Here is a 47,547-nt window from a genome sequence, read left to right on the forward strand (position 1 = left end):
CGGGCTCCGCCGGCGCGGCCGGCTCGGCGGCCGCTTCGGCGGGCGCCGCGGCCGGCTCTGCCGGAGCGGTCGCCTCCGCGGACTCGGATGCCTCGGCGACGGCTTCGGCCGGCGCCGGTGCCTCGACCGGCGCCTCGGCCGCCGCCGTCTCACCGGCCTGGGCCGTGGAGATCAGCTCGACGAGCTCGCCCTTGCGGCGCTTGGAGGCGCCGGGGATGCCGAGGGAGTTCGCGAGCTCGACGAGCTCGGCGACCTTCATGGCGCTGAGCCGAGCAGGGGTCACGGCGCCCACGAGGGATTCAGGTGCGTTGGTCACTGGAATGTGGTCCTTTCCCCCGGTAGCAGGGGGTACCCGCCGGGAGACCTGGTCGCCATGCGGATCGGGACGTTGCGCGCGGTGGCGCGAACCCACGCGTGGCGAGAGCAAGATTGCTGGGAATCGCACGATGCGGCTGGAAACGCGTTCGATGCGTTCACTGCCGGGTGCTCGTCCAGCGTACCACCGCGAACGCGTCGGATCGGAATCGCGACGCGCCGCCTGTGGAACTTCGGGGTTCAGCGGTGCTGCGGCACCGCGGTCGCGCCCTTGAAGTCGACGGCGAGCGGCAGCGCCTGCCACGCGGTGTCGGCCGACTCCTCGACGAGCCGCACCGCGTCGGCGCGTTCGCTCGGGTCGCTCGCGAGCACGAGGATCGACGGGCCGGCCCCCGACACGACGGCGGGATGCCCCGCCGCGCGCAGCGCCTTGATCAGCCGGTCGGTCTCGGGCATCGCCTCGGCGCGGTACGACTGGTGCAGCTTGTCTTCAGTCGCCTGCAGCAGCAGCTCGGGGCTCTGGATGAGCGCCGCGACGAGCAGGGCCGACCGGGAGACGTTGAAGACCGCGTCCTCGTGCGGGACGGATGCGGGCTGCAGCGAGCGGGCGAGCGCGGTCGACATCTCGTGCTCGGGCACGAGCACGAGCGGCGCGACGCCGCGGTGCACGATGAGCTTCTTGTGGCGCGGGCCCTCGGGCGTGGTCCAGGCGATCGTGAGGCCTCCGAACAGCGCTGGCGCCACGTTGTCGGGGTGGCCCTCGAGCTCGGTCGCGAGCTCGAGCAGGTCGTCGGCCGTGAACGACTCGGCGCCTTCGAGGAGCCCAGAGGCCGCCATCACGCCCGCGACGATCGCGGCGCCCGAGGAGCCGAGCCCGCGGCCGTGCGGGATCGCGTTGTGCGCGACGAGCCGGATGGGCGGCAGTTCGTAGCCGCGGCGTGCGAAGGCGTGCGCCATCGCGCGCACCACGAGGTGGGACGCGTCGAGCGGCACCTCGCCCTCGCCGACCCCGTGCACCTCGATCTCGAGGCCGGGCTGCTCGAGCACCGTCACGTCGAGTTCGTCGTACACCGCGAGCGCGAGCCCGAGCGTGTCGAAGCCGGGGCCGAGGTTGGCGCTCGTCGCGGGAACCTTGACGTGCACCGAGCGCCCCGCGAGGCCGTCGGCCGCACGGAGCCCGCCGGCGACCGCGGCGGCCGCGGTCATGACGCGAGCCCGAGCACGGCCGCGATCTGCGCGACGTCGACCGGCACGATGGTCGGCGCGACGTCGCCGCCAGCGGGGTCGCGGAGGGCCCACTGGGGGTCTTTCAGGCCGTGGCCCGTGACCGTGAGCACGACCCGGGAGCCGGCAGGCACGTCGCCGGCCTCGGCCCGCTCGAGCAGGCCCGCGACCGAGATCGCCGACGCGGGCTCCACGAAGATGCCGACCTCGGCGGAGAGGATGCGCTGGGCCTCGAGGATCTTGTCGTCCTCGATGGCGCCGAAGTACCCGTCGGTCTCGTCGCGCGCGGCGAGCGCGAGCTCCCACGACGCGGGGTTGCCGATGCGGATGGCGCTCGCGATGGTGTCGGGGTCCTTCACCGGCTCGCCGCGCACGATCGGCGCGGAGCCCGCCGCCTGGAACCCGAGCATGCGGGGCATCCGAGTCGAGTTGCCGGCCGCGAGGTCTTCACGGTAGCCGCGCGTGTAGGCCGTGTAGTTGCCGGCGTTGCCGACCGGGATGAAGTGCAGGTCGGGGGCGTCGCCGAGCACCTCGACGACCTCGAACGCGGCGGTCTTCTGCCCCTCGATGCGGTCGTTGTTGACCGAGTTGACGAGGTGCACCGGGTAGTTGGCGGCGAGGTCGCGGGCGATGTCGAGGCAGTCGTCGAAGTTGCCCTGCACCTGGAGGAGCTGGGCGTTGTGCGCGATCGCCTGGCTCAGCTTGCCCATCGCGATCTTGCCCTCGGGCACGAGCACGGCCGCCGTGATGCCGGCGTGGGTCGCATACGCGGCCGCGGAGGCCGAGGTGTTGCCGGTCGACGCGCAGATGACCACCTTCGCGCCGCCCTCGACCGCCTTGGTGACGGCCATGGTCATGCCGCGGTCCTTGAACGAGCCGGTCGGGTTCATGCCCTCGAACTTCACCCACACGTCGGCGCCCGTGCGACGCGAGAGCGCCGGCGCCGGCAGCAGCGGCGTGCCGCCCTCGCCGAGGGTCACGACGGGCGTCGCCGCGGTCACGTCGAGCCGGTCGGCGTACTCGCGGATGACGCCCCGCCACTGGCGGGAGTTCGGCTTGGGGGTGGGCTGGTTCACACTGCTCCTTCGACTCGGAGGACGGATGCCACGGACACGACGACGGGAGTGTCGGCGAGGGTCGCGACGGTGTCGGCGAGCGCCTGCTCGGTCGCCTGGTGGGTGCCGATCACCAGCGTAGCCGTGCCGCTCTCGGCGACGGTCTGCTGCATGGTCTCGACGGAGACGCCGTGGTCGGCGAAGACGTGCGCGATGGCGGCGAGCACGCCCGGCTCGTCGCTGACCTCGAGGGTGATCGAGTAGCTCGTCGTGATGCGCCCGATGGGCAGCACGGCGAGATCGGCGTGGGTGGACTCGCTCGTGCCCGGCCCGCCGACGACGTGGCGCCGGGCGATCGCGACGAGGTCGCCGAGCACGGCCGAGGCGGTCGGCACGCCGCCGGCACCCGCGCCGTAGAACATGAGCGGGCCGGCGGCGGATGCCTCGACGAAGACCGCGTTGTTGGCGCCGCGGACCGCCGCGAGGGGGTGCTCGCGCGGCACGAGCGCCGGGTACACGCGCACCGAGATGCCCGCCTCGCCCGACTCGGGGTCGGCCAGGCGCTCGCAGATCGCGAGCAGCTTGACGACGTAGCCCGCGCGCCGCGCGGATTCGACCTGCGCGGCCGTCACGCCCGTGATGCCCTCGCGGTGCACGGACTCGACCGGCACGCTCGTGTGGAAGGCGAGGCTCGCGAGGATCGTCGCCTTCTGCGCGGCGTCGTAGCCGCCGATGTCGGCGGTCGGGTCGGCCTCCGCGTAGCCGAGCTCGGTCGCCGTCGCGAGGGCGTCCTCGAGCGAGGCGCCGGTCGTGTCCATGCGGTCGAGGATGTAGTTCGTCGTGCCGTTCACGATGCCGAGGATGCGCTCGATGCGATCGCCCGCGAGGCTCTCGCGCAGGGGGCGGATGATCGGGATGGCGCCGGCGACGGCCGCCTCGTACGAGAGCTGGGCACCCACCTGCTCGGCGGCCGCGAACAGCTCGGCGCCGTGCGCGGCGAGCAGCGCCTTGTTGCCGGTGACGACGTCGGCGCCCGACGCGATCGCCTGCAGCACGAGCGTGCGCGCGGGCTCGATGCCGCCCATCAGCTCGATCACGATGTCGGCGCCCAGGATGAGCCGGGGCGCGTCGGTCGTGAACAGCTCCCGCGGCAGGTCGGCGTCGCGCTTCGCGTCGACGTCGCGCACGGCGATGCCGACGAGCTCGATGCGGGCGCCGATCCGGGCGGTCAGCTCGTCGCCGTGCTCGAGCAGCAGGCGCGCGACCTGCGAGCCGACCGAGCCGGCACCGAGCAGCGCCACGCGGATGGAGCGGTATTCGATCATTCGGGGGTTCCTCCGGTCACGGTGGCGTCGGCGGATGCCTCGATGCCCGCGTCGCGCGCGAGCAGGTCGGCCTCGGTCTCGCCGCGGACGATGACGCGCGCCGCGCCGTCACGGACGGCGACCACGGCCGGCCTCGGGACGTGGTTGTAGTTGCTCGCGAGCGACCAGCAGTAGGCGCCGGTGGCGGCCACGGCGACGAGATCGCCGGGTGCGACGTCGTGGGGCAGCCAGTCGGCGTCGACGACGATGTCGCCCGACTCGCAGTGCTTGCCCGCGACGCGCACGAGCGCGGCCGGGGCATCCGAGGTGCGCGACGCGAGGCGCACCGTGTACGCGGCGCCGTAGAGCGCCGTGCGGGCGTTGTCGCTCATGCCGCCGTCGACGGAGACGTAGTGCCGCCAGCCGTCGTCGGTCGGCACGGGCTTGATGGTGCCGACCGTGTACAGCGTGACGCCCGCGGGCCCCACGATCGAGCGCCCCGGCTCGAACGCGAGGCGCGGCACCGGCACGTCGTGCGCGGCGCAGGCCGCCTCGACCGCGCGGGCGATGCCGCCGGCGATGAGTTCGATCGGCGCCGGGTCGTCGGCCTCGGTGTACGCGATGCCGAAGCCGCCGCCCAGGTTCAGCTCGGGTAGCGGCGCGACGCGCGCGAGCTCGGCATGCACCGCCATGAGCCGCTCGGCGGACTCCGCGAACCCGGCCGAGTCGAAGATCTGGGAGCCGATGTGGCAGTGCAGGCCGAGGAAGTCGAGCGACTCGTGCGAGCGGATGCGGGAACCGAGCTCGAACGCCCGATCGAGCGGCACCCCGAACTTCTGGTCTTCATGCGCCGTCGCGAGGAACTCGTGCGTCGAGGCGTGGACCCCGCTGTTCACGCGCAGTCGCACGCGCTGCACGCGGCCGGCGCGGGCCGCGGCATCCGCCACCCGCTCGATCTCGATCTCGCTGTCGATGATGATGGCGCCGACGCCGACCGAGACGGCGCGCTCGATCTCGGCGAGCGACTTGTTGTTGCCGTGGAAGCCGAGGCGCCCCGGGTCGGCGCCCGCGGCGAGCGCGACGGCGAGCTCGCCGCCCGTGCACACGTCGACGGCGAGGCCCTCGTCGAGCATCCAGCGCACGATGGCGGCCGAGAGGAACGCCTTGCCCGCGTAGTAGACGGTGGCGTCGCTGCCGATCGAGCGCGCCGCGCCGGCCAGCGCGTCGCGGAAGCGCACGGCGCGACCGCGGACGACCCGCTCGTCGAGCACGTAGAGGGGGGTGCCGAACCGCTCGGCGAGCGCGACCGCGTCGACGCCGCCGAGCACGAGGCGGCCGCGGTCGTCGCGAGTCGCGCCTTCGGGCCAGACGGCGGGAGCGAGCGCGTTCGCATCGGCCGGCGCGGCCGGGACGGCTGCGGAAACGGTGGATGCCACGGAAGACCTCACTGGGACGGATGGAACGAATCGATCACTCGGTCGGCGAGCGAACCCGGATCGGTTCCTGAAGCCAGCGTGGTCGGCCCTTGTGGGGCGACGCACCCGAGCGAGTCTAATCGGGGCGCGTGGCGCCGCCGAATCGGATGACGCCGGGGAACGTCGACGTCAGTCGCAGCTGCCGCGGGCCGAGAGGTGCTCCTCATCGAGCACGAGGCCGGTCGCCTCGAGCCGGACCTCGGCGACCCCGGGCGAGGCCGTGACGCCCGACACCTCGACCCCCTCGGGGAGCGACTCGGCGGTGCACACGGTCAGCGGGTCGCCGCCGAGCACGCGGTCGGTGACCTGCGAGAGGTCGATGGTCGCGCCGCCCGCACCGACCTCGACCGAGACCGGGCGCAGCAGCACGCGGTCGCCCGCGGCCTCGGGCTCCGCCGTCGCCGAGTAGCGGAACGGGATGCCGAGGACCTCGACGGTGCCGTCGTAGCCGACGACGCCGTCGCCCAGCGTGAAGCCGCCTGGCACGCCCTGCGCCACGGCGAGCGTGTTGAGGGATGCCTCGTCGATGCGGATCGTCGCGTCGATGCGGCCGACCGGCTGCGCGAGGTCGAGCGGGACGTCGTGCGCGACGACGTCGACGACCATCGGCGCACCGTCGACGACGAGCTCGGGCGCGTGCAGCTCGACCTGCTCGGCGCGCCCTCCGAGCGATTGGAGGAGCACCGAGAACCCGCCGACCTTCGCATTCACGTCGCCCGAGACGCCATCGGGCAGCTGCTCCTCGACGGCCTCGGCGATGCGCTGCTCGGCGGCGGTGCGCACGAGCACGTCGGCGAGCACCAGGCCGCCGGCGACGACCACGACGACACCGCCGGCGATGAGCCAGCCGCGAGCCGAGCGCCCGAGCGCCACGGTCACATCCGCTCGGGCGCCGAGACGCCGAGCAGGTCGAGGCCGTTGCGGATGACCTGGCCGGTCGCGTCGTTCAGCCACAGGCGGGTGCGGTGCAGGTCGCCGATCGGCTCGTCGCCGAGCGGGAGCACCCGGCAGTTGTCGTACCAGCGGTGGTAGAGGCCCGCGAGCTCCTCGATGTAGCGCGCGACGCGGTGCGGCTCGCGCAACTCGGCCGACTGCGCCACGATCCGCGGGAACTCCTGCAGGGCGCCGAGCAGGGCCGACTCGGTCTCGTGCTCGAGCAGCTCGGGCGCGAAGCTCGAGCGGTCGACGCCGACGGAAGCCGCGTTGCGGTCGACTGCGCAGGTGCGCGCGTGGGCGTACTGCACGTAGAAGACGGGGTTGTCGTTCGTGCGGCGCGTGAGGATCTCGGGGTCGATCGTCAGCGGCGAGTCGGCCGGATAGCGGGCGAGGGTGTACCGCAGCGCGTCGGTGCCGAGCCAGGCCTGCAGGTCGTCGAGCTCGATGATGTTGCCCGCGCGCTTGGACAGCTTCGCGCCGTTGATGCTCACGAGCTGGCCGATGAGCACCTCGATGTCGCGCTCGGGGTCGTCGCCGGCGGCACCGGCGAGCGCCTTGAGGCGGTGCACGTAGCCGTGGTGATCGGCGCCCAGCAGGTAGATCTTGTGGTCGAAGCCGCGGTCGCCCTTGTCGAGGTAGTACGCGGCGTCGGCGGCGAAGTAGGTGTAGACGCCGTTGCCGCGGCGGATGACCCGGTCCTTGTCGTCGCCGAAGTCGGTCGTGCGCACCCAGACGGCTCCGCCGTCGTCGAACACGTGGCCCTGGGCGCGCAGGCGCTCGACCGCGGTGTCGACGTCGGACAGCCCGTCGTCGCCCTTCTGCTGGAGGCGGCGCTCGCTCGTCCACACGTCGAAGTGCACATTGAAGCGGTCGAGCGAGGCGCGGATCTCGGCGAGCTGGAGCTCGTACGCGATCTCGGTCGCCGTGTGCAGTGCGACCTCGTCGTCGAGCGAGAGCAGGTTGGGCTCGCGCTCGAGCACATGCGCCGCGAGGTCGGCGATGTAGCTGCCCGGGTAGCCGCCCTCGGGCGTGGGCTCGCCCTTGGCCGCGGCGAGCACCGAGCGGCCGAAGGTCTCCATCTGGCTGCCGGCGTCGTTGATGTAGTACTCGTTGGCGACATCGGCGCCCGCGGCGCGAAGCACCCGCGAGATCGCGTCGCCGAGCGCGGCCCACCGGGTGTGGCCGATGTGCAGGGGGCCCGTGGGGTTGGCCGACACGAACTCGAGGTTGATGCGCCGGCCCGCCTGGCTGTCGCCGCGACCGAAGGCGGCCCCCGCCTCGACGATCGTGCGGGCCAGTTCGCCGGCCGCCGCGGCGTCGAGCCGGATGTTGATGAACCCGGGGCCGGCGACCTCGGCGCTCGCCACGCCGTCGACCGCGGCGAGGCCCGCGGCGAGCTCGGCGGCGAGCTCACGCGGGTTCGCCCGGAGCGGCTTCGCGATGCGCAGCGCGATGCTCGATGCCCAGTCGCCGTGCTCGCGCAGCTTGGGCCGCTCGAGCGTCACCTGCTCGGGCGCCAGCTCGAGCACGACCTCGTCGCCCGCGGCTCGCCGACGCTCGACGAGCGTGGTCACGAGGTCGTGCAGGGCGAGCGAGAGATCGGCTGGAGTCACCCGCAAATCCTACCCGCGCGCATTGATAGGGTTCGTCACATGCTGCGCCTGCCCCGATCCGCCCGAGCCCGCGTGGCGGGCGCCCTGCTGGCCGCCGCCTCGATCTGCCTGCTCGCCGCGTGCGGCAGCTCCGGGCCCGAGGCATCCGAATCGGCGGAGCCGTCGACGTCCGCATCGGCGACGCCGACCGACGGCGCGACCGAGACGCCGGCCGAGCCCGGGCCGTCCGAGGAGCCCTCCGAGCCGTTCGCGATCGCGTGCGAGACGCTGCTCACGCCCGAGCAGGTCTACGCGTTCAACCCGAACTTCGGCACCGACCCCGGGTACGACCCGTCGGCGGCGAGCATCGTCGCGGTGGTCGACGAGGGCGGCACCGCGTGCGCGTGGCTGAACCAGACGAGCGGCGAGGTCATCGAGATCGCGGTCGCGACGCCGGCCGCCGGCGCGCTCGAGCGGCACGGCAACGACGCCGCCTCCTCCTTGAATCCCGTGCCCACGTACGGCACCCCGCCCGCCGTCGAGGGCTACTTCAAGCGCTCGGGGTCCACGGGCACTGCCCAGGTGTTCTCGGGACCGTACTGGGTCGTGCTCGAGTCCGACGCCCTGTTCGAGCCGGGCGACGCGCAGCAGCTCGTGCAGTCCGTGCTCGCCAACCTTCCCACGGCCTGATCCGCCCATGGCCGCGAGCACCAGCACCGGCACGCCGTCGTGGCTCGGCGCGGTGAACGACCGCGTCGGCCTCTCGGCGCTGCTCGACCACGGGCCGCTCACGCGCATCGGCATCTGCGAGATCGTCGGCGTCTCCAAGCCGACCGCGTCGCTCATGATGTCGCGGTTGATCGCCGCCGGCGTCGTCGAGGAGCAGGGCCTGCGGGCCGGTGCGCCCGGCCGCAACGCCGTGCTGTACGCGGCCCGCCTCGATCGTCCGCTCGGCGTCGCGGTCGACCTCGACGCGCACGAGCTGCGCGCGAGCGTGGTCGACGCCGCGGGCGGCGAGCACCCCGTCGTCCGCCGCGCGCTCCCCCGCGGGGCATCCGAACGCTCGGCCGAACGCGAGATCGCGCGCGCGATCGACGACGCGTGCGCCGCCGACTCGGCGGACCCCGCCGAGGTGCGAACCGTCTGCGTCGGCATCCCCGGCTACGTCGACCCGGGCGGGCGCGGCGAGCTGTTCACCGAGACGCTGCCCGGATGGCCCGTGCACGGACTCCACGACCGCCTCGAGCAGGCCCTCGGCCGCACGGTCTACATCGAGAACGACGTCAACCTGGCAGCGATCGCCGAGCGCCGGCACGGCGCGGGCCTCGACCACCGCGAGTTCGCACTGCTGTGGCTCGGCAACGGCGTGGGCGCCGCGTTCGACCTCTCGGGCGAGCTGTACCGCGGCACGTACGGTGGCGCCGGCGAGATCGGCTTCCTCCCGGTGCCCGCCGCCGCGGTCGAGATCGATCCCGACGCGCGCACCGTTCAAGACCTCGTCGGCGGCGCCGCGGTGCGCCGGGTGATCGCCGGCGACCGACCGACGGCCGACGAGCGCGAACGGCTCGCCGAGCGCATCGCCTGGGCGGCGCTGCCCCTGCTCGCGACGCTCGACCCCGGATGCCTCGTCCTCGCGGGGCCGAACGCCGCCCTCGGCGGACCCGAGCTCGCCGCCGCGGTCGAGGCCGCCGTGCGCCGCATCAGCCGCTGGTATCCGACCGTGCTCGCCACGGGAGTGATCGTCGATCCCGTGCTCGCCGGGGCGCGCGAGTTCCTGCGCGGACGCGTGCGCGAACAACTGCTGGACACCGTCGCACGGGTGGCCGTCGCCTGACCACGAGGTCGCCTTCGAGGGCCCCGCGATGGTCCGGGACTCGCGGCACGAGGTGGTAATGTCTCTAGCTGTGCGCCTCCGTAGCTCAGGGGATAGAGCGCCGGTTTCCGGTACCGTAGGTCGGGGGTTCGAATCCCTCCGGGGGCACGTTCGGGCGACATCCGTCGCCGGGTCGCGCTGATCGCGACGCACCGCACGAAAGAGCCTCGGCCATCGGCCGGGGCTCTTCGCGTTGCCGGGCACAGTGTCACCGGGGACCGCCTCGCCGTGCCCTCCGCCGCTCGCTACCCTGATCCCGACGACGCCCCAACGTTCCGGTCGCCTCGCACGTCGAAGAGGGTGACGGCGGAACGCCCGCCGTCGGGAGGAGCACGGTGACGGCCACCTGGGATGCCGTGGCGACGCGACTGGTCGCCGAGCGCGGGGACGCGCTCGTCCGGTACGCCTACCTGCTCACCGGCAGCGACGCCGACGCGGCCGATCTCGTGCAGGACGCGCTCGTGCGCACGTTCGGGCGCCCGCGTCCGCAGCTCACGCCCGACCGCGCCGAGGCGTACGTGCGGCGTGCCGTGCTGAACGCCGTGATCGACCGGTCGCGCCGCGAGGGCACGTGGCGGGGCATCCGTCACCTCGTCGCCGCGCCGAGCGCGATCGAGTCCTCGACGTCGGCGACCGACCTGCGGCTCGACCTCGCCGCACGCGTGCGCCGTCTGGCGCCGCGCCAGGCCGCCTGCATCGTCCTGCGCTACTACGAGGACCTCACGGTCGACCAGGTCGCGGCGACGCTCGGCATCAGCCCGGGGGCGGTCAAGCGGTACCTGTCGGACGCGCTGCGCGCGCTCTCCTCCGCACTCGAGCGCGACGGTTCGCCCCGCCAGCGGAGAGGAGGCGCCGATGTCCGCGCCTGATCCCGAGCACCTCCACGACGCCGACCTGCACCACGCGCTGGCCGGGTCGCTGCGCCGTGCCGCGGATGCCTCGTCGTCGCCGCCGATCGACGTCGACGCGGTGCTGCGGGGCACCCGCCTCGTGCGGCGACACCGGCGCAACGTGCTCGTCGGCGCCACGGCAACGGTCGCTGCGGTCATCGCGGGCGCCGGACTCTTCGCGGGCGTCGCGACGCTCGGCCCCTCGCCCGCATCCGACTCGACGATCGCGGTCGAATCCGCTCCCGACACGGGCGCGGACGCCGGCGCCGGCGCCGAGGCGGGCGAGGAGGCGGCGTCGGGCGTGGCGCCCGCCGACCAGCCGCCGTTCGCCGACGACGGCGTCGCGATCGCCGCCGTCTTCCGGTGCGGCGAGCCGATTCCCTCGCCGACGACCGCGACGGATGCCTCGGGCGGAGGGCTCGTGGCGACGGTACGCCCCGACGGCGCCGTCGTCGCCGGCACGACCGGCCGCGCGACGCTCGTGCTGGCCAACACGGGGGCCGGCTTCGTGACGGGCCGCGTCTCGGGCGCATCCGTCGCGGTGGTCGACGCCGGCGTGGCGGTGTGGCGCCCACCCGCGCGCGGCGCGGAGTCCGGCGCCGTCCCCGACGAGGCCGTGGGTCGTGCGATCGAGCTCGCTCCCGGCGCATCCGTCGAGCTGCCGGTCGAGTTCCGCACCGAACGCTGCGACGTCGACCAGGCATCCGAGGGCGGTTCGACGGGCGGCGCCCAGCCGCTCGCACCCGGCGCCTACGGCCTCGCCGCATCGGTGGCGATCGTGAGCGACGATCGCCCGGGCCTCCCCCTCGTCGTCGTGTCGGAGGTCGCCGCCCTCCCGGTGCACTGACGTCGCGCGAAGCGCGGCGAAGGCGAGACGGGCGCCTGCGGCGTGCGCCGACGCCGCTGCGCGGCCTAGACTCGGCATCGTCCGGTCTGAACGGGGGAACGCGCAGGTGCACAGGACGAGACGCTGGATGACCGCCGTCGCCGGAGCCGTGGTCGCCGCGGCGGCATGGACCGGGGTCACCGCCTCCCCCGCCTTCGCCGAGGACCCGGTGTCGTTCGGCGCGTCGCCGGTGGTCGACACGGCCGGCGTGCTCGGCGGCGACCTCGCAGACGTCGAGCAGGCGATCGACGAGGCCGCCGAGCGCAGCGGGCGCCAGCTGTTCGTCGCGTACGTGCCGACCTTCACGAACCCCGAGAGCGCCGTCGAGTGGGCCGCCGACACGGCGATCGCCAACAACCTCGGCGACGAGGACTACCTGCTCGCCGTCGCCGTCGACGGCCGGGCCTACTACCTGTCGGCTGCGAACGAGGCCTCGCTCTCGGCCGACGAGGTGCAGCGCATCTCGCTCGAGGTCGTCGAGCCCGAGCTCGTCGACGAGGACTGGGCGGGTGCGGCGATCGCCGCGGCCGACGCGATCGCGGGCGGCGGCTCCGGCGGCGGCCCCGGCTGGGGCTTCATCTGGTTCCTGGTCATCGCCGGCGTGATCGTCGTGGGCGTCGTGCTGCTGCTGGCCTGGCGCAAGCGCCGCCGCAACGCGGGCGCCGGTGCGGGCACCGGCGGTGCCGGTGCCCCCGCACCCGAGGTTCCCCTCGACGAGCTGCGCCGGCAGGCCGGCGGAGCCCTCGTCGGCGCCGACGACGCCATCCGCACGAGCGAGGAGGAACTCGGCTTCGCCGTCGCCTCCTACGGCGAGGAGGCGACGGCGCCGTTCCGCGAGGCGCTCGCGGCCGCGAAGGCCAAGGTCGCCGAGGCGTTCGGCCTGCAGCAGCGACTCGACGACGCCGAACCCGACACCGATGCCCAGCGTCGCGAGTGGTACGGCGGCATCCTGCGGCTGACGGGCGAGGCCGACGCCGCACTCGACGAGCAGGCGGCGCGATTCGACGAGCTGCGGGACCTCGAGCGCAACGCCCCGCAGGAGCTCGAGCGCGTGCGCCGCGCGGCCTCGCAGGCCGCCGCGCACGTGGCTCCCGCCTCGCAGCGGCTCGACGCGCTGCGCGCCCAGTACGCCGACTCGGCGCTCGCCGCCGTCGCCGACAATCCGGCGCAGGCCGAGTCGCGCCTCGGCTTCGCGCGCGCCGCCATCGACGAGGCCTCGGCCGCCCTGGGAGCCGGACGCGCGGGCGAGGCCGCCGTCGCGATCCGCGCGGGCGAGGAGGCCGTCGACCAGGCGACCGCGCTCTCCGGCGCGATCGAACGGCTCGCCGGCGACCTCGCGGCGGCCGACCAGGCCGTGGCGGCCGGCGTCGCCGACCTCGACCGCGACGTCGCGGAGGCCGGCGCGAATCCCGAAGGCGGACTCGCGGAGCTCGCGCGGTCCACCGCGGCCGAGGCCGCGGCCATCCGTGACGGTCTCGCGCAGCCCCGCCGCGACCCGCTCGCGCTGCACGCGCGCGTCGAGCGCGCGAACGCGGCCATCGACGCCGCCATCGGCTCCGTCCGAGCGGCGGCCGAGCAGGCGGCCCGCGTCGCCGCGCAGCTCGACCGCTCGCTCGTCACCGCACGCGCGCAGGTGCAGGCCGCGGAGGACTACCTCGTCGCGCGCCGGGGCGCGATCGGCGCCGAGGCGCGCACGCGCCTGGCCGAGGCCGGCCGCCACCTCGCGCTGGCCGAACAGGCTCGCGGCACCGACCCGGCCGCCGCGCTCGGCGACGCCCAACGCGCCGAGACCCTGGCGGCCGAGGCGATGCGCCTGGCCCAGCAGGACGTCGGCGGGTTCGGCGGGCTCGGGGGCCCCGCTGCGGGCCCGGGTGGCCAGGGCGGCTGGGGCGCGCCCACCGGCGGCGGGGGCGGTGGCGACCTGTTCGGCGCCGTGCTCGGCGGCATCCTGATCAACTCGGTCCTCGGCGGTGGAGGCGGCGGCGGCGGCTTCGGCGGCGGCTTCAGCGGAGGCGGCGGCGGGCGCAGCCGCGCCGGCTTCGGCGGAAGCTTCGGCGGAGGCCGCTCGGCCGGCAGCTTCGGCGGCGGCGGCACGCGCGGTCGGCGCGGAAGCGGAGGACGATTCTGACGAGGCATCCGCGCTGACCGCCCGCCCGGGGCATCCGGCACACCGACCACCACGACCAGACCACGCGACGACCACCCACATCGAAAGGAACGCACCATGGCCAAGCAGTCCATCTTCGGGCGCATCTCGCAGCTCGTCCGCGCCAACATCAACGCCCTCATCGACGAGGCCGAGGATCCCCAGAAGATGCTCGACCAGATGGTGCGCGACTACACCAACTCGATCGCCGACGCCGAGGCCGCCATCGCCGAGACGATCGGCAACCTGCGCCTGCTCGAGGACGACCACCGCGAAGACGTCGAGGCGGCCTCCGAGTGGGGCCAGAAGGCGCTCGCCGCCAGCCGCAAGGCCGACGAGTTCCGCGCGGCCGGCAACACGGCCGACGCCGACAAGTTCGACAACCTCGCCAAGGTCGCCCTGAGTCGCCAGATCTCCTCCGAGAACGAGGTGAAGGCCGCCGAGCCGCAGATCGCCGCGCAGACCGAGGTCGTCGACAAGCTCAAGGCCGGCCTGAACGGCATGAAGGAGAAGCTCGTCCAGCTGCAGAACAAGCGCAACGAGCTCGTCGCCCGCTCCAAGACGGCCGCCGCGCAGCAGCAGGTGCACGACGCCGTCAAGTCGATCGACATCCTCGACCCGACGAGCGAGATCGGGCGCTTCGAGGACAAGATCCGCCGCGAGGAGGCGAAGGTGCGCGGCCAGGCCGAGCTGTCGGCGTCGAGCCTCGACGCCCAGTTCAACGAGCTCGACGACCTCGGCGAGCTGACCGAGGTCGACGCGCGGCTCGCCGCCCTGAAGGCGGGCGGCTCCACGCAGGGCGCGATCGGCGGCTGAGCGCTCGCTGTCCGCGAACGGATGCCCCGCGCCGGCCTCGGCGCGGGGCATCCGTCGTCTCGCGGGCCATACTGGGACCATGCCCGCCACCTTCGTCGTCGTCCCCCTCTGGCAGGGCTCCGTCTCGGCGCGCGCGATGAGCCTCGCCGACGGGGCCGCGGCGGTCAGGGGCGACCTGCCCGCCGCCGCGACGATCGAGGTCGAGGTGCCGGCCGAGGCCGGGGAGATGCTCGAGACGGGCGTCCGCCGCTACAGCACCATCCGGCGCGTGCGCGAGCGCACCGAGGAGGCGCTCGCCGGCGTGCCGGGCCTCGCGATCACCATCGGCGGCGACTGCGGCGCCGCGCTCGCCGCCGTCGCCCACGCCTCGCGGCGCACCGGCGGCGACCTCGCGGTGCTGTGGCTCGACGCGCACCCCGACCTGAACACGCCGGCCTCGTCGCCGTCGGGCGGGTTCGGCGGGATGACGCTGCGCGCGATCGCCGGGGAGGGCGCCGAGGGGCTCGCGCTCGACGAGTCGGAGCGGGTCGAGCCGACGCGGCTCGTGCTGGGCGGCATCCGCGCCATCGACGACGAAGAGCGGCGCTTCATCGACGAGCACGCCGTGCAGACGCTCACGGTCGAGGACCTCTCCGACCCGACCGTCGTCGTCGCCGCCCTCGAGGCGACCGGAGCGACCAACGTGTTCGTGCACGTCGACCTCGACGTGCTCGACCCCTCGGCGCTCGCCGGGCTCAGCTATCCGATGCCGTTCGGCGTGGAGGCATCCGCCCTCGTCGCCCTCGTGCGGGCCGTGGTCGAGCGGTTCCCGCTCGCCGGTGCCGCGATCGCGGGATTCGCGCCGAGCACGCCCGACGCCGCCGACGACGACCTGCCGACGATCCTGCGGCTCGTGGGTGCGCTCGCGGCTGCGGCGAACCGCACCGACGCCTGAACCGGCCGGCGCGGCCCGCCCGGGCCGGTCGGCCCGAACCGAAGGGAGCCACGCCGTGGCGCGAGAGACCGACCTCATCGTGATCGGAGCCGGCCCCGTCGGCGAGAACGTCGCCGACCGCGCCCGCGCGGCCGGACTCGACGTCGTGATCGTCGAACGCGAACTCGTCGGGGGCGAATGCTCGTACTGGGCCTGCGTGCCGTCGAAGACGCTGCTGCGCAGCCCGGCCGCCCTGCGCGCCGCCCAGCGCGTGCCCGGGGCCGCCGAGGCGGTGACGGGCGCGCTCGACGTCGAGGCCGTGCTGCGGCGCCGCGACGCGTTCGTCTCGAACTGGTCCGATGAGGGCGGCGCGGCCTGGCTCGCCTCCGTCGGCATCGAGCTCGTGCGCGGGCACGGGCGCCTCGACGGCGAGCGTCGCGTCGTGGTGGAGCACGCCGACGGCACGACGACGACCCTCGTCGCGCGGCACGCGGTCGCGATCGCCACGGGCTCCGACGCCGCGATGCCGCGCATCGACGGACTCGCCGAGTCGCGTCCGTGGACCAGCCGCGAGGCGACGAGCGCAGAGGCCGTGCCCGCACGCCTCGCGGTCATCGGCGGCGGCGTGGTGGGCGTGGAGATGGCGACCGCCTACGCGGGCCTCGGCGCCGAGGTCACGGTGTTCGCCCGCGGCGGGCTGCTGTCGGGCATGGAGCCGTTCGCGGGCGACGCGGTCGCCGACGGGCTGCGGGAACTCGGTGCGGTGGTGCACCTCGGCGTCACGCCCGATCGCGTCGCGCGCGACGACGCCGGCGAAGTCGTGCTCACGCTGCCCGGCGGCGAGGAGCTTCGCTTCGACGAGGTGCTCGTGGCGACCGGGCGCACGCCGCGCACCGACGACCTCGGCCTCGAGACGGTCGGCCTCGAGCCCGGCGAGTGGATCGACGTCGACGACGCGCTCGTCGCGCGCGGCGTGGACGGCGACTGGCTCTCGGCCGTCGGCGACGTCACGCACCGCGCGCTGCTCACGCACCAGGGCAAGTACCAGGCCCGCGCCGCCGGCGACGCCATCGCCGCGCGCGCGCTCGGCCGGCCCGTCGACGACGCGCCCTGGGGCGCCCACGTCGCGACGGCCGACCACCGGGCCGTGCCGTCGGTCGTGTTCGCGGAGCCCGAGGTCGCGAGCGTCGGGCTCACCGAGTCGGCCGCACGCGAGTCGGGGCTCGAGCCGCGGGTCGTGGAGGTCGGGCTCGACTCGGTCAGCGGCACGGGCATCCACTCCGACGGCCCCGCCGGGCGGGCCAAGCTCGTCGTCGACGCCGATCGCGGCGTCGTCATCGGCGCGACCTTCGTCGGCCAGGACGTGGCCGAGCTCCTGCAGGCCGCGACCATCGCGATCGTGGGCGAGGTGCCGATCGACCGGCTCTGGCACGCGGTGCCGGCCTTCCCCACCGTGAGCGAGGTCTGGCTGCGACTGCTCGAGGCGTACGGCCGGCCCGGGGCCGCGGCGTGAGCGAGGTGGTGGACGCGGAGTCCGCCGACACCGCGCCCGCGGGCGGCAACGTGCCGGCCGGCACCGCGCCCGCCGGCCTCCCCCGCGAGCGCCCGCCGCTGCGCCTTCGCGTGCGCCTGACCGATTCGCCGATCAGCCACGCCGGCTACGTCTTCGCGACCGCCGTCGGCTTGACATGGGGATTCCTGCTGAGCACCGGTCCGGTCGAGCACCGTCGGGGGCTCCTCGTCTTCCAGGGCATGCCGAAGTGGGCGTTCGGGCGCGGCGGCGCGTGCGTCGGCGGCTGCTACCTCACCGACCGCAACACCGAGCACCGCGTGCTCGGCCACGAGGCCGTGCATCGCCGGCAGTGGCGGCGCTACGGCATGCTCTTCCCCCTGCTGTACCTGCTCGCGGGGCGCGACCCGCTGCGCAACCGCTTCGAGATCGAGGCCGGGCTCGAGGCCGGCGGCTACCTGCCCTCGCGGCGCCCGGCCCGCCGACGCACGACGGCCCGGATGCCTCGCGGGGCATCCGGGCCGTCGAACGGTCGGTGAGTCGGCCGTTCGCCACTCGGCGACCGTGGTCGCCGGTTCAGCCGATCGTCACTCGGCGAGCGCCGCCGCGATCGAGTCGATGAGCACGGGCATGCCGCGGTCCCAGTCGAAGCTCAGCGCGGTGGGCGGCGAGACCGACGAGACCGTCACCGGGTCGTAGACCGAGGCGACCTTGCCGGCGGCGACGGCCGGGATGACCTGCAGCTCGGGCTTGGTCAGGAACGCGTCGGCCGTCTCCTGGTCGGAGGAGAAGCTGATGATGAAGTCGGCCTCGAGCCGGTCGAGCTGCTCGTAGCTCAGGTCGTAGTAGAAGCCGCCGTCGGAGCTGTCGAGCTCGGCGATGCTCGGCGCCGGCACCAGGCCGAGTTCGGTGAGCACCTCGACTCGCGAGTCGAGTTCGGTGTAGACCGACATCACGCCGTCGCCGTCCCACACGCTCGCGAAGGTCTTGCCCTCGAACTCGGGGTGCGCCGCGGCCTGCTCGGCGAGGCCGTCGGAGATGTCCTGGAGCAGGGCCTCGCCCTCGTCGGCGAGGCCGAGGGCCTCGGCGACGATGCGGATCTCCTCGTCCCACGGCGTGGTCCATGGCGCCTCGGGGTACGCGACGACGGGCGCGATCTCGGAGAGGGTCTCGTACTGCTCCTCGGTGAGCCCCGAGTAGGGCGCGAGGATCACGTCGGGGTCGGCCTCGATGAACTCCTCGTAGGGCACGGTCGCGCCACCCTCGGGGTCGCTGAGGAGCGCGGGCAGCTCGACGTCGGCCGCCTCGTAGGCCTCCTCGACCCACGGCAGGTAGTTGCCCTCGCCGACGGTCCAGACCTGCTCGGCGATGGCGACGGGGTAGACGCCGAGCGCCGCGGCGGCCTCGGTGGAGCCCCAGCCCCAGGTCGCGACGCGCTCGGGCGCGGCCTCGATGACCGTCTCGCCGAAGGCGTGCTCGATCGTGATCGGGAACCCTTCGCCGGATGCCGCGGCCGAGCCGCTCTCGTTCGCCTCGGTGGTGCCGCTCGCGCAGGCGGACAGGGCGATCACGGTGACGGCGGCGCCGGCAACGGCGATCAGGGGACGTCGAAGACGCACGGGAACTCCTCGGTTCAACATGGGTGGATTGAGGGAAGCCTAACCTAAGAAACCGGCGGCTGCATCTCGAGGGTCAGGAGTGGAAGCGCCCGATCGGCACCACGAGCGGGCTTCCCGAGACCGGGTCGGGGATGACCTGCGCCTCGAGCCCGAAGGCCCGGTGCACGGTCTCGCTGGTGAGCACCTCGGTCGGCGCACCCTCGACCACGACGGCGCCGCCGGCCATCACCACGAGGTGATCGGCGTACCGCGCGGCGAGGTTCAGCTCGTGCAGCACCATCACGACCGTCGTGCCCCGCTCGCGGTTCAGCTGGGTGAGCAGGTCGAGCAGTTCGAGCTGGTGCGTGACGTCGAGGTACGTGGTCGGCTCGTCGAGCAGCACGATGTCGGTCTGCTGCGCGAGCACCATCGCGATCCACACGCGCTGGCGCTGGCCGCCCGAGAGCTCCTCGATCGGCCGATCGGCGAGGTCGGCGACCCCCGTCGCTGCGAGCGCCTCGGCGACGACGAGGTCGTCGTCGCTCGAGTGCCGCCCGAACCAGCCCTGGTGCGGATACCGGCCCCGGCCCACGAGGTCGGCGACCCGCACGCCGTCGGGGGCGATCGAGGACTGCGGCAGCACGCCGACGCGCCGCGCGACGTCGCGCCGGGGCATCCGCGAGACATCCCGGCCATCGAGCGTGACCCGCCCGCCCTCAAGCGGATGCAGCCTGGCGAGCCCGCGCAGCAAGGTCGACTTGCCGCACGCGTTCGGGCCGACGATGGCGGTGATCCGCCCCGGCGGGATCGCGAGGTCGAGGTCGTCGATCACGCGCCGCCCGTCGTAGCCGAGCGACACGCCCTCGGCGGCGAGGCCGACGGGCGACGGCGCGGTCGCCTGCCGGACGGCGGCGGGAACTGGCTCTGCGCTCATGCGCGGGTCCTCTCGGTGCGGGCGAGCAGCCACAGCAGGTAGGGGGCGCCGATCACGCCCGTGACGATGCCGACCGGGGCGGTCAGGCCGGGGATGGCGAACTGCCCGATGACGTCAGCACCGAGCACCAGCACCGCGCCAACCACGGCGGAGGCGGTCAGGGCCGCTCCCCCGCCTCCCACCAGCCGGCGTGCGACCGCCGGCGCGATCAGCGCGACGAACGCGATGGGACCGGCGACGGATGCCGCGGTCGCCACGAGGGCCACCGCAGCGAGCAGCAGCACGATGCGACCGGCGTTCGCCCGGACGCCCAGGGCCGCGGCACGGTCGTCGCCGAGCGCGAGCGGCGCGAGCACGCGCGCGCAGGCGGCGACCGCGATCACGCCGGCGAGCACGCCGAGTGCGAGCAGGCCGAGTTCCTCGCCGCGCACGTCGGACACGCTGCCGACCGTCCAGTGCAGCGCCGACTGCGCCTCGCGCACCTCGCCGCGCGCGAGCAGCCACGCGATGGTGGACCCGCAGACGTACGACATCCCGACCCCGACGAGCACGAACCGCACGCCGTGCAGCCCGCGCCGCCACGCGGCCAACCAGATCACGACGGCGACCGCGATACCGCCGGCGAACGCGAAGCCCGCGACGACGGCACCGGTGAGGCCGAGGCCGAGCATCGCCCAGACCGCGCCGAGGCTCGCGCCGGTCGAGACGCCGAGGATGTCGGGGCTCGCGAGCGGGTTGCGCAGCGTCGCCTGGAACACGGCACCGGCGAGGGCGAACGCGAGCCCCACGATGAGGGCGGCGACGATGCGCGGCAGGCGCAGCTCGAGCACCACGAACCGGTCGACGCGGTCGCCCTGGCCGAACAGCACGCCGAGCACGCGGTCGGGCGTGACCGCTGCGGCGCCGAACGACGACGCGACGAGCGCGAGCGCGACGGCCACGACGGCACCGACGCCGATGACGAGCGCCTGGCGGCGACGCCGCGACCGGCGGGCGCGCGTCACGCCGTCGACGTCGACGGTCGTCGCGGCGGGAGGGTCGGGCTCGGGCGACGTCGGCGTGGTGAGCGTCGCGTCGGCCGCCGGCCCGCGATCCGCTCCGGCGAGGGATGCCCCGGTCGTCGCGCCCGTCACAGCCCGGCCACCTTCCGGCTGCGCGCGATCGCGACGAGCACGGGCGCGCCGAGGAACGCCGCCACCACGCCCGCCTCGAGCTCGGAGTTCGGCACGATGACGCGGCCGACGACGTCGGCGGCGAGCAGCATGATCGGGCCGAGCACCAGGGAGACCGGCACGATCCAGCGGTAGTCGCTGCCGACCAGCCGGCGGGCCGCGTGCGGCACGACGAGGCCGACGAGCGCGATCGGGCCGGCCAGTGCGGTCGCCGTGCCGCACAACAGCACGAGCGCCAGCGCGGCCAGACCCCGGGTGACGCCGACCCGCTGGCCGAGCGCGGCCGCGACGTCGTCGCCGAGCGCGAGCAGGTTGAGCCGGTGCGCGAGCGCGATGGCCAGCACGGCGCCGACGACGAGGAACGGCCAGAGCGACTGGATCGTCTCGAGGCCGCGGCCGGTCAGCGAGCCGACGGCCCAGAACCGGTACTGGTTGAACGCCTCGGTGTCGCGCAGCAGCACGAGCGCGATGAGCGGCGTGAGGAAGGCGGTGAGCGCCGCGCCCACGAGGGCGAGCCGCACGGGCTCGCTGCGGCCGATCCAGAAGACGAGGGCCGCCGCGACGGCGGCGCCGGCGAACGCGAACCAGATGTACGCGAGCGGCTGGGTCAGCCCGAGCACCGAGATGCCGAGCACGACGGCGAGCGAGGCACCGGCGTTGATGCCGAGCAGCCCCGGGTCGGCGATGGGGTTGCGCGTGACGCCCTGGATCAGGGTGCCGGCGAGGCCGAGCGCGACGCCCGCGGTGAGCCCGATCACCGTGCGCGGGATGCGCAGCTGCACGACGACCGCCTGGTCGGCGTCGGCGAGGTCGGGGGCGAACAGCGCCTGCCACACTTCGGCCGGGTCGATCGAACGGACCCCGAACACGAGGCTCGCCGCGACCGTCAGCACCAGCGCGACGAGGCACGCGACGAGCACGACGACGCCGCGTGAGGCGCTGCTGCGTGAGGGGCGCGAGGGCCGCGGCCGGCGCGCCTCAGGGCCGCCGGGCTCGACCTCGGCCGCCGTGGCGGGCGCGGTCGTGCGGGCGGCGGGTGCGGCGGTCACTCCACTTCGGCGCGGCCGCGCCGCCAGTAGCCCATGAACGCCACCCGGCGCCGGTCGAGCCCCGCGTCGCGCACGAGGAAGCGGCGAAGACCCGTGATGACGGATGCCTCGCCCGCGATCCAGGCGTAGCAGTCGCCGTCGAGGCTGCGCCCCTCGGGCACGTCCCACAGCGGGGCGTCGTCGCGATCGGCGCGCTCGGCGGCCTCGAGCGCGAGCGCGAGGTCGTCGACGGTCGCGCCGGCGGAATCGGCCGCCGGGGCGCAGTTGCGGGCCACCCAGTCGCGCACGGCCGGCACGAGCCGCTCGCCGTGCACGGCGTCGTCGGCCGTGCGGGCAAGCCATCGCACCTCGACCCCGGCGGGCGCACGCACGGACAGCTCGTCGGCTGTGGTCGGCACCTCGATGATCGCGACACCCGCGGCGGTCGCCGGCAGCTGCTCGAGGATCGCGCAGATCGCGGGCGCGGCGGTCTCGTCGCCGGCCAGCAGCACGGTCTCGACCGCTCCGGGCCGGAAGTCGATGCCGACGGCGCGGTCGGGGCTCAGCTCGTCGGGGCCGATGAGGACGATCTCCTCGCCCGCCATCGCACGGGCCGCCCAGGTCGACGCGGGCCCGATGTCGCCGTGCAACGCGAAGTCGATGTCGACCTCGCGCTCGGCCGGACGCACCGCACGCACGGTGTAGGTGCGGAACGGGTTGCGCCGGTCGGCCGGCAGCTCGCGCCACTGCTGGTACCAGTCCTCGCCGTCGGGGAAGTCGGCGTACCCGCGGCCCGCGAGCGGGAGGACGACCTTCACGCGCTGGTCGAGCCCTGCGGTGCCGAACCCGGCGAATTCCTCACCCGTGAACGTGATGCGCGTGAAGTGCGGCGTGAGCCGTAACGCCCGCGCGACGACCGCGCGGAAGCTGCGGTACGCCGGCCGCTGGCGAGCGACCGTGTCGGCAGATGAGGTAAGCATTACCTAAGTCTGACACAGCCCGGCGGCGAGCGCCGAACCGGATGCTGCCCGTCCGCTACCAGACGGGCGGCCGGCGACGCCCGCGCCGGGCGGCGCGCTCGAGCTGCGCCGCGAGCGCGAAGAGGGTCGCCTCCCCGCCCGGCCGGCCGATGAGCTGGATCCCCATCGGCAGCCCGGCGCCGGTGTCGTGCACGGGCAGCGTGATCGCGGGAAGCCCCGCGACGTTCACCATCGACGTGTACGGCGTGAAGGCGACCTGCTGCGCGAAGTTGCGTTCGCCGTCGTCGGGGTCGTACCAGCCCACCGGCCGCGGCGTCATCGCGAGCGCGGGCGTGAGCACCGCGTCGAACGGGGCGAAGCGCCGGATGAGCCGGCGCTCGAACTCGGCGAGCCATCCGAGCGCCTCGACGAGCGTGCGCGCCGGCAGTTCCCGGCCTCGCCCGACGAGCCACCTCGTGAGGGGCTCGAGCAGGTCGAGCCCGGGCCCGTCGACCGGGATGGCCCCGGCGCCCGCCTGCCACACCGCCCGGAAGGCATCGGGGTAGCCCGGCTCGGGTGCGGGCTCCAGGGCCTCGATGCCGTGGCCGAGTCGTTCCACGAGTTCGATGCCGCGATCGAGCGCGGCCCGCGCCTCGGGCTCGAGCGCGACCTCGGTGAAGTCGTCCCAGGGCGAATCGGTCAGCACGCCGACCTGGAACCGCCCCTCGCCCCGGATCGCCGCCCCCAGGTACGGCCCGTCATCGCCGGGCGCGCGCACCGCGTGCGGATGCCCCGCGGGGTAGCCGCCCGGCGCGATCAGGCCGTCGAGCAACAGCGCCGCGTCGGCGACGGTCCGCGCGAGCGGCCCGGCGACCGCGAGCCCGGCGAGTCCGCCGAGGCCCGACCCCGACGGAACGCGCCCGCGCGACGGCTTCACGCCGACGAGCCCGCAGGATGCCGCGGGGATGCGCACCGACCCGCCGCCGTCGGAACCCGGGGCGAACGGCAGGAGCCCGGCAGCGACCGCCGCAGCCGCGCCGCCGCTCGAGCCGCCCGCACCGCGCGAGAGATCCCACGGCGTGCGCGCGGGCTCGAACGCGAGGCCCTCGGTGTACGAGGGCAGCCCGAACTCGGGCGTGGCCGTCTTGCCGAGGCTCACCGCGCCGGCCCGGTCGACGTCGCGCACGAGGTCGTCGGACTCATCGGGCACGAACTCGGCGAACGCCCGCGAGCCGAACCGCGCGGGCACCCCCGCCCGGCGGTGGAGATCCTTGTCGGCCAGCGGCATGCCCCAGAGGGGCGCGGCCTTCGGCACCTCGCGCTCGACCCGGCGAGCGCGTTCGAGGGCGCGATCGGCGTCGACGTGCGCGAACGCGCCGACGACGGGTCCGAGCCGCTCGATGCGGGCGAGGAAGTGCGCGGTCGCCTCGGTCGGCGAAACCTCGCCCCGCTGGAGGAGCTGGTGCAGCTCGAGGGCCGTGTACTCGTGGAGGTCGGCGAGATCCGTCACGCCCACGAGCCTAGGGCCGGGGCATCCGTCAGTGCTTCAGCGAGCGCTGCAGCAGCACGGTGCCGAGCCAGCGGTCGAACTTGTAGCCGACCTTGCCCATGCGGCCGATCTCGGTGAAGCCGAACTTCTCGTGCAGGGCGAGCGACGCCTCGGCGCCCTGGTCGGCGACGACCGCGATCATCTCCTTGAGGCCGGCCTCCTTCGACGCCGTGATGAGTTCGGCCAGGAGCGCCTTGCCGAGGCCCTTGCCCGACGCGGCGGGCCCCAGGTAGATCGAGTTCTCGACGGTGTAGCGGTAGGCGCGCTTGGGCTTCCACGGCGTGACCAGCGCGTAGCCGAGCAGCTGCCCGCTGGGCGACTCGGCCACGAGGAAGGGCATGCCGAGCTTGTCGAGGTAGGCGAACTTCTGCTTCCACTCCCGCAGGGTCATCGCGTCCTCGTCGAAGGTCACCGTCGAGTTCGCGACGTAGTGGTTGTAGATCTCGCGGATCGCCGGGAGGTCGGACTGCCGGGCCGTGCGGATCGCGAACTCGAACGGCGCCTCGGGCGGTTCGGTTCGCCGCAGGTGCGCCGGGGCGACCCGGCGCGGCTGGTATTCCTCCTCGAGCATGGCGGCCACGATACTCCGCCGGCACGCCTCGCGGTGACCGGTCAGGCCGGCGCCGAGGCGGGTACGAGGCTCCAGTCGACGGGCGCGCCGCCCTGGCCCTCGAGCAGTGCGTTGGCGCGGCTGAACGGCCGCGACCCGAAGAACCCGCGTGAGGCCGAGAGCGGGCTCGGATGCGCCGACTCGATCCTCGGCGTCGAGCCCAGCAGGGGTGCGAGCCCCTGCGCGTCGCGACCCCAGAGGATCGCCACGAGCGGCGTGCCGCGTTCGACGAGCACGCGGATCGCGTGGTCGGTGACCGGCTCCCAGCCCTTGCCGCGATGCGAGGCGGGCGCGCCGGGCCGCACGGTGAGCACGCGGTTCAGCAGCATCACGCCGCTGCGGCTCCACGCCGTGAGGTCGCCGTGCGCGGGCGGGTGCACGCCGAGGTCGTCGGCCAGTTCGCGATAGATGTTGGCGAGGCTGCGCGGCAGTGGGCGCACATGCGCCTCCACCGCGAACGAGAGTCCGATCGGATGCCCCGGCGTCGGGTACGGGTCCTGTCCGACGATGAGCACCCGCACCTCGTCGAGCGGCTGCGAGAAGGCCCGCAGTACGCGGTCGCCGGCCGGAAGGTAGCCGTGGCCCGCGGCCTGCTCGGCGCGCAGGAAGTCGCCGAGTCGGGCGAGGTCGGGCGCGACGGGAGCGAGCGCGCGCGCCCAGCCCGGGTCGATGAGGCCGGCCTCGGCGAGTTCGTCGAGCGTCATCGCCACCGCGTTCACGCGCCCATCGTCGAGACGACGACGCCGGAATCGCCCGGCAGCACCCGCCAGACGCTGCCCCGGCCGGTGACCGCCAGGCCGCCCTCGCCGACGACCAGCGCGGTGCGCTCGTCGATGGCGAGTGCGCCGTCGACGAGGCCCGCCTCGACGGCCGCGACCACGCGCGACAGGGCGCCCCATTGGGCGGCGTGCACGTCGACGGCGACGTCGATGAGCCCGATGCCGGGTGCCAGCTGCACCTCGTCGAGATCCTGCGACACCCCGTCGGGCGCGACCTGCACGCCCCCGATCCGGATGCCTCCGATGACGGCCCGCTCGGCCGCGATCGACGCGCCCGCCGAGAACCCGAGGTACGGCGTGCCCGCGGCCACCTGGCGGCGGATCTCGCCGAAGTGCGGTTCGAGCGCCTCGCGATAGGCGGGGATGGAACCCCCGCCGACCATGATGCCGTCGACGTCGGTGAACGCGGTGCCCGGAATCGGCTCCCCGTGGCGCACGGCCGTGACGTGCGCCGTCACGTCGCCGCCGCTGCGCAGTTCGGCGAGGAACCGTTCGGTCACGGCCGCGGGATCGTCGGCCCGCACCACCACGAGCGCGATGCGCGGGATCGCCCGGCCCGAGGCATCCGTCTCGCGATCGCCGGCGGCGGCGTTCGCGGCGAGGGCGGCGGCCTCCGCGACGAACGCGCCGTAGACGTCGCCGTCGCGGCCGTCACCCCAGCCGCCGCCGAAGAGGTGCACGCTCATGCGCCAGCACCCGTCTCGGCCGGGAGGATGATCGTGCCGCGCACCGCGGTGCCGGCGCCTGCGTCGTTCGCGTCGAAGCCCATGCAGGCAAGGCTAGCCGCGGGCGGGCGGTGGCGATGCCCCGTCCGCGGGCTCGGGCTCCGGCTCGCCGGCCACGAGGTCGGCGGGCAGCCCGGGCGGGTGCACCTCGGCCATCGTCTCGCCGTCGCCCCGGCGCCGGAGCGACCCGATCCGCTCGTTGAGCAGCGAGATCACCGTCGCCGAGGCGGTGCCGACGATCACGATGCCGCCGATCATGAGCAGCACCGCGTAGATGCGCCCGGGTGCCGTGATCGGGTACATGTCGCCGTAGCCCACCGTCGCGATCGTCACGCACGCCCACCACACCGCGTCGCCGAACGTCACGATGGTGGCGCCGGGAACCGATCGCTCGGCGTGGTAGGTGGCGAGCGAGATGAAGTAGATGAAGACGATCGTGTACGCCAGCGCGTAGGTGACGACCTTCGCACGGAAGCTCGCCCCGGTGCGCCGCTCGAGGTAGGGCACCTCGCGCAGCAGTGCCAGCACGCGGAAGGCGCGGAACAGCGGCACCAGGGCCGAGAGCACGTCGATCGGATGGGTCCGCGCGAACAGCCACCGGTCGCCCGGGGGCGTCAGCGCGATCCGCACGACCACGTCGACGATGAACACGGCCCAGGTGATCGCCAGCGCCCAGAGGATCAGCGCACTCGACCCGGGATCCATGCCGGGGTCGAGCACCCACCACGAGTACGCCGCGATGAAGAGGATGCCGAGCACCACGAGCGGCGTCGTGGTGAGGCGCTCCCACGCCTCGCGCCGCGGCGCCGCGCGCGCGGGCCGGGTCGTCATCGCGCCCGCCCGGCCCGCACGGCCAGGGGGCCCTTCGCGACGAGGTGCGGGGCCGACTGGGCGACCGGCTTGACCACGATGAGGTCGAGGTCGACGTGGCGGGGCTTGCCGATCGCGTCGGCGATGACCTCGGCCACGTCCTCGGCGACGAGCGGCTCGGGCACGTCGGCGTACACCGCGTCGGCACGGGCGCGGTCGCCGCCGAAGCGCACGAGCGCGAACTCGTCGGTCTTCACCATGCCCGGCGCGACCTCGATCACGCGGATCGGCTCGCCGTTCAGCTCGAGCCGAAGCACCGCGGTCATCGCGTGCTGGGCGAACTTCGCGGCGTTGTAGCCGCCTCCGCCGACGTAGGCGACGTGGCCGGCGATCGACGTGACGTTCACGATGTCGGCGACGCCGCGCTGCTCGGCGCCGGCCCGAAGCAGCGGCAGCACGGCGCTCGTGACCCGCTTGGTGCCGAGCACGTTGACCCGGAACATCCACTCCCAGTCCTCGTCGTCGGAGTCCTCGACCGACGCGAGCCCCTTCGCGCCGCCCGCGTTGTTGACGAGGGCGTGCACCGGGCCCGTCGCGTCGAGGTGCTCGGCGAGCGCGCGCACGTCGGCCGGGTCGGTGATGTCGGCCGCGAAACCGGATGCCCCGGTCTCGGCCTCGAGCTCCCGCAGGCGTTCCTCGCGGCGGGCGACGCCCACGACGTCCCATCCGGCATCGCGGAGGGCGCGCACCGTCGCCCTGCCGATGCCCGAACTCGCTCCCGTGACCACCGCGCGCAGACCGTCCATGCCGCCCATTCTGCCGTGCGCGGCACCCGCGGAGCCGCCCGGCTTGCGAGAATGGACCGATGCACACCGCTCGACCGCACGCCGCCCGCACGAAGCGACGGGTGCCGCTGTGGGACAACGCGCGATGGATCGCGATCACGCTCGTGGTCGTCGGCCACGGCATCCTGCCGCTCATCGGCGAAGACGACGCGGCGTACAGCGTCTACCTGTTCATCTACTCGTTCCACGTGGCCGTGTTCGTGACCGTCGCCGGGTACTTCGCGAAGTCGGGCCCGCCGACCGCGCGGTCGCTCCGCCAGGTGCTGACCGACATCGTGTTCCCGTTCGTGATCTTCGAGACGATCTGGACCGTGGTCCGCTGGGCGCTCGGCGGCGACTTCGCGCTCGACTACACCACGGCGTCGTGGACCCTCTGGTTCCTGATCGCGCTCGCCGCGTGGCGCATCGCGCTGCCCTACCTCGTGCTGCTGCGGTATCCGCTGATCATCGCGATCGTCATCTCGATCCTCGCGGGTTACACCGAGTCGATCGACTCGACCCTCGCGATGACGCGGACGTTCGGGATGTTCCCCTTCTTCGTGTTCGGCTGGAAGCTGCGCCAGTGGCAGCTCACCGGCCGCTGGCTCGAGCTGCCCGGGCGCATCGTGTGGCGCTGGCGCGCGGGCGCCATCGTGCTGTTCGCCGCCGTGCTCGCCGTCATGCCCGTGGCCATCGAGACCTGGCGCGACCTGCGCCTGCGCCGGTTCATGCTCTACGACGAGGCGTACGTCGCGATCGGCTACGACGAGCCGTGGTCGGGCGCGATCCGGCTCGGCCTGCTCCTGCTCGCGATGCTGCTCGCAGTCGGATTCCTCGTCCTCATGCCGCGCGGGCGGCACTGGTTCACGCCGTTCGGCGCGGCGACGATGTACATCTACCTGCTGCACACGTTCGTGCTCTTCCCGTTCCGCGAGACGCCCGTGCTCGAGGGCGCCCAGCCGTTCTGGGTGCTGCCGGCGATGATCCTGTTCTGCATCGGCATCTCGATCGTGCTGTCGCTCAGGCCCGTGCGGCGCGTCTTCCGTCCGCTCGTCGAGCCCCGCGCGCGGTGGCTGTTCCGGCCCGAGCCGTCCACCGCGACCGGCACGCTCGTCCTCCCGCCCGAGGCGCTGCCGCCGGCCACGCCCGACGCGCTGCCCCCGACCCCGCCGGCCGACCCCGACGCCCGGACCTGACGCCGCGGCATCCTTACGCCGTGTGTCGGCGCGGATTGCCCGCCCGACCGGGCGATCGTACGGTGGTCGGCATGCCGCGGGCGTCCCATCGGCCCGCCGAAGGAGACCTCATGACCGAGCCCACCGCCGACTGGCGTTTCGAGACGAAGCAGATCCACTCGGGGGCCGCACCCGACCCGGTCACCAAGGCCCGTGCGACGCCGCTGTACCAGACGACCTCGTACGTCTTCGACAACGCCGACCATGCCCGCAACCTGTTCGCGCTCGCCGAGTTCGGCAACATCTACACGCGCATCCAGAACCCGACGCAGGCCGTCGTCGAGGAGCGCCTCGCGGCGCTCGAGGGCGGCACCGGCGCCCTGCTGGTGGCGTCGGGCCAGGCGGCCGAGACGTTCGCGGTGCTGAACCTCGCGCATGCCGGCGACCACATCGTGTCGTCGAGCTCGATCTACGGCGGCACGTACAACCTGTTCAAGTACACGCTCGCGAAGCTCGGAATCGAGACGACCTTCGTCGAGAATCAAGACGACGCCGACGAGTGGCGCCGCGCAGTGCGCCCGAACACGAAGCTCTTCTTCGCCGAGACGATCGGCAACCCGAAGATCAACGTCCTCGACATCGAACTGGTCTCGGGCATCGCGCACGATTCGGGCATCCCCCTGATCGTCGACAACACCATCGCGACGCCGTACCTGATCCGCCCGTTCGAGCACGGCGCCGACATCGTCGTGCACTCGGCGACGAAGTTCCTCGGCGGCCACGGCACGGTCGTCGGCGGCGTCATCGTCGACGGCGGCACGTTCGAGTGGTCGAAGCACGTCGACCGGTTCCCGGGCCTCACCGAGCCCGACCCGTCGTACCACGGCGCGAGCTACACCGCGGCCGTCGGCGACGGGCTGGCGTACATCATCAAGGCCCGCGTGCAGCTGCTCCGCGACCTCGGCGCCGCGATCGCGCCGGCGAACGCGTGGCAGCTCATCCAGGGCATCGAGACCCTGTCGCTGCGCATCGAGCGCCACGTGCAGAACACGCAGGAGATCGCGGAGTGGCTCGACGACCACCCCGACGTGGCGCACGTCAACTACTCGGGGCTCCCGTCGAGCCCCTGGTACGCCGCGGCGAACAAGTACGCGCCGAAGGGCGTCGGCGCGGTGCTGTCGTTCGAGCTCAAGGGCGGCGTCGACGCGGGCCGGGCGCTCGTCGACAACCTGTCCCTCTTCTCGCACCTCGCGAACATCGGCGACGTCCGCTCGCTCGTGATCCACCCCGCGTCGACCACGCACTCGCAGCTGACGCCCGAGCAGCAGCTGACGACGGGCGTGACGCCGGGCCTCGTGCGCCTGTCGATCGGCATCGAGCACGTCGACGACCTGAAGGCCGACCTCGCCGCAGGCTTCGCCGCCGCGCGCGCGGCCACGGAGGCGGCGCGCGTCTGACGCGTCGCGCAGCACCATGACGGATGCCGCGGGCCTCGGCCCGCGGCATCCATTCGCTCTCGGCCCGTAACAATGCGGCGGGGCGGACGGCGCTCCGGGAGAATCGGAGCATGGACTGGCAGCGCAGGGCGGAGGCGACACCCCCGACCGCCATCCCCGAACTGCCGCCCGCGATCGCGCCGAACCGGGCTCCGGCGACCGGCGCGTGGCGCGAAGGCGACCCGGTCGGCGACCGCAGGTTCGCCCGCATCGGCGAGGTGGGGCTCGAGTCGGGCGCGACGCTGCCCGACGTGCGGATCGCCTACGAGACGTGGGGCGAGCTGTCCCCCGAGCGCGACAACGCCGTGCTCGTGCTCCACGCCCTCACGGGCGACAGCCACGTCGTCGGATCGACCGGCCCGGGGCATCCGACCGCCGGCTGGTGGCCCGGCATCGTGGGCCCGGGCCTCGCGATCGACACCGACCGATGGTTCGTGGTCGCGCCGAACGTGCTCGGCGGATGTCAGGGGACGACCGGGCCCGCGTCGCTCGCGCCCGACCTCGCCGAATGGGGACCGCGCTTCCCGTTCCTCACGATCCGCGACCAGGTCGCCGCGCAGCTGGCCTTCGCGCGCGAGCTCGGCATCGAGCGGTTCGCCGCCGTCGTCGGCGGTTCGATGGGCGCGATGCACGTGCTCGAGTGGGCCGTCATGGCGCCCGAACGGGTCGAGCGCATCGCGGTGCTCGCCGCTCCGGCGGCCACGACGGCCGACCAGATCGCGCACAACGCCATGCAGCTCGAGGCCGTGCGCGCCGACGTCGCCTTCCGGGGCGGGGCGTACTACGACGCACCCGACGGCGACGGACCCAGCCGGGGCCTCGCCCTCGCCCGGCGCCTCGCGATGCTCAACTACCGCACCGCGGCCGAGTTCGACGTGCGGTTCGCGCGCGGATGGCAGTCCGAACTCGACCCGCTCGGCGGCGGCGGCCGGTTCGCGATCGAGTCCTACCTCGACTTCCACGGCAACCGGTTCACGCGGCGATTCGACGCCAACAGCTACCTCGTGCTCACCGAGGCGATGAACTCCCACGACGTCGGCCGCGGACGCGGCGGCGTGGCCGCGGCGCTGGGCGGCATCGAGGCCCGCAGCCTCGTGCTGGGCATCGACTCCGACCGGTACTTCCCGCTCGAGGGCCAGCGCGAGATCGCGGCGCTGCTTCCGCACAGCGTGCACGGCCCGGAGCCGGTCGTGCTCTCGAGCGGATTCGGCCACGATGCGTTCCTCGTCGAGGACGACGCCGTGGGGGCGGCCCTGCGCGGCCTGCTCGAGAGCTGAGACTGCGGCCGGCGTCGGCCGGACACCTTCCTCCGGATCCCGCGTCCCGACGGAGTACGCTCTGACCAGGGCCGCATGCGTCTGGCCCGCCGGAGTTTCCCGCTGGGGGTGGTATGAAGCGCATCCGCAAGGAGCGCGACCGGTTGCTCCGCCGCCTCGCGCGCGTCGCCGGGCTCACCGGTTCCTTCGCCACGCTCGCATGCCTCCTCGTGCCCGGCACGCTGCCCGGCCAGGCGCTCGTGATCGCGATCCTCGCCGTCGTCGCGGTGGGCGTCCTCGTCTGGTTCGCGACCGAACGCGACGGACTGCTCCTTCCCGCCGGCGTCGTCGTGGGCTCGATCGTCGCCGTCGCGACGATCGGCGCGGCGCCGGGCTCCGACCCGATCGCGCTCGTGGCGATCTCGACCATGGCCGGCGTCACCGCGGCGTCGACCGCCATCCCGCTCGTGGTCCGCCCGGGCGGCGGCATCCTGGTCTCGTGCCTCGGCGGGGCGGTGCTCGGCACGCTCGTCCTGCTCGCCGCGCTGGGCGACACGGCGCCGGCGCCGGCGCTCGTCACGCTCGCCGGCTGGACCATCGCGGCCGCGCTCGGCGTCTGGCTGGACCGCGCGATCGCGCGCACGGGCGAGCGCATCGCCGAGGTCGGGCGGGCGCACGAGGCCGAGCGGCTCGCGAGCGAACGCGAGGCGCAGCAGCGCCAGGACGCGCGGATGCTCCATGACACGGTGCTCGCGACGCTGAGCCTGCTCGCGCACTCGGGAATCGGCGTCGGGCCTGCGGCCCTGCGCCAGCAGGCGGGCGACGACGCCCGGCTGCTGCGGCTCCTGCGGCTCGGCGCGCCGCTCGACCCGGGCGCCGACGCCATGTTCTCCCCCGACCCGGGAGCCGACGAACTCGGCACGACCTTCGAGTCGGTGCGCCAGCGGTTCTCGCGCATGGGCCTCGACGTCAACTGGCACGGCGCCGGCCAGCTCGCGCTGCCGCGCGACACGCTCGACGCCCTGCTCGGCGCGCTCGGCGAGTGCCTCGAGAACGTGCGCCGGCACTCCGGGGTCCAGGAGGCCGACGTCACCGTCACCGACGATGAGCAGACGGTCCGGGCGATGGTCTCCGACGCGGGATCGGGCTTCGCGCCCGACGCCGTCGATGCGGCGCGGCTCGGCTTCGCGGAGTCGGTCGTCGGGCGCCTCCACGCGGTCGGCGGCCGCGCGCGCGTGTTCTCGTCGCCCGGCGCGGGCACGACGGTGATGCTCGAGGTGCCCAAGCCATGACCGGCGCCTTCGACGAGTCCACCGCCACCGCGGGCCGCGAGCGCAGCTTCCGTCGGCCGACGCGATCGGCGCGTGCCGCCGGTGACGTCCACGGCGCGCACGGCGGCACGCGCCTGGCGGCGGGTGTCACCGTCGCGGCGGTCGGCCTGATGGCGACCCACCTCGTGCACGCGTTCACCCTCGCTCCGTACTTCCCGCCCGGTCCGGGCCCGTGGCCCGCATGGATCGCGCTCGCGATCGTCGTCTCGGCGGGCGCGGCCGGCGTCGCGGCGCTCTCCCGTCGGGTGCCCGACTGGCTGTTCGCCGCGATGATGATCGGCATCGCCGTGCCGGTCGCGATGGACGTCGCCGCGACGGCGGGGCTCCTGCACGTCGGCGTGACGCCCACCGCCGCGGCCGCGGCCGCCGCCGCGCTCATGCCGGTCGCCGCGCTCAGGGGCACCAACGCCCCGCTCATCGCGGCGGCGGCGATCGCGGCCGTACTGTCGGTCGAGGCGCTCCTGCAGCTCCCGGCCGCCGGCCGTTCGACCGTGCTCGGCCTGGCCGTCGCGGGCGGCTGCCTGGTGCCCGTCGTGCTCGTGACCATCGCCGTGCGCGGATTCCGCCGGCTCGTACGGCGCGAGGTCGACCTCTCGCTCGTGCAGTCGACGGTCTCGACGCCGCGTTCTGCGGTCGGCATGCGCGCGTCGGAGGAGCTCGCGCAGCTCGACTACGACGCCGAGGCGCTGCTGGAGGACGTGGGCTCGGGCCGGGTGTCGATCCCGCTGCCGCCCGACCTCGCCGAGCTGGCGGGCCGCCTCGCGGGGCGGCTGCGGGTCCGCCTCATCGAGGGCCGCACCGACACGTGGCTCCGCCACGCCGTCACCGAGTCCGCCTACCTCTCGGGCCGGATCGAGGTCGCCGACCCGACGGGCCTCGCCGGCAAGCTCTCGCCGCCGCAGCGCGAGGGGCTCCTGTTCGCGCTGTGGCTCATCGTCGGCGAGCAGTCGCGACGCCAGCCCGCGCACGCGCGCGTGCTGGTCGAGCCCAGCGAAGACATCGACTTCGACGACGACACGTTCGCCGACCTGCTCGTGCGGATCGACGTCTCGGGCGTATCCGCACGTCACGTGGACTCGGCCGCGTGGGAAGCGGTCGGTAGTGTCGGTTCGCACCAGGTCACGACCGACGCCGATCACTTCCGCATCGACATCTCCTGTCGCACGGACGGCCTCAGCCGTTCGTCCGCATCCCTGCCCGATCCGGGCGCCCGAACGAGGGGAACCTGAATGCCCGACACAGCCGATCCGATCCGACTCGCGATCGTCGACGACCACCGCATGCTCCTCGGCGCACTCAGCGAGTGGTTGCGCACCGCAGCTCCCGACATCGACGTCGTCACCGCCGTCGCGTCGTGGTCGGAGCTGCTCGCCCACCCCGAGTTCCCCGTCGACGTCGTGCTGCTCGACCTCGATCTGAAAGACAACATCCCCGTCTCGCTGAAGCTGTCGATGCTGAAGTCGGCCGACGTGCAGACGATGCTGATCAGCACCTACTCCGAGCCCGCCGTCGTGCGCGAGGCGCTGTCGGCGGGTGCGCTCGGCTACCTGCCGAAGTCCGAGCCGGTGGAGACCATCGTGGAGGCGATCCGCGCTGCCAAGCTCGGCGAGACCTACCTGACGCAGGAACTCGAGGCCACGCTCGTCGAAGACGGGCAGACCCCGAAGCTCTCCGCCCAGGAGCGGCGTGTGATGGCGCTGTACGGCGCCGGGCAGCCGGTGAAGGCCGTCGCCTTCCAGCTCGGCATCTCCGAAGAGACGGCGAAGAGCTACCTCAAGCGCATCCGCGAGAAGTATCGCGTCGCCGGGTACGACGTGGGCACGAAGGTGGCGCTGCGCAAGCGCGCGATCGCCGACGGCATCCTCCTGCAGAGCGACTGACGGGGCATCCGTCGACGGGCGGATGCCTCGCGCCGCGCCCTCTCGCGCGGCGGTGCCCGCCGGGGCTGCGCCTATTCCACGACCGGCATCGCGCCGGTCGCGTACGGCAGCGGCATGCCGCGGCGCGTCTGTGCGCGCTGGAGTGCGAAGCTCGCGACGGCGAGCACGGCGCCCGCGAGGGTCAGCATCAGGCCGATCCACACGGGGGCGACGTAGCCGAGCCCGCCTGCGATCGCGAGGCCGCCGAGGAGCGCCCCGAGGCTGTTGCCGATGTTGAGCGCCGAGTGGTTGAGCGCCGCGGCGATCGACTGGCTGTCGCGCGCGACGTCCATGAGTCGCGCCTGGATCGTCGGCGAGAGCGCTGACGAGGCGCCGCCGACGAGGAAGATGCCGGCGAACAGTCCGACCGGCGTCGTGGCGGTGAGCCCGAGCAGCACGAGCGCGATGGCGAGCACCGCGAAGAACAGGTACATCGAGCGTCGGACGCTCCAGTCGGCGAGCCGCCCGCCCACGAAGTTGCCGATCGTCATGCCGAGGCCGATCACGATGAGCGCGATCGGCACCGCCGAGGGGTCGAGGCCGGTCACCTCGGTCGCGAGCGGTGCGACGTAGCTGTAGACCGCGAACAAGCCGCCGAATCCGATCGCGCCGATCGCGAGCGCGAACCAGACCTGTGCGCGGGTGAACGCCCTGAGCTCGCGGGCCATGGTCGCGCCGGGGTCGCCGGGCTGCCACGGCACCGCGGCGAGCACTGCGACGAAGGTGAGCACGAAGATGCCGGCGACCGCGAGGTACGCGATCCGCCAGCCGGCACCCTGGCCGAGCCAGGTGATCGCGGGCACGCCGACGACGTTCGCGATGGTGAGGCCCGAGAGCACGAGCGCGACGCCGCGGGCGCGCTTGCCCGGGCCCATGAGGCTCGCCGCGACCAGCGATGCGATGCCGAAGTACGCGCCGTGCGGCAGTGCCGCGATGAACCGGGCGACGAGCACGAGTTCGAACGAGGGCAGCAGCGCCGATGCGATGGTGCCGAGCGCGAACGCGGTGAGCAGTGTCAGCAGGAGTCGCTTGCGCGGCCACCGTGCGGCGACGGCGGCGATCGTTGGGGCGCCCACGACGACGCCCGCCGCGTACGCGGAGATGATCCAGCCGGCCCGTGCGTTCGCGTCTTCGGGCGATTGGGCGTAGAGACCGGGCAGCAGGTCGGCGGCGATGTTCGGGAGCAGGCCCATCGCCACGAACTCGGTCGCGCCGATGCCGAAGCCGCCGAGGGCGAGCGCCAGCAGCGCGAAACGGATACGGGCCGGCGACAGCGTCGTCGGCCCGTCGGCAATAAGGGTCACCCCTCGATCATGCCATGGATCGAATCGATTCGACTCGCAGGCCGGCAGCCCCAGGGCTCGTCGCCCGGACTGCGGTGCCGAACCGAGAGTGTCCGGTTCAGCCGGCGTCGAGCGCCTGTTCGAGCCGATCGAGCTTGTCCTCGAGCTCCCCGGTGTACCCGGGCCGGATGTCGGCCTTCAGCACGAGCGACACGCGCGAGCCGAACTCGCCGACGGCCTCGGTGGCGCGGCGCACGACGTCGAAGACCTCGTCCCACCCCCCCCTCGATCGTCGTGGACCTTCGGTCGGTCACACCTCCCCCCAGATGTGCTCGCGATACCAGTTCAGCGCGCGTTCGAATTCCGCGTCGGCCGTGTCCCACCGAACCCCGAGTCTCGATGTCAATAGATCGATCAGTCCGCCAGAGTCGTTCTCGCGCGCGCCATCGACGGCAGGCGAGTCCATGAGGAATGCCGTTCCGTCCGGCTCGGTCAGGCTCTCTGCGGGAAACCAGAGCACGTACAGCGGCTGATGGACGCTCCGACGAAGGCGCCGTTCCCCCTCGAACGTGACGAGCTCCGCTATGACGTACTTGCCCGCCTGTGGGCCGATGCCGATGGTCCCGGAGATGCCGCGTGGCCCCCATTGCGACATGGCCGGGACGTTAGGGTCGCGAGCGTACTCGCTCCCCTTGCGCGACCGACGGAACATGATTCGAGACTAGAGGTCGTCCCGCCCGTCCAGAGCCGCCTCCAGCCGGTCGACCTTCGCGTCAAGCTCGCCGACGTAGCCCGGCCGGATATCGGCCTTCAGGACGAGCGACACCCGCGACCCGTACTCGCCGACGGCCTCCGTCGCCCGACGCACGACGTCGAAGACTTCATCCCACTCACCTTCGAGCTCCGTAAACATGGACGTCGTCCGGTTCGGGAGCCCTGAGTCCCGAACGATCTTCACGGCCGCCGCGACCGCGTCGTGCACCGATCCGTCGGCTCGGCCCGTGCCATTCGGCGCTACTGAAAATGCAACAAGCATGATCGACCCCTAACTCCCCTGCCGTGCTAACGTGCCCTCGATCGTCGTGAACATGGCGTCGGTGCGGTTGGGCAGGCCCGACTCGCGCACGATCCGGACCGCGGCGGCGACGGCGTCGTGCACCGACCCGTCGGCTCGACCCGTGCCGCTCGGCGCCACGGAGAATGCGACCAGCATCATGCCTCCTCGGAGCGGGCGACCGCGGACGCCGGTGCCTCCGCGCGGAAGCCGGCCCGCACGTTCCCAGCCTGCCACAGCGCACGGGCGCCCCACGCGGCGATGGCGACGAGCACGCCGACCTTCAGCGTCATCACGAGCACGAACGCGGGGTTCGCGGCGAGGAGCCAGCCGTACCAGTACGGATAGACGATGTGGGTGGTGCCCGCGACCACCCACGCGAGGATCGCCGGCGCGCGGAACCGGCCGGGTCGCAGGGCGAGGCCGAGGATCACGGGGGCCGCGAGCCAGGTCGCGAACTGGGGCGAGCCGACCTTGTTGGCGAGCATGAGCACGACCACGAAGGTCAGCGAGAGCGGCGCGAGCAGCTGCCCGACCGTCGCTCCGCGCCGGGCCGCGCGCACGCCGAGCAGCACGACGGCCAGCACGGCGACCGCCATCACCGGCGTCGTGAGCGCGACCGCGACGTCGACGCCGGGGCCGGAGATCTGGTACGTGAGGATGTCCCGGTCGTAGGCGATCCCGACGCCGTCGACGCCGGCGACGACCTGCCAGAGCCAGAACACCCCGACGGGCGCCTCGACCTGGAGGCCGCGGCCCGCCTGCTCGGCGATGAAGCCGACGACGTTGAGGCCCGATCCGGCCAGCAGGCTCACGACGACGATCCCGGCGCTGAGCGCGACGGCGACCGTGATCACCTCGCCGCGGCGACGATGGACGATCACGAGTGCGGCGACGAGCGCCGCGGGCCAGACCTTGATCCAGGCGCCGATCGTCAGCAGCGCGGCCGCGAGCCGGGGTCGCCCGACGGCCCAGAGCAGCCCGGCGATCGCGAACGGCACCGTCACCGCGTCGATCCGGCCGAGCGCGATCGGCCCCAGCAGGATGAGGAACCCCAGCCACCACCACGCCGCGATCCGGCGCCGTCGCGAGAGCCGGTCACGGCCGAGCAGGATCGCGAACGCCGCCGCGTCGAGCACCGTGACGAGCGCGAGCCAGGTCTCGGGGTACCACTCGGCGCCGAACGCGAGCGAGGCGGCCATCGGCGCGAAGGCGAGGATCGGGTACACCCACGGCACGTCGATGCCCATGCGGAGCCATCCGTTCGCCGCGCTCTGCGCCCAGTGCAGGTAGACCGCCTCGACGTCGCCGAGCGGCCAACCCGACGCGTGCAGGTTCAACGCGACGAGCAGCGCGTGCACGAGCGCGAAGCCGGTCCAGAGCGCGGCGCGCCCGCCCAGCAGACGGCGCACGCGATGAGCGGATGACGCGACGGATGCCTCGCCGCCCGCCCCAGTCGCCATGCGTGCAGCCTACCGGCGCGTCACACGACGCCACGCGAGCCATTGCGCCGGCGCTCCGGTGGGAAGCTGGATGCACCGCACCCATCACTCCGGAGGCCCAGATGTCCCGTCGCCCGCTCGCAGCCCTCGCCCTCGTCGCCGCACTCGGCCTGGCCGGTTGCTCCGCCGGCGGCACCGGTGGCACCGGCGGCGGTTCCGGTGACGGCGACTTCGTCACCGAGGGGAAGTTCACCGTCGGCACCGGCGAGCCCGCCTACTACCCGTGGGTCCTCGACGACGCCCCCGAGTCGGGCGAGGGCTTCGAATCCGCCGTCGCGTACGCGGTCGCCGAACAGCTCGGCTTCGAGGCATCCGACGTGGTGTGGGTGCGCACGACGTTCGACCAGGCGATCGCACCGGGCCCGAAGGACTTCGACGTCAACCTCCAGCAGTTCTCGATCACGCCCGAGCGCGAGGAGTCGGTCGACTTCTCGTCGCCCTACTACGAGACGACGCAGGTGGTGATCACCGTCGAGGGTTCCCCGGCAGCGGAGGCGAAGACCATCGCCGACCTCAAGCCGCTGCTCGTCGGCGCGCAGACGGGCACCACGAGCTTCGACGCGATCGAGCAGGTCATCGCGCCCGACGCCGGAGCCCAGGTCTTCAACACGAACGACGACGCCAAGCTCGCGCTGCAGAGCGGCCAGGTCGACGCCATCGTCGTCGACCTCCCGACCGCGTTCTACCTCACGGGCGTCGAGCTCGACGGCGGCCGCATCATCGGCCAGCTCCCCGGCACCGAGGGCGCCGACCGGTTCGGCTTCGTGCTCGCGAAGGACTCGCCCCTCACGGCCGACGTGACGGCGGCGGTCGACGCCCTGCGCGAGGACGGCACCCTCGACGCCCTGGCCGAGCAGTGGCTCGGCGGCGACGACACCGCGCCGGTGCTCCAGTAACGACGCGTGGCGACGAGCCCCGCATCCACTACCGTTCACCTGTGAGCGATCCCGACCCGCAGCCGAGCGCGCTCGAGCTCGAGCGTCGTGCGTACCGGCGAAGCCGCACCCGGCGCTCGGTGCTCGTCAGCGCGCTGAGCACGCTCGTCTTCGCGGGGCTGCTGTTCTGGGCGGTCGCCGGCTCGCCGGGCTGGGCGCGGGTCCAGCAGATGTTCCTGGATCCCGAGGTCGCGCTCGCCTCGCTCCCGCGGATCCTCGAGGGCCTCCTGCTGAACCTCCAGGTCCTCCTGTTCGCGGCGATCGGCGTCGTCATCGTCGCGCTCGTCATCGCGACGCTGCGCACCCTCCGCGGACCGGTGTTCTTCCCGCTGCGGGCGCTCGCGGCCGGGTACACCGACCTGTTCCGCGGCGTACCGCTGCTGATCGTGCTCTTCATCGTCGGCTACGGCGTCCCCGGCCTCGAGTTCTTCGATCGCATGCCCGCCGCCTTCTGGGGCACCATCGCGATCATCCTCGTGTACTCGGCGTACGTCGCCGAGGTCTTCCGGGCCGGCATCGAGGCGGTGCATCCGTCGCAGCGCCTCGCGGCCCGCGCGCTCGGACTCAGCCACGGCCAGACCATGCGCCGCATCGTGCTGCCGCAGGCGATGCGCAATGTCACTCCGGCCCTGATGAACGACTTCGTCGCGATGCAGAAGGACGTCGGCCTCATCTCGGTACTCGGCGCCGTCGACGCCGTGCGAGCGGCGCAGATCGAGACCGCGCACTTCTTCAACTACACGCCGTACGTGGTCGCCGGGCTCCTCTTCGTGCTGCTCGCCTGGCCGACGATCCGGCTCACCGACTGGGTCTCGGCGCGGATGCGCGCCCGCGAGCGCGCTGGGAGCATCGTATGAGCGACCGGCTGCTCGAACTGCGCGGCATCCGCCGTTCCTTCGGCGACCACCACGTCCTCCGCGGCGTCGACCTCGACGTCGACGCCCACGAGGTCGTCGCCCTCATCGGCGCGTCGGGTTCCGGCAAGTCGACGCTCCTGCGTACCGTCAACCTGCTCGAGCCGATCGACGACGGCATCATCCGGCTCGCCGGCGACGACATCAGCGATCCGCGCGTCGACGCCGACGGCGTCCGCGCGCGCATCGGCGCGGTCTTCCAGCACTACAACCTCTTCCCCCACCTGCGCGTGCTCGAGAACGTGACGCTCGCCGCGCGACTCGTGCACCGGATGCCTCGCGCCGAGGCCGACCGGCGCGGCCGCGAGCTGCTCGCCTCGATCGGGCTCGACGGCTTCGCGGGCGCCTACCCCGATCGTCTGTCGGGCGGCCAGCAGCAGCGGGTCGCGATCGTCCGCGCGATCCTCACCGACCCGCAGCTGCTCCTGCTCGACGAGGTGACGAGCGCACTCGATCCCGAGCTCGTCGGCGAGGTGCTCGCGCTCGTGCGCGCCCTGGCCGACGGGGGCACCACGATCCTCATGGCCACGCACGAGATGGCGTTCGCAAGGGAGGTCGCCGACCGCGTCGTGTTCCTCGACGGCGGCGTCGTCGTCGAGGAGGGGCCCGCGGCGCAGGTGCTGGCCGACCCGCAGGAGCCGCGCACGCGCGAGTTCCTCTCGCGGCTGCTCTGATCCCGACCGGTGCTCGCGCGGGTGCGTTCCCGCGGCCGAGCCTCAGCCCGGCGCCGTCGTCACCCGAGCAGCGAGCCGACCACGCGCGGGATCGCCCCGGCCAGGTCGAGCGCGGTGATGGGGCCGCCGGCCACGTGGTCGCTCGCGAGCCGCGCCGCCTCGCCGTGCACGAAGACCGCCGTCGCGGCGATGCGGGTCAGCGCCGTGGCATCCGTCGACAGGATCTCGTGGTGCGTCGCGGCGAGCGCGCCGAGGATGCCGGCGAGGACATCGCCCGTGCCGGCTGCGGCGAGCCAGTGCGTGCTCGCGTGCAGCGCGAAGCGCGTGCCCTCGGGATCGCACACGTACGTCGTCGCGCCCTTCAGCAGGGTGACGACGCGCAGTTCCCGCGCGGCTCGGGCGGCCCACGCGCCGGGATCGGCGCGCACGTCGTCGACCGTCGCGTCGATCTCGCGCGAGCTGAGCAGCCGCGCGAGCTCCCCGGCGTGCGGAGTGATCACGGTCGGTCCCGTGTGCGTGCCGACGAGGTCGAGCGCCCCGGCGTCGAGCACGACCGGCAGCCCAGAGGCCAGCGCGTGCTGCAGTTCACCCGACGTCAGGAACGATCGGTGACCCGCGTCGAGCCCCGATCCGAGCACCCACGCCTGGACCCGGCCGGGCTGCACGACCGTCTCGGGCCGATGCGCGAGCACGGCGGCGCGGACCGCCTTCGGGCCCGCGTACCGCACCATGCCGACCCCGGTGCGGTGCGCCGCCTCGACCCCGAGGACCGCGGCGCCCGGGTACTCGGCCGATCCGGTGAAGAGGCCGACGACGCCGCGCCGGTACTTGTCGTCGTCGGCGGCCGGCCGACGGATCCAGTCCGCCGCCTCGGCCGCCGACCACTGCCCCCACGAATCCCGCCCCATGCCTCCACGATAGGCCCGGCGCCGCAGGCGCCCAAGGCACGTTGTACGTTGGACCGGATGCCTCCGACCGTCCCCGCTCCCATCAGCCTCGCCCCGCGTGTCGTCGTGTTCGACTACGGCGAGGTGATCTCGCGCTCCCCGTCCGACGCCGACCGGGCGCTGCTCGTCGCCCGGGCCGGCGTCGACGCCGAGGCCTTCTGGCCGGCCTACTGGCGCCATCGCGACGCGCTCGACCAGGGCACGTCGTCGATCGGGCAGTACTGGCAGCGGGTGGGCGCCGACCTCGGCACGGCGTGGTCGGACCTCGACGTGCACGAGCTGTGGGCGATCGACCACCGCAGTTGGCTCAGCGTCGATGCCGGCACGCTCGGGGTGCTGCACGCGCTGCGCGCCGGCGGCACGCGCCTCGCGCTGCTCTCGAACGCGGGCGCCGACTTCTCGGGCTGGCTGCGCTCGGGGTCGTTCGCGCCGCTGTTCGAGCGGGTCTTCGTCAGCGGCGAACTGGGGCTCGTGAAGCCCGACGCCGCGATCTACGAGCGCGTCATCGCCGACCTCGGCATCACGCCCGCCGAGTTCGTGTTCGTCGACAACAAGTCGGAGAACACCGAGGGCGCGATCGCGGTGGGCGGCACCGCGCACGTCTTCACCGAGGCGACGACCCTCGAGGCCTGGCTGCGGGGGCTCGCGGCGTAGCGCACCGACGAACCGCGCCGACGCGGGTGCCGGCGAGCCGGGCGCCGGCGACGACCCGCGTCGCCGGCACCCGCTCACGCGCGCCGGGTGGCGTCCTGCACTTCGCCCACGAGCTCCTCGATGATGTCCTCGAGGAAGATCACGCCCGTGGTGGCGCCCGCCTCGTCGAACGCCCGCGCGACGTGCGTGCCGAGCCGTCGCATGGTCGCCAGCGCGTCCTCGAGGTCGGTGCCGTCGAAGATCGACACGAGGCGCCGCACGCGCTTGGCCGGGAGCGGATCGTCGAACTCGTCGTCGTCGAGGTCGATGACGTCCTTCAGGTGCACGTAGCCGTCGGGTTCGCCGTCGGCGCCGACGAGCACGTACCGCGAGAAGCCGTGCCGCGCGACGGCGCGTTCCACGTCGCCGGGGGTGGCCCCGGGCGGCAGGCTCACGAGGTCGGCCATCGGCACCGCGACGTCGATCACGCGCTTGGTCGTGAACTCGAACGCCGCGCTCAGCGTGCCGCTCGCGTCGTCGAGCACGCCCTCGCGACGCGACTGGTCGACGATGGTCTGCACCTCCTCGAGCGTGAACGTCGAGGCGGCCTCGTTCTTGGGCTCGACGCCGAACAGGCGCAGCACGCCGTTCGCCGTCGCGTTCAGTGCCACGATCGCGAAGCGGAACACGCGCGCGATCCAGACGAGCGGCGGCGCGAGCAGCAGCACGGCCTTGTCGGGGATCGAGAACGAGAGGTTCTTCGGGACCATCTCGCCGAACACGACGTGCAGGTAGCTGACCAGCACGAGCGTGATGATGAAGGCGATCGTGCCGATGACCTCCTCCGACCAGCCCGTCAGATGCAGCGGGATCTCGAGCAGGTGGTGGATCGCCGGCTCGGAGACGTTCAGGATCAGCAGCGAGCAGATCGTGATGCCGAGCTGGCTCATGGCGAGCATGAGCGTCGCATGCTCCATGGCCCAGAGCGCGGTCTTCGCGCGGCGGCTGCCGCGCTCGGCGAGGGGCTCGATCTGCGAGCGGCGCGCGGAGATCACGGCGAACTCCGCGCCGACGAAGAAGGCGTTCGCGGCGAGCAGCACCACGAGCCAGACGATGCCCATCCAGTCGCTCATCGTCCGGCCTCCTTCCCGTTCGAGTCAGCTGCTTCGTCGGCGCCCTCCGGCAGCGGATCGGGGATGAACCGGAGCCGGTCGATGCGCCGGCCGTCGAGGCGCTGCACGAGGAGGCGGCCGCCCTCGATCGGCACGGCGTCGCCGACGGCGGCGAGCCGGCCGAGCGCGCTCGTCACGAATCCGGCGACCGTCTCGTAGTCGCCGTCCTCGGGAACGCGGATGCCGGTGCGGTCGAGCAGCTCGTCGGGCCGGAGGATGCCCGGGAAGGTGACCTGGTCGCCGCGGCGCACGATGCCCGCGCGCGTGCGATCGTGCTCGTCGGCCACCTCGCCCACGAGCTCCTCGACGAGGTCTTCGAGCGTGGCGACACCGGCGGTGCCGCCGTACTCGTCGACCACCACGGCCATCTGGAACCCGCGACCGCGGAGTTCGCCGAGCAGCGTGTCGAGCGGCACGGTCTCGGGGACGCGCACGACCTCTGATTGCAGCGCCGACGCCGGGACCTCGCCGCGGCGTTCGCGCGGCACCGCGAGGGCCTGCTTGACGTGCACCACGCCGACGACGTCGTCGAGGTTCTCGTCGTAGACGGGGAAGCGCGAGAAGCCGGTCTGCCGGGCGAGCTCGAGCACCGCTTCAGCCGACTCGCTGCGCTGCACCGCCGCGAGCCGCGGCCTCGGCGTCATCACGTCGGACGCGTCATGATCGGCGAACCGAAGGGTGCGGCCGAGCAGCGTCGCGGTGTCCTGCTCGAGCACGCCGGCGCTCGCCGAGCGCCGCACGAGCGACGAGAGCTCCTCGGCGGAGCGGGCTCCGGACAGCTCCTCCTTCGGCTCGATGCCGAAGCCGCGCAGGATGGCGTTCGCGCTGCCGTTGAGCAGCGCGATGGCGGGCCGGAACACCCAGGTGAACGCCGTCTGGAACGGGATCACGAGCACCGCCGTCTGCCTGGGCAGCGCGAGCGCGAAGTTCTTCGGCACGAGCTCGCCGACGACCATCGACAGCAGGGTCGCGATGACGACCGCGGTCGTGGCGCCGATCGGGCGGATCAACGGCTCGGGAAGCCCGATCGCGGCGAGCGGGCCGGCGAGCAGCGACGAGATCGCCGGCTCCATCGTGTAGCCCGTGAGCAGGGTCGTCAGCGTGATGCCCAGCTGCGCGCTCGACAGGTGCGTCGAGGTGATCTTCAACGCGGCGATGGTCATGCCGAGGCGCGTCTCGCCGCGCGCCTTGCGCGCCTCAAGGTCGGCGCGATCGAGGTTCACCAGCGCGAACTCGCTGGCGACGAACAAGCCCGTGCCGATCGTGAGCAGGAGGCCGATGGCGAGCAGGATCCACTCAGACATCTGCACCTCCCCGATCGATCACGGGCGGGGGTCTATGACCTGGCGAGGTCGAAGAGGGAGGATCGTCCATGGTCGGATCAGTATATCCAGCGATCCAGCGGGTCTTCCGGGGTGTTCACCAGCTGACGGGGAGCGCCTTGCCCTCCTCGTAGCCCGCCGCCGACTGGATGCCCACGAGCGCCCGCTCGCGGAACTCGGCGAGGGTCCTGGCGCCCGCGTAGGTCGCCGAGCTGCGCACGCCCGACGTGATCATGTCGAGCAGGTCCTCGACCGACGGTCGCATCGGGTCGAGGTAGATCGACGACGACGAGATGCCCTCGGCGAACAGTTCGCGGCGCGCCAGCTCGTACGGCGACAGCCGGTCGAACCGCTCGCGCACCGCCTTCGTCGAAGCCATGCCCCAGCTCTCCTTGAACAGCCGGCCGGATGCATCGCGCCGAAGTCGGCCCGGAGCCTCGATCGTGCCCGCGAACCAAGAGCCGATCATGACGGCGGATGCCCCGGCCGCGAGCGCGAGCGCGACGTCGCGCGGGTACCGCACCCCGCCGTCGGCCCAGACGTGCGCGCCGAGCTCGCGCGCGGCCTCAGCCGTCTCGAGCACGGCCGAGAACTGCGGCCGGCCGACGGCGGTCATCATGCGCGTCGTGCACATCGCCCCCGGACCGACGCCGACCTTCAGGATGTCGGCGCCCGCGTCGACGAGGTCGGCGACCGCAGCCGCGGTCACGACGTTGCCGGCCGCGATCGGCAGGCCCAGGTCGAGGTCGCGCACGGCGCGGATCGCGCGGAGCATCCCCTCCTGGTGGCCGTGCGCGGTGTCGATCACGAACAGGTCGACGCCGGCGTCGGCGAGGGCGCGCGCCTTGGCGACCACGTCGCCGTTGATGCCGAGCGCCGCGGCCACGCGCAGCCGCCCGTCGGCGTCGACGTTCGGGCGGTAGATCGTGCCGCGCAGGGCGCTGCGGCGGCTGAGGGTGCCGACGACCTCGCCGTGGCGCAGCACCGGCGCGAACTCGAGGCCCGCCTCGACCATGAGGTCGAAGGCGCGGCGCGGAGTGTCGACGTCCTCGGCGTCGAGGGAGGCGAGCCCCGCGTGCACGAGGTCTCCGAGTCGCGCGTCGGGCAGCGCGCTCGCGAGGCGCTCGGCGGCGATGCAGCCGGCGAAGCCGCCGCGTTCGTCCTGCAGGACGATGCCGTGACCCACGGCGGGAGGAAGCACCTCGAGTGCGTCGGCCGCCGTGGCGTCGGGCGCGAACACGACCGGCGTGTCGAAGACCGGCGACTGCTCCTTGACCGAGCGGATCGCCTCGGCCAGGTCCTGGAGGTGGAGGTCCTGCGGCAGCACGCCGATGCCGCCCCGCCTGGCGAGGGAGGCCGCGAGCGTCGGGCCCGTGACCGAGTTCATGTTCGCGGACACGATGGGCACGGTGGCGCCGGATCCGTCGCCGGAGTCGAGCGACACGTCGAGCCGGCTCGTGACGCCCGATCGGCTCGGGACGAGGAAGACGTCGGAGTACGTCAGGTCGTGGGTCGGGGTCGTCCGGTAGAACTCCATGCCGCCACGCTACCCGCGACGAGTCGGTCCACCGCCCTCGGCTGCGGGGTTTAGGCTTGTGGAGGCGATCGCGCCCCTGCCCCGCGCACGCACGACCGCCGCATGCAGAGCATCCAGCGTCAATGGAGAGAGTGGGCGAACGGCTGTGTCGAGCCAACTGACCGGGTCGGGTTCTGAAGAGACGACGGCGGCGGAATTCGGAGCCAACGAGTGGCTCGTCGACGAGATGTACCAGAAGTACCTCGTCGACCCGTCCTCCGTCGATCGCACCTGGTGGCCGGTCCTGGAGCAGTACCGGCAGCACCGGGAGCAGGCCGGCGCGACGCCGGACCGTGCGCCCGAGGGGCAGCCCGCGCCCGAGGCATCCGACCAGCCGGGAGCGCCCGCGGCCGAGGCGTCCGCCCAGCCCGCGCCCAAGGCATCCGCCCAGCCGGCGCCCGAGGCGCCCGCCGCACCCGCCGCCGCCGAGCCCGC

General features: G+C 73.5%; 47 protein-coding genes, 1 tRNA gene and 1 pseudogene. 21 read left to right on the forward strand and 28 right to left on the reverse strand.

Going from position 1 to position 47,547, the window contains the following annotated elements; all coding sequences use genetic code 11:
- From GE115_RS17800 to GE115_RS17830, 7 genes are all read right to left on the reverse strand, one after another.
- On the reverse strand, nt 1-316 hold a 316-nt coding region (locus GE115_RS17800), incomplete at its 3' end, for a Rho termination factor N-terminal domain-containing protein (RefSeq protein ID WP_312855359.1).
- Between the two features lie 239 nt (nt 317-555).
- Nucleotides 556-1,521, reverse strand: coding sequence for a homoserine kinase (thrB, locus tag GE115_RS17805; protein WP_153686105.1), 966 nt, complete (start codon nt 1,519-1,521; stop codon nt 556-558).
- Nucleotides 1,518-2,615 (reverse strand): threonine synthase, encoded by a 1,098-nt coding sequence (gene thrC, locus GE115_RS17810; protein WP_312855360.1) that lies wholly within the window; start codon nt 2,613-2,615, stop codon nt 1,518-1,520. Before thrC ends, thrB begins: the two co-directional genes overlap by 4 nt.
- A complete protein-coding gene (locus GE115_RS17815) occupies nt 2,612-3,919 on the reverse strand; it encodes a homoserine dehydrogenase (RefSeq protein WP_153686106.1) in 1,308 nt (435 codons plus the stop codon). The genes thrC and GE115_RS17815 overlap by 4 nt, the downstream gene beginning before the upstream one ends.
- Nucleotides 3,916-5,334, reverse strand: a complete 1,419-nt coding sequence (gene lysA, locus GE115_RS17820) for a diaminopimelate decarboxylase (RefSeq protein ID WP_312855361.1) — start codon at nt 5,332-5,334, stop codon at nt 3,916-3,918. Before lysA ends, GE115_RS17815 begins: the two co-directional genes overlap by 4 nt.
- Nucleotides 5,335-5,502: 168 nt before the next feature.
- The gene (locus GE115_RS17825) at nt 5,503-6,246 is read right to left on the reverse strand and encodes an LmeA family phospholipid-binding protein (RefSeq protein ID WP_153686107.1); all 744 of its coding nucleotides are present in this window, start codon (nt 6,244-6,246) and stop codon (nt 5,503-5,505) included.
- Nucleotides 6,247-6,248: 2 nt separating this feature from the next.
- Nucleotides 6,249-7,922 (reverse strand): arginine--tRNA ligase, encoded by a 1,674-nt coding sequence (locus tag GE115_RS17830; RefSeq protein ID WP_312855362.1) that lies wholly within the window; start codon nt 7,920-7,922, stop codon nt 6,249-6,251.
- Nucleotides 7,923-7,961: 39 nt separating this feature from the next.
- Between GE115_RS17830 and GE115_RS17835 the strand changes: the two genes are divergently transcribed.
- The 10 genes from GE115_RS17835 to GE115_RS17880 all read left to right on the forward strand — a co-directional run bounded on the left by GE115_RS17835 (nt 7,962) and on the right by GE115_RS17880 (nt 17,474).
- Nucleotides 7,962-8,591: an iron ABC transporter ATP-binding protein gene (locus tag GE115_RS17835; protein WP_153686109.1), complete on the forward strand. Its 630-nt coding sequence runs from the start codon at nt 7,962-7,964 to the stop codon at nt 8,589-8,591.
- A 7-nt stretch (nt 8,592-8,598) separates the two neighbouring features.
- Nucleotides 8,599-9,735 carry an ROK family transcriptional regulator gene (locus GE115_RS17840; protein ID WP_153686110.1) on the forward strand — a complete coding sequence of 379 codons (1,137 nt, stop codon included), beginning with the start codon at nt 8,599-8,601 and terminating at the stop codon, nt 9,733-9,735.
- 74 nt (nt 9,736-9,809) lie between these two features.
- A tRNA-Arg gene (locus tag GE115_RS17845) sits at nt 9,810-9,882 on the forward strand.
- Nucleotides 9,883-10,109: 227 nt separating this feature from the next.
- Complete coding sequence (locus GE115_RS17850; RefSeq protein ID WP_312855363.1) at nt 10,110-10,643, forward strand: sigma-70 family RNA polymerase sigma factor; 534 nt, start codon at nt 10,110-10,112, stop codon at nt 10,641-10,643.
- A complete protein-coding gene (locus GE115_RS17855; RefSeq protein WP_153686111.1) occupies nt 10,630-11,511 on the forward strand; it encodes a hypothetical protein in 882 nt (293 codons plus the stop codon). Before GE115_RS17850 ends, GE115_RS17855 begins: the two co-directional genes overlap by 14 nt.
- Nucleotides 11,512-11,638: 127 nt before the next feature.
- Nucleotides 11,639-13,678 (forward strand): TPM domain-containing protein, encoded by a 2,040-nt coding sequence (locus GE115_RS17860; protein ID WP_153686112.1) that lies wholly within the window; start codon nt 11,639-11,641, stop codon nt 13,676-13,678.
- A gap of 96 nt (nt 13,679-13,774) precedes the next feature.
- Nucleotides 13,775-14,512, forward strand: coding sequence for a PspA/IM30 family protein (locus GE115_RS17865; protein ID WP_153686113.1), 738 nt, complete (start codon nt 13,775-13,777; stop codon nt 14,510-14,512).
- Nucleotides 14,513-14,591: 79 nt separating this feature from the next.
- Nucleotides 14,592-15,446, forward strand: coding sequence for an arginase family protein (locus GE115_RS17870; protein WP_153686114.1), 855 nt, complete (start codon nt 14,592-14,594; stop codon nt 15,444-15,446).
- 55 nt (nt 15,447-15,501) lie between these two features.
- The gene (locus tag GE115_RS17875) at nt 15,502-16,938 is read left to right on the forward strand and encodes a dihydrolipoyl dehydrogenase family protein (RefSeq protein WP_312855364.1); all 1,437 of its coding nucleotides are present in this window, start codon (nt 15,502-15,504) and stop codon (nt 16,936-16,938) included.
- Between the two features lie 98 nt (nt 16,939-17,036).
- Nucleotides 17,037-17,474, forward strand: a complete 438-nt coding sequence (locus tag GE115_RS17880; protein ID WP_153686140.1) for a Fe-S oxidoreductase — start codon at nt 17,037-17,039, stop codon at nt 17,472-17,474.
- Nucleotides 17,475-17,522: 48 nt separating this feature from the next.
- Here the strand turns inward: GE115_RS17880 and GE115_RS17885 are convergent, their stop codons facing one another.
- The 11 genes from GE115_RS17885 to GE115_RS17935 all read right to left on the reverse strand — a co-directional run bounded on the left by GE115_RS17885 (nt 17,523) and on the right by GE115_RS17935 (nt 27,905).
- The gene (locus GE115_RS17885) at nt 17,523-18,554 is read right to left on the reverse strand and encodes an iron-siderophore ABC transporter substrate-binding protein (RefSeq protein ID WP_312855365.1); all 1,032 of its coding nucleotides are present in this window, start codon (nt 18,552-18,554) and stop codon (nt 17,523-17,525) included.
- Between the two features lie 73 nt (nt 18,555-18,627).
- Nucleotides 18,628-19,467, reverse strand: coding sequence for an ABC transporter ATP-binding protein (locus GE115_RS17890; RefSeq protein ID WP_153686116.1), 840 nt, complete (start codon nt 19,465-19,467; stop codon nt 18,628-18,630).
- Entirely contained in the window at nt 19,464-20,600 is a 1,137-nt protein-coding gene (locus GE115_RS17895; RefSeq protein WP_312855366.1) for a FecCD family ABC transporter permease, read from the reverse strand. Before GE115_RS17895 ends, GE115_RS17890 begins: the two co-directional genes overlap by 4 nt.
- The gene (locus tag GE115_RS17900; protein WP_312855367.1) at nt 20,597-21,688 is read right to left on the reverse strand and encodes a FecCD family ABC transporter permease; all 1,092 of its coding nucleotides are present in this window, start codon (nt 21,686-21,688) and stop codon (nt 20,597-20,599) included. The genes GE115_RS17895 and GE115_RS17900 overlap by 4 nt, the downstream gene beginning before the upstream one ends.
- Nucleotides 21,685-22,647: a siderophore-interacting protein gene (locus GE115_RS17905; protein WP_153686117.1), complete on the reverse strand. Its 963-nt coding sequence runs from the start codon at nt 22,645-22,647 to the stop codon at nt 21,685-21,687. Before GE115_RS17905 ends, GE115_RS17900 begins: the two co-directional genes overlap by 4 nt.
- Before the next feature lie 55 nt (nt 22,648-22,702).
- Nucleotides 22,703-24,136: an amidase gene (locus tag GE115_RS17910; protein ID WP_312855368.1), complete on the reverse strand. Its 1,434-nt coding sequence runs from the start codon at nt 24,134-24,136 to the stop codon at nt 22,703-22,705.
- Between the two features lie 28 nt (nt 24,137-24,164).
- The gene (locus GE115_RS17915) at nt 24,165-24,746 is read right to left on the reverse strand and encodes a GNAT family N-acetyltransferase (protein WP_153686118.1); all 582 of its coding nucleotides are present in this window, start codon (nt 24,744-24,746) and stop codon (nt 24,165-24,167) included.
- Between the two features lie 41 nt (nt 24,747-24,787).
- The gene (locus tag GE115_RS17920; protein WP_312855372.1) at nt 24,788-25,495 is read right to left on the reverse strand and encodes a uracil-DNA glycosylase; all 708 of its coding nucleotides are present in this window, start codon (nt 25,493-25,495) and stop codon (nt 24,788-24,790) included.
- A gap of 5 nt (nt 25,496-25,500) precedes the next feature.
- The gene (locus tag GE115_RS17925; protein ID WP_153686119.1) at nt 25,501-26,250 is read right to left on the reverse strand and encodes a type 1 glutamine amidotransferase family protein; all 750 of its coding nucleotides are present in this window, start codon (nt 26,248-26,250) and stop codon (nt 25,501-25,503) included.
- Between the two features lie 93 nt (nt 26,251-26,343).
- Nucleotides 26,344-27,120, reverse strand: coding sequence for a potassium channel family protein (locus tag GE115_RS17930; protein WP_153686120.1), 777 nt, complete (start codon nt 27,118-27,120; stop codon nt 26,344-26,346).
- The gene (locus GE115_RS17935) at nt 27,117-27,905 is read right to left on the reverse strand and encodes an SDR family oxidoreductase (protein ID WP_153686121.1); all 789 of its coding nucleotides are present in this window, start codon (nt 27,903-27,905) and stop codon (nt 27,117-27,119) included. Before GE115_RS17935 ends, GE115_RS17930 begins: the two co-directional genes overlap by 4 nt.
- A gap of 59 nt (nt 27,906-27,964) precedes the next feature.
- Here GE115_RS17935 and GE115_RS17940 point away from each other — a divergent pair, with 59 nt between their 5' ends.
- From GE115_RS17940 to GE115_RS17965, 6 genes are all read left to right on the forward strand, one after another.
- Nucleotides 27,965-29,119, forward strand: a complete 1,155-nt coding sequence (locus GE115_RS17940) for an acyltransferase family protein (protein ID WP_153686122.1) — start codon at nt 27,965-27,967, stop codon at nt 29,117-29,119.
- Nucleotides 29,120-29,229: 110 nt separating this feature from the next.
- Nucleotides 29,230-30,555: a bifunctional o-acetylhomoserine/o-acetylserine sulfhydrylase gene (locus GE115_RS17945; RefSeq protein WP_153686123.1), complete on the forward strand. Its 1,326-nt coding sequence runs from the start codon at nt 29,230-29,232 to the stop codon at nt 30,553-30,555.
- A gap of 110 nt (nt 30,556-30,665) precedes the next feature.
- Complete coding sequence (metX, locus tag GE115_RS17950) at nt 30,666-31,871, forward strand: homoserine O-acetyltransferase MetX (RefSeq protein WP_153686124.1); 1,206 nt, start codon at nt 30,666-30,668, stop codon at nt 31,869-31,871.
- 113 nt (nt 31,872-31,984) lie between these two features.
- Nucleotides 31,985-33,142: a sensor histidine kinase gene (locus GE115_RS17955; protein WP_153686125.1), complete on the forward strand. Its 1,158-nt coding sequence runs from the start codon at nt 31,985-31,987 to the stop codon at nt 33,140-33,142.
- Entirely contained in the window at nt 33,139-34,410 is a 1,272-nt protein-coding gene (locus tag GE115_RS17960; protein WP_153686126.1) for a hypothetical protein, read from the forward strand. The genes GE115_RS17955 and GE115_RS17960 overlap by 4 nt, the downstream gene beginning before the upstream one ends.
- A complete protein-coding gene (locus tag GE115_RS17965) occupies nt 34,411-35,061 on the forward strand; it encodes a response regulator transcription factor (RefSeq protein ID WP_153686127.1) in 651 nt (216 codons plus the stop codon). It abuts the gene before it with no gap.
- A gap of 71 nt (nt 35,062-35,132) precedes the next feature.
- Here the strand turns inward: GE115_RS17965 and GE115_RS17970 are convergent, their stop codons facing one another.
- From GE115_RS17970 to GE115_RS17995, 6 genes and pseudogenes are all read right to left on the reverse strand, one after another.
- Nucleotides 35,133-36,404: an MFS transporter gene (locus tag GE115_RS17970; protein ID WP_312855369.1), complete on the reverse strand. Its 1,272-nt coding sequence runs from the start codon at nt 36,402-36,404 to the stop codon at nt 35,133-35,135.
- Nucleotides 36,405-36,501: 97 nt separating this feature from the next.
- Nucleotides 36,502-36,694 (reverse strand): annotated as a pseudogene (locus GE115_RS17975) (thiamine-binding protein); the annotation flags it as partial.
- Nucleotides 36,694-37,038: a hypothetical protein gene (locus GE115_RS17980; protein ID WP_153686129.1), complete on the reverse strand. Its 345-nt coding sequence runs from the start codon at nt 37,036-37,038 to the stop codon at nt 36,694-36,696. The pseudogene GE115_RS17975 and the gene GE115_RS17980, both read right to left, overlap by 1 nt.
- A gap of 66 nt (nt 37,039-37,104) precedes the next feature.
- Nucleotides 37,105-37,419 (reverse strand): thiamine-binding protein, encoded by a 315-nt coding sequence (locus GE115_RS17985; RefSeq protein WP_153686130.1) that lies wholly within the window; start codon nt 37,417-37,419, stop codon nt 37,105-37,107.
- A 9-nt stretch (nt 37,420-37,428) separates the two neighbouring features.
- A complete protein-coding gene (locus tag GE115_RS17990) occupies nt 37,429-37,596 on the reverse strand; it encodes a thiamine-binding protein (protein WP_216648864.1) in 168 nt (55 codons plus the stop codon).
- Nucleotides 37,596-38,900 (reverse strand): glycosyltransferase family protein, encoded by a 1,305-nt coding sequence (locus GE115_RS17995; protein ID WP_246190897.1) that lies wholly within the window; start codon nt 38,898-38,900, stop codon nt 37,596-37,598. Before GE115_RS17995 ends, GE115_RS17990 begins: the two co-directional genes overlap by 1 nt.
- A 101-nt stretch (nt 38,901-39,001) precedes the next feature.
- On the opposite strand from GE115_RS17995, the gene GE115_RS18000 reads away from it, so the two are divergent.
- From GE115_RS18000 to GE115_RS18010, 3 genes are read left to right on the forward strand one after another with little or no spacing between them, the layout of a single operon-like run.
- Nucleotides 39,002-39,835 carry an ABC transporter substrate-binding protein gene (locus tag GE115_RS18000; RefSeq protein ID WP_153686131.1) on the forward strand — a complete coding sequence of 278 codons (834 nt, stop codon included), beginning with the start codon at nt 39,002-39,004 and terminating at the stop codon, nt 39,833-39,835.
- A gap of 41 nt (nt 39,836-39,876) precedes the next feature.
- Entirely contained in the window at nt 39,877-40,731 is an 855-nt protein-coding gene (locus GE115_RS18005) for an amino acid ABC transporter permease (RefSeq protein WP_312855370.1), read from the forward strand.
- Nucleotides 40,728-41,462, forward strand: a complete 735-nt coding sequence (locus tag GE115_RS18010) for an amino acid ABC transporter ATP-binding protein (RefSeq protein ID WP_153686132.1) — start codon at nt 40,728-40,730, stop codon at nt 41,460-41,462. Before GE115_RS18005 ends, GE115_RS18010 begins: the two co-directional genes overlap by 4 nt.
- 59 nt (nt 41,463-41,521) lie before the next feature.
- Here GE115_RS18010 and GE115_RS18015 read toward each other — a convergent pair whose 3' ends face one another.
- Entirely contained in the window at nt 41,522-42,370 is an 849-nt protein-coding gene (locus GE115_RS18015) for an ADP-dependent NAD(P)H-hydrate dehydratase (RefSeq protein WP_153686133.1), read from the reverse strand.
- Between the two features lie 57 nt (nt 42,371-42,427).
- Between GE115_RS18015 and GE115_RS18020 the strand changes: the two genes are divergently transcribed.
- On the forward strand, nt 42,428-43,063 hold the full coding sequence (locus GE115_RS18020; RefSeq protein ID WP_153686134.1) for an HAD family hydrolase: 636 nt from the start codon (nt 42,428-42,430) through the stop codon (nt 43,061-43,063).
- A 74-nt stretch (nt 43,064-43,137) separates the two neighbouring features.
- On the opposite strand, the gene GE115_RS18025 is transcribed toward GE115_RS18020, so the two are convergent.
- The 3 genes from GE115_RS18025 to guaB1 form a co-directional block, all read right to left on the reverse strand.
- Nucleotides 43,138-44,175 carry a hemolysin family protein gene (locus GE115_RS18025; RefSeq protein ID WP_153686135.1) on the reverse strand — a complete coding sequence of 346 codons (1,038 nt, stop codon included), beginning with the start codon at nt 44,173-44,175 and terminating at the stop codon, nt 43,138-43,140.
- A complete protein-coding gene (locus GE115_RS18030) occupies nt 44,172-45,518 on the reverse strand; it encodes a hemolysin family protein (protein ID WP_153686136.1) in 1,347 nt (448 codons plus the stop codon). The genes GE115_RS18025 and GE115_RS18030 overlap by 4 nt, the downstream gene beginning before the upstream one ends.
- Nucleotides 45,519-45,633: 115 nt before the next feature.
- Nucleotides 45,634-47,073 (reverse strand): GMP reductase, encoded by a 1,440-nt coding sequence (guaB1, locus tag GE115_RS18035; RefSeq protein WP_153686137.1) that lies wholly within the window; start codon nt 47,071-47,073, stop codon nt 45,634-45,636.
- A gap of 145 nt (nt 47,074-47,218) precedes the next feature.
- Here guaB1 and GE115_RS18645 point away from each other — a divergent pair.
- The coding region (locus GE115_RS18645; RefSeq protein ID WP_312855371.1) for a 2-oxoglutarate dehydrogenase E1 subunit family protein at nt 47,219-47,547 on the forward strand (329 nt) is incomplete at its 3' end.

Source organism: Agromyces agglutinans (assembly GCF_009647605.1).
GTDB classification, from domain to species: Bacteria; Actinomycetota; Actinomycetes; order Actinomycetales; family Microbacteriaceae; genus Agromyces; species Agromyces agglutinans.

What these genes read in the sequence shown, in the direction of transcription:
- GE115_RS17925 (WP_153686119.1), bottom strand. Translation starts at nt 26,250, where the DNA reads ATGAGCGTGCACCTCTTCGGCGGCGGCTGGGGTGACGGCCGCGACGGC.
- GE115_RS17955 (WP_153686125.1), top strand. Translation starts at nt 31,985, where the DNA reads ATGAAGCGCATCCGCAAGGAGCGCGACCGGTTGCTCCGCCGCCTCGCG.
- GE115_RS18010 (WP_153686132.1), top strand. Translation starts at nt 40,728, where the DNA reads ATGAGCGACCGGCTGCTCGAACTGCGCGGCATCCGCCGTTCCTTCGGC.
- GE115_RS17860 (WP_153686112.1), top strand. Translation starts at nt 11,639, where the DNA reads ATGACCGCCGTCGCCGGAGCCGTGGTCGCCGCGGCGGCATGGACCGGG.
- GE115_RS17990 (WP_216648864.1), bottom strand. Translation starts at nt 37,596, where the DNA reads ATGCTGGTCGCATTCTCCGTGGCGCCGAGCGGCACGGGTCGAGCCGAC.
- GE115_RS17960 (WP_153686126.1), top strand. Translation starts at nt 33,139, where the DNA reads ATGACCGGCGCCTTCGACGAGTCCACCGCCACCGCGGGCCGCGAGCGC.
- GE115_RS17905 (WP_153686117.1), bottom strand. Translation starts at nt 22,647, where the DNA reads ATGCTTACCTCATCTGCCGACACGGTCGCTCGCCAGCGGCCGGCGTAC.
- GE115_RS17935 (WP_153686121.1), bottom strand. Translation starts at nt 27,905, where the DNA reads ATGGACGGTCTGCGCGCGGTGGTCACGGGAGCGAGTTCGGGCATCGGC.
- GE115_RS17945 (WP_153686123.1), top strand. Translation starts at nt 29,230, where the DNA reads ATGACCGAGCCCACCGCCGACTGGCGTTTCGAGACGAAGCAGATCCAC.
- GE115_RS17840 (WP_153686110.1), top strand. Translation starts at nt 8,599, where the DNA reads ATGGCCGCGAGCACCAGCACCGGCACGCCGTCGTGGCTCGGCGCGGTG.
- GE115_RS17815 (WP_153686106.1), bottom strand. Translation starts at nt 3,919, where the DNA reads ATGATCGAATACCGCTCCATCCGCGTGGCGCTGCTCGGTGCCGGCTCG.
- metX (WP_153686124.1), top strand. Translation starts at nt 30,666, where the DNA reads ATGGACTGGCAGCGCAGGGCGGAGGCGACACCCCCGACCGCCATCCCC.
- guaB1 (WP_153686137.1), bottom strand. Translation starts at nt 47,073, where the DNA reads ATGGAGTTCTACCGGACGACCCCGACCCACGACCTGACGTACTCCGAC.
- thrB (WP_153686105.1), bottom strand. Translation starts at nt 1,521, where the DNA reads ATGACCGCGGCCGCCGCGGTCGCCGGCGGGCTCCGTGCGGCCGACGGC.
- GE115_RS18020 (WP_153686134.1), top strand. Translation starts at nt 42,428, where the DNA reads ATGCCTCCGACCGTCCCCGCTCCCATCAGCCTCGCCCCGCGTGTCGTC.
- GE115_RS17985 (WP_153686130.1), bottom strand. Translation starts at nt 37,419, where the DNA reads ATGCTTGTTGCATTTTCAGTAGCGCCGAATGGCACGGGCCGAGCCGAC.
- GE115_RS17980 (WP_153686129.1), bottom strand. Translation starts at nt 37,038, where the DNA reads ATGTCGCAATGGGGGCCACGCGGCATCTCCGGGACCATCGGCATCGGC.
- GE115_RS17865 (WP_153686113.1), top strand. Translation starts at nt 13,775, where the DNA reads ATGGCCAAGCAGTCCATCTTCGGGCGCATCTCGCAGCTCGTCCGCGCC.
- GE115_RS17915 (WP_153686118.1), bottom strand. Translation starts at nt 24,746, where the DNA reads ATGCTCGAGGAGGAATACCAGCCGCGCCGGGTCGCCCCGGCGCACCTG.
- GE115_RS18000 (WP_153686131.1), top strand. Translation starts at nt 39,002, where the DNA reads ATGTCCCGTCGCCCGCTCGCAGCCCTCGCCCTCGTCGCCGCACTCGGC.
- GE115_RS17890 (WP_153686116.1), bottom strand. Translation starts at nt 19,467, where the DNA reads ATGAGCGCAGAGCCAGTTCCCGCCGCCGTCCGGCAGGCGACCGCGCCG.
- GE115_RS17930 (WP_153686120.1), bottom strand. Translation starts at nt 27,120, where the DNA reads ATGACGACCCGGCCCGCGCGCGCGGCGCCGCGGCGCGAGGCGTGGGAG.
- GE115_RS18025 (WP_153686135.1), bottom strand. Translation starts at nt 44,175, where the DNA reads ATGAGCGACTGGATGGGCATCGTCTGGCTCGTGGTGCTGCTCGCCGCG.
- GE115_RS17995 (WP_246190897.1), bottom strand. Translation starts at nt 38,900, where the DNA reads ATGGCGACTGGGGCGGGCGGCGAGGCATCCGTCGCGTCATCCGCTCAT.
- GE115_RS17870 (WP_153686114.1), top strand. Translation starts at nt 14,592, where the DNA reads ATGCCCGCCACCTTCGTCGTCGTCCCCCTCTGGCAGGGCTCCGTCTCG.
- GE115_RS17855 (WP_153686111.1), top strand. Translation starts at nt 10,630, where the DNA reads ATGTCCGCGCCTGATCCCGAGCACCTCCACGACGCCGACCTGCACCAC.
- GE115_RS18030 (WP_153686136.1), bottom strand. Translation starts at nt 45,518, where the DNA reads ATGTCTGAGTGGATCCTGCTCGCCATCGGCCTCCTGCTCACGATCGGC.
- GE115_RS17965 (WP_153686127.1), top strand. Translation starts at nt 34,411, where the DNA reads ATGCCCGACACAGCCGATCCGATCCGACTCGCGATCGTCGACGACCAC.
- GE115_RS17835 (WP_153686109.1), top strand. Translation starts at nt 7,962, where the DNA reads ATGCTGCGCCTGCCCCGATCCGCCCGAGCCCGCGTGGCGGGCGCCCTG.
- GE115_RS17940 (WP_153686122.1), top strand. Translation starts at nt 27,965, where the DNA reads ATGCACACCGCTCGACCGCACGCCGCCCGCACGAAGCGACGGGTGCCG.
- GE115_RS18015 (WP_153686133.1), bottom strand. Translation starts at nt 42,370, where the DNA reads ATGGGGCGGGATTCGTGGGGGCAGTGGTCGGCGGCCGAGGCGGCGGAC.